Origin of the sequence: Aliiroseovarius subalbicans, from assembly GCF_022678625.1 — a bacterium.
In the GTDB taxonomy this organism is placed as follows: Bacteria; Pseudomonadota; Alphaproteobacteria; order Rhodobacterales; family Rhodobacteraceae; genus Aliiroseovarius_A; species Aliiroseovarius_A subalbicans.
This window is the reverse complement of record NZ_JALBYQ010000009.1, coordinates 1-57,671: the sequence shown is the minus strand read 5'-3', so window position 1 is coordinate 57,671 and position 57,671 is coordinate 1. Positions and strand designations below refer to the sequence as shown.

Below are 57,671 nucleotides of genomic sequence, written 5' to 3'. Positions count from 1 at the left end.
ATATCGATACCGTGCTGGAATCGGCTTATTCGGCCTCGGTGGCCGATCTCGATCAGGACGGTGACATGGATGTCCTGGCTGGTGGCTATCGTGAGGATCTTCACGTCTGGTATGAAAATGATGGCTCGGGGTCCTTTACTCGCCATGATATCGTCGCCGAGGACGGGCCTCATTCCATCTTCGCAGTCGATATGGATGAGGATGGTGATCTCGACCTCGTGACGAGTGGACAGGATGCCAATACTATTGCCTGGCGTGAAAACGATGGCAGTCAGAATTTCACCACGCATCTGGTCGATGTTGCATCTTTGGCGGCCAAGTCCGCGGTGCCGGTCGATCTGGATGGGGACGGTGATGTGGATATTGTCGCCGCCAGTTTCACGGATGACACGATTGCCTGGTATGAAAACGACGGCAGCGAGAACTTCATCAAACATGTGCTGGATACCGGGGCGAACGGGGCCTATTTCGCAACGGCCGCGGATATTGATGGAGACGGCGACCTTGATATCGTGTCAGCCAGCAAGAATGACGACACGATTGCCTGGTATCGCAACGATGCCGGCAGCTTTACCAAATCCCTGATCAGCGCCAACGCCGATGCCGCCCGTTTCGTCTCGACCGCTGATATCGATCGCGATGGTGATATCGATGTGCTTTCCGCCAGCGTCGATGACAACACCGTTGCGGTCTATCTCAATGACGGCGCGGGCGCATTTACCACGGTGATTGCCGATAGTGCCGCGATCGGGGCCTATGGGGCCGAGCCGGTGGATATGAATGGCGACGGGCTTCCGGATATTCTGTCGGTCAGCAAGACCGATGGCACGGTGGCGATCCTGTTCCAGGAGAAAGCCCATGAGGTGACCCTGAGCCCGGGAGACAGCCTGGCGATCGATACGGCACTGTTGTCATCCTCTGATGTTGAACAGGCGGCGGCAGATTTGACCTATACGATCGGGAGCATCCCCTTGATGGGTGAATTGCGCCTGGATGGTGTGGCTCTCGGGGTGGGGGCAAGCTTTACCCAGGAAGATGTGGATCTTGGGCGGGTGTCCTATCACCAGAGCGGGGCGGTCGTCGGCACGGACGGGTTCACCCTGAGCTTGAGCGACGGGTTTGCCGCAGCGGCAACCATAAGTTTCGATCTGACGATCGAGACACCCTCGACACCCAGCGGCATCGCGTCCGACGATTTTTCTGGTGGCGTACTTGATCCGGTCTGGACGATAGAGGGTCCCGGGGGCATTTCCTCGGGTCTCGGGACTGATGCGACTGATGCCTGGCTGGAACTGGTGACCCCGGATGGGGCGCATGACGTCTGGGGCGTGAACAACGGCGCCCGGGCGATGCAGGGGATCTCGGACGGGGATTTCCAGATCGAGACGCGGTTCCTGAGCACGCCGAGCGAGAAATACCAGTTGCAGGGCTTGCTGGTGGAGCAGGACGCGGACAACTGGCTGCGGTTTGACACCTATTCGGATGGGAAGAAGCTTTATGCCTTTGCCGCGATCACGGTGGACGGGGTGTCGAGCATGGCCTTCAGGGTAACTATCCCTGGCAGCGTGGCACCCTATCTGCGGCTGACGCGGGCGGGGGATGACTGGACGCTGGACTATTCGACCGACGGGACCGCCTGGGTGACGGCGGGCAGCTTCACCCATGCGCTGACGGCGGCGAAGGCTGGGGTGTTCGGTGGCAATACCGGTTCGGCAACCGGGTTTACCGCGCAGGTGGATTACTTCGAGACCAGCGACGATCCGATCCTGGATGAGGATGGCACGATCGTGCCGGTGAACAATGCACCGGATGCGGTGGATGACGGCCTGGCCACGGACCAGGACGTGGCGCTGGAGATCAATGTCGCGGCGGATCTTCTAACCAATGACAGCGACCCGAACGGCGACCCGATCAGCGTGACCGGGATGACGCAGCCGGCCAATGGCACGCTGGTGGACAATGCGGACGGCACCTGGACCTATACGCCGAATGCGGGGTTTGGCGGCGCCGACAGCTTCACCTACACGATCTCGGATGGCAGCCTGACCGATACCGCGACTGTCAACCTGACGGTCGGCAATCCGATTGATGTCTGGTATGGGCTCGATCAGAGTTTCGGCAGTCCGGGTGAAAGCCAGGAATGGATCAACATCCTGGGCAACGTGTCCGGGGCCGTGACCTCCCTGACCTATTCGCTGAATGGTGGTCCGTCGCGCGCCCTGTCGATCGGGGAGGACACCCGGCGTCTGCAAAACCCCGGAGACTTCAATATCGATGTCTCCTATTCCGAGCTTGACGGGTCTGCGGCAGATGACGTGATCACGATTACGGCCACATTTGCAGACAGCTCGGTGCATACCCGCGACGTGACGGTGCAGTACGGGTCCGGCACTGCCTGGGACCCCAATTACAGCATCGACTGGGAGACCGTGACGGATCTTCAGGATGTGGTGCAGGTCGTGGATGGTCTCTGGTCCTGGGATGGTACCGGGGCACGCCCGGTCGAGCTGGGCTATGACCGGCTTCTGGTGATTGGTGACCAGGGGTGGGACAATTACGAGGTTAATCTGACCATCACGATGCACGACCTGACGAATGTTGACCCCAGAGGACGTGATGGCGGGGGGCTGGCACTTGGTATGCTGTGGGATGGCCACACGGATGAACCCATCACGAACTGGCAGCCTAAATCCGGCTGGGAGCCCGGCGCCATGTTCTTCTGGGAAGATGGAACGTTGAAAAGCCGCAGCTATCACAGCTTCTCGGAAGTGCTGGGCTCGGTCGGCAGCCTCCCTCTGCAGGAGGGGCTGAGCTACAACTACACCCTGCGCGTGGAACAGGTGGGCATTTACGACCGGCAGTACAGCCTGAAGGTCTGGGAGGAGGGCACCTCCGAGCCTGTCGACTGGACGCTTCAGACCATCGAGACCTTCAGCCTTACTGAAGCGCCTGCGACCGGATCGATCTACCTGAACGCCCATTACTATGATGTCACCTTCGGCGATCTCACAGTCACCGAGATTACAGGCAGCGATATCATCCAAGGGACGGATGCAGCAGATGTCCTGATGGCTGCCGATCCCGGTGGTGCCAGTCCGGGCGCGGACGAGATCGATGTCTTCACCGGCATGGCGGGTGCGGATACTTTCGTCTTCGGAGATACGGGCGGCACCTATTATGATGACGGATTGGCTGCGGCATCAGGCGAGGCGGATTACGGCTTCATCTGGGATTTCGTTTCCGGAACGGACCAGATTCAGCTCGCCGGAGCGGCAACCGACTATCTGTTGACCACGGATGCGCCCGGCCTGACGCCGGGGACCGCAATCTGGTGGGCCGGGCAGGGTGGAGATGTCGACGAGCTAATCGGAATCGTAAATGGGGTCTATGCATTGGACCTGAACAGCTCGGACTTCACGTATACCGGTCTGGCCTTCGTTTAGGATTGCTTTGAAAATGTAATGGGGCTCTATATTTGACCTGAGATTGTTTGCAGCATGCGCTAAGGCTTTTTCATGGCATTCATTTCCATAATTGTGACTCAGAGGGATGTCATGCTGCGTCCAAGCAGACCCATGATTCCATTTTTAGTGAACGGAGATATTGTCCATGAAGGTTGCCATCCTCGCAGGCGGTAAGGGAACACGACTGGCTGAAGAGACCTCGGTCCGGCCGAAACCCATGGTCGAGATTGGCGGCATGCCGATCCTCTGGCACATCATGAAAATCTATTCCCATTACGGCTTTAACGATTTCGCCGTTGCGCTTGGATACAAGGGAAATCACATCAAGCGTTATTTTGCTGAATACGGCACGCTTGCGGGAAATATCACGATTAATCTTGGCCGATCCGACCCAGTCGTGCACCACGAGCAGAACCACTCTCCTTGGAGTATCGACCTGATCGAAACCGGCAGCGAAACGCTGACCGGAGGGCGGGTGAAGCGGTTGCAGCCCTATCTTGGCGATAGCACTTTCATGTTGACCTGGGGGGACGGCGTTTCGGATGTGGACCTGAACAAGCTCCTGGCTTTCCACCGTCACCATGGCAAGCTGGCCACGATCACCGCAGTCCGTCCACCTGCCCGGTATGGGCACATGCGCTTTGAAGGTGACAAGGTGACGGCGTTCGAGGAAAAACCGCAAACGGCTGAAGGGTGGATCAACGGGGCTTTCTTCATACTCGAGCCGGAAGTGTTCGACTACATTGAAGGCGACATGATGATGTTCGAGCATGGGCCGCTCGAGAATCTCGCCAAAGATGGTCAGCTGATGGCCTACCGTCATGATGGGTTCTGGGCGGCGATGGATACGTTGCGGGACAAGTACAATTTGCAGAAGATTTGGGATTCCGGAGAGCGTCCCTGGGCAGTTTGGGAGAAGTAAAGATGCGCGTATTGGTTACTGGTCACCGGGGATATATCGGCACCGTCCTGACACCTATGCTCGAGGCGGCGGGACATGAGGTCGCGGGTATCGACAGTGATCTTTACGAGCGCTGTACTTTTGCCCCGGGCGGAGAGATGCCCCATGTGCCTACGGTTCTGAAGGATATCCGGGAAATCGAACCAGCGGACCTTCTGGGCTTCGACGCGGTGTTACACTTGGCGGCCTTGTCAAACGATCCCTTGGGGGATTTCCGGCCCGAAACCACCTATGAGATCAACTACGAAGGCACGATGAATGTCGCCAGGGCCGCAAAGGCCGCGGGTGTGTCGCGTTTTGTCTTCTCCTCCTCCTGTTCGAATTACGGCGCTTCGGGAGAGGACTTCATCGACGAGAACGGTGCCTTCAACCCGGTGACACCCTATGGTGAAAGCAAGGTGAAGTCCGAACTTGCCCTGGCCAAGCTGGCCGATGATGATTTCTGCCCGACGTTTCTGCGTTCGGCCACGGCCTATGGTGTCAGCCCGCGCATCCGCTTCGACCTGGTCCTGAACAACCTGGTGGCCTGGGCGGTCACCACCGGCAATATCCACATGAAATCCGACGGCACGCCCTGGCGGCCTATCACCCATATCGAGGATATCAGCCGCGCCTTCCTGGCCACGCTGGATACCCCGGTCGAAAAGATCCGCAATGAGGCCTTCAATGTCGGCGTGACCGAGCACAATTACCAGATCCGGGAACTGGCCGAGATCGTTGCCGAGATCGTTCCCGGCTGCGAGGTGACCTTTGCCGATGATGCGGGGCCGGACAAGCGGTCCTACCGGGTGAACTGTGACAAGATCCAGCGCGTGATGCCGCATTTCAAACCGCAATGGGATGCGCGCAAAGGGGCACAATCGCTCTATGAATCCTACCTGGCACAACACCTTACCTTGGAAGAATTCGAAGGTCCGCGCTATCAGCGGATCGGTCATATCAAGAAACTGATTGCCGATGAGGTCATCGACGTAACTCTGAAGCACACACCACAGGCGCTGGCCGAGCGCACCGCGGGTACGGGGGGTGGTATTTCCCCTGAATTTGCCGCCGACAGTGCAGGGGTCAGCTGCATCTCCTGTGGACATACCGGGCTGGAGCCCATCCTGGATTTGGGAATGATGCCGCGCTCGGACGGGTTGCTGGACACGAGCAAGCTTGGTCAGTCGGAAAGCCTGGTGCCGCTGCGCCTGGGCTATTGCCCGGATTGCACCCTGGTACAGCTTCTGGAAACCCGGCCCGCCGAGGAAATGTTCGGTGACGACTATCTCTACTTTTCGTCCTTTTCCGAAGACCTGCTGAAGCACAGCCGCGAAAATGCGCTGGAACTGATCGAGGCACGCGGCCTCGGGGTCGACAGCTTGGTGGTCGAGATCGCGTCGAATGACGGCTACATGCTGCAGAATTTCAAGGAGAAGGGTGTTGGTGTACTGGGTATCGACCCGGCGAAACAGCCGGCGACGGCGGCACAGGAAAAAGGGATCGATACGCTTGTCGATTTCTTCGGCACCCGCGTGGCCGAAACGCTGCGCGCGCAGGGTCAGCAGGCCGATGTTATCATCGCCAACAATGTAGTGGCCCATGTCGCGGATCAGAACGATCTTGTTGCCGGCATGGCCGAGTTGCTGGCCGATGACGGACAGGTGGTGGTCGAGTTCCCCTATGTGCGCGATCTGATCGATTTCATCGAGTTTGACACGATCTATCATGAACACCTGTGCTACTTCTCGGTCGGGTCCGCAAAAACGCTGTTCGAACGGCACGGTCTGTATCTGAACGATGTACGTCGGCTGAAGATTCATGGCGGTTCGCTCCGCCTTTATTTCGGCAAGGACAAGTCCCCTTCCAACGCCCTGCAAACCCTGCTGGCGGAAGAACGGGAATTGGGTCTCGACAAGTTTGCCTACTACGAGAATTTCGGCGCCCGGGTCCGGGAATTCCGTGCCAAGGCCCGCAAGCTGGTGGGCAATCTCAAGGCCGAGGGAAAACGGATCGCAGCCTATGGTGCGGCCGCCAAGGGAACGATCATGCTGAACTTTCTCGACCTGAACGACCGGGCGATCGAGTATGCGGTGGACAAGAACATCCACAAGCAAGGCAAATACATGCCCGGCGTACGGATCCGCATCGACGAGCCGGAAAAACTGATGGAGAACCGTCCGGATTACGTGATGATCCTGCCCTGGAATTTCCGCGAAGAGATCATCCGCCAGCAGCAGGCTTTCCTGGAGGCCGGCGGCAAGTTCGTCGTCCCCATTCCCGATCTTGAGATCGTCGAAGGTTGAAAGAAGGGAAGAGGGAAATGAGCGACATCAAATCCTGTCCGGCCTGTGGCGGGCGGCATGTCAGCGAAATTTACCGCCTAGACGCAATCCCGGTCCAAAGCTGCATATTGCTGGACTCCGAGGAAGAGGCGCGTGCCTTTCCGCGTCGACCTCTGGTCCTGATGTTCTGCGACGGTTGCGGCTTCATCTACAATCGCGTCTTCGATCTGGCGATGGTCGACTATGCCTCGACCACCGAGGAAAGCCAGCATTTTTCGGGCACCTTCAACCGGTTTGCCAGGGATCTGGTGGCCGAGATTGCCGGGCTTTACGACCTGGGTGGCCAGCAGACCCTGGAGATCGGCTGCGGCAAGGGGGATTTTCTGCAGGAACTGGCCAGGCAGACCGGCACCCGCGCACTTGGCGTCGATCCCGGTTTCATCCCCGAACGCCTGCCTGGCGCCGACGGGCATGATATTTCCTTCCAGCGCGAGTATTTCGACCCGGCCACGATCACCGAGGCGCCCGATTTTGTTGTCTGCCGCCATACGCTCGAGCATGTCCCCGAGGTTGGCCGTTTCATGCATGACATAGCCCGCGTAATCGACGGTCGCCAAGAGGTTGGCATTTTCTTTGAAACCCCGGATGTGCGCCGGGTACTCGAAGAAGGGGCATTCTGGGATATCTATTACGAGCATTGTTCCTATTTCACGCTGGGAAGCCATGCACGGCTGTTCCGGCGCGAAGGGATGGATGTGAACCGCCTCTACCTGGCCTATGATGACCAGTATATCATCCAGTATGCCGCACCGGGAGCAGGTAAAGCAGCACTTCCACAGGAAGAAGACCTGGATGCGGTGCGTGCACTGGCCGCGGCCTTCCCTGAGAAGGTGGCCGCAATCCGCCGCCACTGGACCGACTTCGTACGCAGTCGGCACCGTGACGGTAAACGGGTGGCAATCTGGGGTGGTGGATCGAAAGGCGTATCCTTCCTGACCACCAACGGGTTGGGTGAGGAGGTCGCTCAGGTGATCGACATCAACCCCTTCAAGCAGGGCAAATACCTGCCGGGCACGGGCCATCTGGTCAGCGCCCCGGAAGACCTGACCGAGACCCCGCCGGATACGGTGATCGTGATGAACCCGATCTACCTGCCGGAGATCGGCGCACAGCTGGCGGACATGGGGCTTGAGCCGGAACTGGTGGCGGTATGAGTACGGATCTTGCAACCTGCTGTCCTCTCTGCGCTGGCCGCGTCCTGCAGGATGTTTTTGCGCTGCAGGATGTGCCGGTGATCTGCAACCAGCTTTGGCCCGACCCAGTTGCGGCCGCCGCAGCTCCTGCTGGCACAGTCGACCTGAAGCTCTGCACCGATTGCGGCTTGATCTGGAACGGGTCCTTCGATCCCGAGCGCATGGTCTATGCGCCGGGTTACGAGAATGCCCTGCATTTCAGTCCGAAGTTCCAGAGCTTCGCCGAAGTTCTGGCGGCAGGGCTGGTTGCACGGTACGACCTTGTCGGTAAACAGGTGATCGAAATCGGCTGCGGTGATGGCCATATGCTGGATCTGATGGCGCGCAACGGGGTTGCCACCGCCACCGGTTTCGACCCGTCGATGGCTGGGCGGGAAACCCCATATACCGAACGATCAGGTGTCTCGATCGAACCGGAATATTTCCGCTCGGATCAGCTTGACCGCCATTTCGACGCGATCCTCTGCCGTCATGTCCTGGAACATCTTGATGCACCGGTTCCGTTGCTGTCGGATATTCGAAAGGCCATCGGAGACCGTGATGTACCGGTTTATTTCGAGGTGCCGAACGCCGGTTGGATGCTGGATGCCGTGTCGATGTGGGACGTGATCTATGAACATGTCGGCTATTGGAGCGCCCCGGCGATCACCACGCTGTTTCGCCGCACCGGGTTCGAACCGGTTTCGGTGCGGACTGGATATGGCGATCAGTTCCTGATGGTCGAAGCCCGGCCCGCCGCGCCCGATCCTAATTTTCTCGATCCGGAGGCCGTGGAGACACGGCGATCGGCAGAGGCCTTCGCTGCAGCGGCCAATGGAGAACTGGACCGCTGGCGTAACCGCCTGACAGGCATGGAGGGCAGGGCGGTGATCTGGGGAGCTGGATCGAAGGGCATCACCTTTGCCAATGCGCTCGGGGCCGATGCTGCCCGCCCGCTGGCCGCACTGGTTGACCTCAACACCCGTAAACATGGCTTGATCGCTCCCGGTGTGGCGCTTCCCGTCATTGCCCCCGAGGCCCTTGCCGAAATCCGGCCGGACCTGATTCTGATCTCGAACGCGCTTTATGAAGAGGAAATAACCCGGCAGGTACGGGACATGGGACTGTCACCGGAATTTGCGGTGATCGCGGGGTAGGGATGGCGGTAGAGCACAAACACATCACCATATCGAAACGATTGGTGATGATTAACTCGGCCAGCGCCGTTGTTGCCAAAGTGGTCAACTTTTTGGTGCTCATGTGGGTGTATCAATATCTGCTGAAACGCCTGTCTGCCGAAGAGTTTGCCGTCCTGCCCGTCGTGACCTCGCTGATGGTTTTCGCACCGCTGTTCTTCTCCTTCTTCAGCGGAGGCATCAGCCGATATACGATTGATGCTTATGCCAAAGGAGATTTTGTCGGGGTCCGCCAGATCGTATCATCCCTTCTGCCCATGCTCTTTCTGGCGGCAGGAATCTTCGTGCCGGCCGGAGTGCTGTTCGCCCAGAACATCGAACATGTGCTCAACATTGCGCCTCAGATGGTTGGCGACGCGCGCATCATGCTGATCCTGCTGGTTGTGAGCTTTGCATTTCAGATGCTCATTATCCCTTACAGAACGGCCTATGAGATCCGGCAGCGTTATTTCGAACTGAAGATGTTGCAAGTCGTGCACGACCTTCTGCGGGCCGGGCTGGTTGTTATATTTCTAATGACGTTCGATGCAGGGGTGGTTTGGGTGGTGGTGGCAACCTTCATTGCGGAAATCGCACTTACATCCTCAATATTATTCCGGTCGTTTCGCTTGGTGCCGGAGTTGCGTTTCGAAGCGAAGCTGTTTGAGCTTTCTAAAGCTTGGGAGCTGACATCATTTGGCATGTGGACGACACTCGGTCGTCTGGGGTCGATCATGTACACGAATGCGGCAACCTTGGTGCTTAACCTCTACGGGACGGCGGTTGATGTAACCAGCTATCATATCGGGTCAACTTTCTATCGGCAGATTCACGGGACCATGAATTTAGCCACGCAGCCCCTGCAGCCGGCCATTACGGCAATGAATGCCTTGAACGATCATTCGAGACTCGCGGCGACTGTGTTGCGTGGAGGACGTTATGCACTCTGGATCTCCATGAGCGTTGTCGTCCCGCTGATCCTGTACGCGGATGTTTTCATAGACCTGTATCTCGGGGCGGATTATTCCACGACATCCGTGATCATTGTATTGTTCATGATCATGTTCCCTTTTACCCAGCCAACAATCCTGTTGTCGAACACCGCAATCGCAACTGGCCATGTGCGTGTCTTTTTCCTGCCCGCTTTCCTGGTCCAGTTTGCAGGGCTGGTTTTGATGGTCTTTGCAACGATGTGGTATGACTTGGGGGCTATTGGCGTGACACTGGCGCTAACGATTATCACTGTTGTGTCACAGCTTCTATACTTCTGGGGGCTGTGTCTGAGACTTATCCGCGCGAGTTTCGCACGGTTCCGTAACGAGGTCCTAGTTCCCGGTTTTCTGCCATCACTGGCCGGTGCCGCAGTTTGGGGTGCGCTTCGCCTGTTCAACAGACCGGATAGCTGGATCCAATTCGCACTGTTTATTGGCGCGGGCCTGTTGTCCTATGGGGCGGTTCTTTTAGTGTTTGCGCTGAATGGGCGAGAGCGCGACCAATTGAAAACCACATTGGCGGGCCTGCCGCGAAGGAAAAGATAAAGATCATGCCGACAAGGCAAGAACGACCAGCAGGCTATTTCGGAAGTAAGGTCTTATAAAAATGAGCCAAACAAGTCCTACCGTATCGGTTATTCTTCCGGTCTATAATCGCAGCAGCACGCTGGAGAACGCGGCCCGCAGTGTTCTTACCCAGAGCTATGCGGACCTTGAGTTGATCATTGTCGATGATGCGTCGACGGAAGATCTCAGACCTATCATTGACAAGCTCGCGGACCCACGGGTGCATTACAAGAAGCTTGAGCGGAACGGTGGCGCTTCGGTCGCGCGAAATATCGGTTTGCAGATGTCCCGGGGGGCATTCATCGCTTTCCAGGACAGTGACGACCTGTGGCTGCCCTGGAAATTGCAGATGCAGATTGACAAACTGAACAGCCTGCCACGGGAATACGGCGCCGTGGTGAACAGTAAAATTCTCTATGGGCGCAGTGCCGACGGATATGGCAGTGGCATGGTTTCAGTTCGCCCTGCTCCTGATGCATTACTCAAACCGGAGGAAGACCAGGTCCAAAAGTTCCTGATCGAGAACAGGATCAGCCTTCAGAACACTCTGTTTCGCAGGGACTGCTATCCCTCCTTGACATGGTTCGACAACGTGACACGCGCGAACGCAGATTGGGCCTTCAGTTCCTCTCTGGCCCAACACACCCGGATTTATGAAAGCGCCGAACCTGTGCTGCTAGCCTTCATCTCGCCTGACAGCATTTCAAAAAATTGGAGGAATAAGACCATTGGCCTGATCCGGATTCTCAAGAGGAATCGGGAGGTGTTCATGCAATACCCAACTGAATATGCATGGAACCTGTGGAGGATCGGCCGTATGCTTCAGAAAGCGGGGAAGCAGCGGACTGGAAAGCGTTTCTGCCGTCATGCGCTAATACGGAGGCCACAAATCATTCGAAAGATTCTGGCCCGCAAATTTCACTGATAAGCGACCGGGCCACATGCTGATCTACCTGTCAGGCCTTGGGTGTCACGTGTTGAAATAGTGGTGGGATTGGTTGCAAAATGGGAGGAAGGAAAATTTCCCACGGTAGTGTTCTGAGGCGATCTCTCGCAGGAAACGATGGTGCCACTCCCGCCCGTCTGCCTGTTCCTATTATATTGCTTCTTGTGAGCCTCATCTTCCCTTTTATTATCTTTGTGGGTCCACTGCGGCTTTCGGTTTACAGGCTGGTTTTGCTGATCTTCTTTTTCCCCGTCGTATTTACCTGGCTGCGGGGCGGTGCAGGACGGATTCGTCTCGCTGATCTTGCGCTTTTGTTCTTTTGTGCTTGGAGCACGTTGAGCTATGCGGTCATTCACGGGACGGCAGTTTCCATCGAACGGGGTGGAATTGTTCTGGTTGAAACCATGGGGGCCTACCTGCTTGCCCGGTGTTATATCCGCAATGCGGACAGTTTTCTCCTGATGGTGCGGGTCCTTTTCTGGATCATCGCCATTCTGCTGCCGTTTGCAGCTTTTGAGGCTCTGACTGGCCAAAACCTGCTGCTGAAATTTTTTGATGCAATCTACCCTTCGTATCGGGACGTCTACAAAGAACCGCGCTGGGGTATGAGGCGGGTTCAGGGGCCCTTTGAACACCCCATCCTGTTTGGCGTGTTCTGCGGGAGCGCTGTTGGCCTCGTTCACCTCGTTCTTGGATATGAGAAAGCATTTGTTTCACGGGTCTTTCGGTCCGCAATCGTTTCTGTCGCCGCGTTCTTCTCATTGTCCTCCGGACCTTTGGTGGCCGCAGGTATCCAGATTTCATTGCTCTTGTGGAACGGTGTTTTCTGCACCGTTAAAAGCCGCTGGAAGATTCTATTTTCATTAAGTCTGATTGGTTGGTTCGTAATCAGTATGGCTTCGAACCGATCGGTGCCGCAGATCGTCATTTCCCTGCTTGCCTTCAATACATCAAGCGCCTGGAACCGGTTGCGGATCTGGGAATACGGATCGGCATCAGTTTTGAAGCATCCTGTGTTCGGAATTGGTCTGAATGACTGGGAGCGCGCACCCTGGATGGTCGATAGCGTAGACATGTTCTGGCTGGTTCCCGCGATGCGTCATGGTTTTCCCGGGGGTATTTCCCTTCACCTTGCCCTAGGTCTTGTCGTGCTGGGGATCCTCCTCAGAAAGGGGCTGAGCAAGCGGCAAAACCAGTTTAGAACGGGTTTCCTGATCACCATGGCCGGGTTTTATATTTCGGGCTGGACGGTTCATTATTGGAACGCGACCTATGTCCTGTTCATGTTCCTACTGGGAAGCGGGGCTTGGCTCCTAGATGCAAAACCCGAGGTGGAGAGCGGCCAGATCAGGGGGACGGAGGAAGCCGCGCGCCAAGGGCCCCGCTATAGCCGGTTTCCCCTTATCTCAACCCGCGCGCCCGAAGCTCCCCCAACCGTGAAGTCAAACAGAGGTGCAGGCAGAAAATGATCGCACCAACACCAGACAGATCACACGCGGTTACCCGCTCTGAATGCGGAAGACTTTGTTTTTCACCAACAGGAAACCATTTTTAAACATGACAGGTTCACCGACAAAACTCCGGATCGGGTTGACATGGCACTCAGCTAATTCCGATAATCTGGGAGTGGGTGCCCTGACACTGGGCAACATTGCCATCATCGAGGAAGCCGCCCGCAAAGCCAATGTTTCCCCGCATTTCGTCGTGATCGGCTGGAACGATTCAAAGCCGTCATACGTCAAGGGGCGCAACATTGAAGTCGTTGGCCTGAGATTGAAGGACTTCGCGAAGCCTGTCGGTGGGCTCTATAGCCATTTGCGCGGCTGTGACCTGGTCCTAGATATCGGCGCCGGGGACAGCTTCACGGATATTTACGGAATGAAGCGGTTCGGGACTGTTTTGGGTTCAAAACTTCTGACCATCGCAGCAAGGCGCCCCCTGATCCTCAGCCCCCAGACAATTGGCCCGTTCAACCGGTCCTGGGTCCGACGCCTGGCGCTGGCAGCGATGAACAGGTCGGTCTGCGTCGCCAGTCGTGATGATCTCTCCACGAGGTTCCTTCGGGACATCGGGTACCGAAACACCATCATCGAGGCCAGTGATGTCGCCTTGCGCCTGCCTTATGAACCGGCTGATCGAAGTGATGATGGCAAGGTCAGGATCGGCCTCAATGTCTCGGGGCTTCTTTTCAACGGTGGATATACGCGTGGGAACATGTTTGGGCTGAAAAGCTCCTATGCAGATTTGATCCGGGGCCTTTTGCGGAAGCTCAATTCGCATGATGCGTATGAGGTTCATCTGGTCGCGCATGTCATATCGGATGGGTTTGAGGTTGAGGATGATTACCGGGTCAGTCAGAAACTGGCGAAGGAATTCCCAAGGACCATCATGGCGCCGAAATTCTCTTCTCCCGTTGAGGCCAAGTCCTACATTTCCGGTCTGGACTTTTTCGCCGGAGCCCGGATGCATGCCTGTATTGCAGCCTTTTCCACGGGTGTGCCCGTTCTTCCGATGGCCTACAGCCGCAAGTTTGCCGGGCTGTTCGGTTCCTTGGGCTATCAACACTTGGCGGATTGCCAACATGAAGACGCCGAGACGATCATGACGAAGTTTGAGGATGGGATTGCGCGGCGGGAGGTGTTGCGAAAGGATATTGAGGCAAGCCTGCCGTGCGGGTTGGCGCGCTTGCAGGAATACGAAAACCTTGTAACCGGTACCCTGGCGACAATCCGGCAGTAGAGGTGCAGGTCGTGACATTTTCCCCGTCTCCCGTTCTGACAGAAGTTCTGAAAGGTAACCTCTGTAGCGGATGTGGTGCCTGTGCCGCAGTTGCTGACGGGGCTGTCAGGATGACAACATCCGAAGGATACCTGCGCCCGCTACAATACAAGCCGGTTTCCAAGGAACAGGACGCCGTCATTGCTCAAATCTGCCCCGGGCTCCAAGTGATACAGGAAGAAAAAGGGTCTATTGCTGACCCCCTCTGGGGTTCTTTTGAAAGCATGTATTGTGGTCATGCTATCGATGCCGAACTTCGCCATACGGCTTCTTCGGGTGGAGTCTTGTCTGCACTTCTCGTGCATCTGATCGAGATTGGCGCCGTGGATGCCGTGCTACAGGTCGCGGGTGATCCAGATCTTGCCTTCGGAAACAGAACAGTCATTAGCCAGACCCGCCAGGATATTCTCAACTGCGCCGGTTCGCGCTATGCTCCGTCCTCTCCACTAGCCGGGCTGAACGCCTTCCTGGCGTCGGACCGGAAATACGCATTTGTGGGCAAACCGTGCGACGTGGCGGCGCTAAACGCGCTGAAACGTGAAGACGACAGGGTCAGTACGACATTTCCTTTCCTCTTGTCGTTCTTTTGTGCTGGCGTTCCCAGCTTGGATGGGGCGCGTGAAGTTCTATCGGAGCTGAACGTGGATGAAGCAGACCTGGCTGCATTCCGCTACCGGGGCAATGGCTGGCCGGGGCACACCGTGGCCAGCCTTGAGGGCGGGGGGCACAAGCAGATGACCTATGCGGAAAGCTGGGGCGGCATCTTGTCCCGACATGTCCAGTTTCGTTGCAAAATCTGCCCGGACGGAACCGGAGGCGCGGCAGATGTCGCCTGTGCGGATGCTTGGGAGACAGATGAAAAGGGTTATCCCGTCTTTGAGGAACGCAATGGCATCAGTCTGGTTGTCGGTCGCACAAGAAAAGGCGAGGCACTGATTCAGGAAGCAACTGCTGCGGGGCGGATTGCACTGGAAGAGTTCGATCGCAAGCAGCTGATCAAAATTCAGCCCGGCCAAACGCAGAAACGGCGCTATACATTGTCCCGCCTGCTTGCGCTGTATCTGCTCTTCCGGCCTAGGCCCCGATACCGAGGATTTCATTTATTATGGAATGCGAAACAGGCTGGGGTCTGGGCCAATCTGCGAAATTTTCTCGGAACATTGCGCCGAATTTCACGAGGGAGATACTAAACACATGCGAGGCCACATTTTTTGGGATAATTTGAATACATGTTGGTAAATCCAAAAACGCGGCAAAAAGTTCCAAATCTTTTTGTGATTGGAGTTGCTAAGGCGGGCAGCACTTCCCTTTTACAATGGTTGAGCGACCACCCTGAAATCGGCCGAAGTCTGGAAAATGAACCGCGCTATTTGATGGACCCCGATGAATTGCTTTGCCCAGATCGAAGTTTTTCCAGTTGTGGTTTAGAAGGGTATTCAGAACTGTACGAAGATGCGATCGGTGAGGATGGCATTCGGTATCTGATAGACGTAACTCCCCTGTATTTTTACCAGCATACAGCACAGTCAATCATCCCGACCTTGAACGAGCCAAAGGTCATGATGACCTTGAGGCAGCCGTCAAAGAGGATTTATTCTCTCTATCGATACGCCTACCACAACATGTCTCTGCTGCCTGACGGTATGAGCTTTGCGGAATTTGTTCAGCACCTGGAACAAGGGGAAAGCTCGTCTGTGATACGTGGGAAGCCCCTACTTCAGGATGCAATTTTCCATTGCCATTACAGCAAGCATGTCCGGAATTGGGTATCTTTGGTGGGTGAGAAGAATTTTTTCGTCTCCATTTTTGAGGAAACTGTGGCACACCCGACAAAGGCAGTCAGGGAAATCGCCGGATTTCTTGGAATCGACCCAGAGTTCTATCGCAATTACAGTTTTACACCCCAAAATCCCAGTATCACGATCCAAAACAGGGAAGTGCACAAGTTTGCGCGTCGATTGCGGCGCTGGATACCACTTCAGATACGCAGAGGGATCAAGCCCCTGTATTATTCGCTTAACAGTCAAAGAGGAACCGCCACAGTCTCAGATGAAGACAGGCAGACACTTAAATACTTGGACGAATTGTTCAGCGAATGGGATTTGGAACTTGCAACACTTCTGAACCGCCCCCAAGCAATTTGGGCTCAATCAGTTGAGTCCTCTTTCAAATCATCCGATCGTGTTGAATAGCATTCGACGTTGTAGCATTTTCGCCTATTTCGGGAGCAGGGCGCCTACCTCTATCGTTACGGTTCTTTCCGGAGAGCGGAGGACGGATATTTTGGGCAACACCCTGCTTGCAGCAAGCAGCATTCTGCCTAAAACCTGAAAGAACAAAGCGTCCAATTGCCACATTTATGCCGAGTTGTCAGGTTAGCCTCGAAATACGGGGCGAGCAACGTTAAGGATCATAGGCGCACAACAACTAGGCAGGCGATTCCGGCTAAACTTCACGGTGTAGTAATCATTGTCACCTATGCACGACAATAGGCGTGGGTCAGATGATGCTCTGTGCCAGTATCTGTACTGGCTCCGGCAGAACCCCCCAACAAACTAGTATGAATAAGAGCACCTCACCAGTCTGTGCGACTGGATGAAGCAATCGAAGAGGTAAATGATTACCATGGCCAATATCTACGTATCGAGCGCATCAGAGCTCGTATCAGCCCTTTCTTCAGCACAAGGTGGGGACTCGATTCTTCTCGAGGCAGGCGATTATGGCTCAGTCGACCTGAGCAACTTGCAGTTCAGCAGCTATGTAACGCTGACCTCGGCTGATCCGGACAATGAAGCCGTGCTGAGTTCGGTGAAACTCGACAATTCGAGCTATATTCAACTGGATGGTCTTCATCTTGATAATCCGACCAACGGAACGGCCACCTCGAAAATCGTTCAGGTAACAGACAGTGACCATATTGTTGTCGCCAATTGTGAAGTTAATGGCAAAGTCGATGATTTCTATGACGGTCACTATGGGATCTATGTTGGCAGTTCCACCAATATCACTGTGTTCAATAACAACGTGCATGATGTGGGCGACGGGATTCTTGTTTTTGGCACCGATGCTGTCAATATCTCGGAAAACTACGTCGATCACGTCTATTCTGATTTTTTCAAATTCGGCCATGTTTCCAACATCCTGATCGAAAACAATACGGGTGGAGGCCATCTTTATCCTGGCTCCGACACGCATGCGGACTTCATGCAGTTCCAAGGGCCGTCGAGTGACGTAATTATCCGTGGCAATGTTTTTCTGGCGCAAAATAATGAGCGTGCACAGGGTATTTTCGTTTCCGGAAAAGATTACCATACCAACGTTCTCATTGAGGACAACATCATCTACTCGGGCAAGGCCAACGCCATTTTTGTCTACGACGGCGAGGGTATTACGGTGCAGAACAACACCGTTCTGACCTCACCCGATGCGGGGCATAATGTAGCTCTCATCTCTGTGCCCGAAGGAAGTATCGTTCAAGATAACATTTCCACTAACAACAATGGCAGCTTGTCCGGATCCAATGTCGTTGCACAGCACGACGATCCGAACGACATCTACCATTACAGCGATCTTTTCGTGAATGCAGAAGCCGGGCTTGGCATTACGCTGGAAGATTTGCGTCCGGTCGAAGGTAGCCTTGCAGAGACAACAGGCGCCTATGCCCGGTTGACGGAACTGCTCGAGGGTACGAGCTCCCCTGAACCGGCTCCCGAACCTGAAGCGACACCGGAACCCACACCCGCGCCCGAACCGGCTCCGGAGCCGATCGACGGGGCCGCGTTCGAAATGCAGGAGACACTGAACATCTCCGGTTCGGCCGATGTAATTGAAATTGCGCCCGACCCGGCATTGGCCCTCGGCGCGGCGACCATCTGTCTGAGCTTCAACGCCGATACGGTGAGCGGCCGACGTGGCCTTCTGTCCAAAGACGCCTCAGGCGATGGCCATCACTTCACCAGCTATATCCAAGATGGCACCCTGTTCATCCGTTCCCAGGACGGTAGCACCAGCCAGGTCATCAAGGTGCCGAATATCCAGGCCCATACCGACTACGACCTGCAGGTCTCTTTTGGTGAGGGCAGCGTTGCGGTCTGGCTCAACGGCACCCTTGCTGGCAGTGCCACCACCGCCATGTCCTGGACCGAAAACGGCGAATACATGCAGATCGGTGGGAACGGATGGGCTTCGGGAAACGGGGATGCCGGTTTCACTAATGTCTTCGATGGCACCATTTCCGATGTCGTGATCGTTGAGGGAACCCGGACACCGGACGAGATGGCCGCCTTCATGGCGGGTGAGTCCACGTCCACACCGGACCCGGAGCCCACACCGGACCCGGAGCCCACACCGGACCCGGAGCCCACACCGGACCCCGAGCCCACACCGGACCCGGAGCCCACACTGGACCCGGAACTCACACTGTACCCGGAACCCACACTGGACCCGCTCTTTCTTCAGGATGGCGCAGTGGAATATTCTGGGGCCAAAGGGAATATCACGAATATCGCGCATGACCCCGCTTTGGCGATAACTGAAGGCACCATCGCCTTCAGTTTCGAGGCCGACACCGTTTCTGGTCGGAGCGGGCTGCTCTCGAAGGATGCTTCGAAGTATGAGGGCGGCGGCAACCACTTCTCGATCTGGATCAAGAAAGGGGACCTGTATGTCAGGTTCCAGGACGCGGACAGTGATGCGACCTTCAAGGTGAGCGATATCGAAGCCAACCGCGAATATGACGTCGCCACCACCTTCGACAGCGAAGGCGTTGACGTCTACCTGGACGGAGAGCTGATCGGATCCGATGATCTTGTCATGGACTGGACCCAGAACGAACAGTTCCTCCAGATTGGCGGGCTGGGCTGGGCCAGCCGCTCGGGTGATGGTGCTGTGTCCAATGCTTTCGACGGCACCATCTCGGATGTGGAAATCTACGATGAGGCGCTGCTTCCGGAAGAGTTTGGTATGATTTCATAGGCTTACTATACCAGAAATCAGGTGGTGGCCCCGGGTTCTCTTGTCTTTGACAACTGCGGTTGTGGTGGATGACTGAAGCCGGGGCCACCATTATTCGCGGAATACCTTTTTGAAATAGTCGGTCAGTGACTTGGCCAGATAGGCGACCCGAGAGCATTCACCTGTCTGGATGAAGACCTCGATCTGCCGTAACTTCGTGACAATTTCTTCCGGCTCGTGGCGCTTTGTTCCTATCTTTGATCCTCCGTTTCCTAACTATAGGGGCGGATCACTTCAGTGGGGGAGGACCAGCGCCGGATTGAGGGCAGCCCTGAAAATTAACTTCATATTATTTCTGCTAGGGTATCCGGTTTCGGGACCAGATAGCAAAACGTTAGGCACCGGTCATTACTCTCGCGCCACCCTCTAGCATTTGTAGCAGCACGACGGGATGGTGAAAATTATCAACCCGGCAAAGCTTCCATGTTAACCTAGTCAGCAACAATCCTGGGTCGGCGGAACACCGGTATGTTGCTACGCAACCTGCTCAAGGTGCTGGAATTTCATCTGTATCTGGTGCAATGAAACACTAAAGCCGCCACTGGAATGAAGCGGAATAGGACACAAACAAAATGCTGAGCCGCCCGCGAATGGAGCAAAACAAATACAAGGATGTCTTGCGCAAACTCAGTAGGACAGTTGCCTTGGTCGCGCTGATCAGTGCCCTGATCAACCTTCTGATGCTCACTGGTCCGATCTATATGCTGCAGATCTATGACCGGGTGTTGTCCAGCGGTTCTGTCCCGACACTGCAGGGGCTTTTTGTGATCGTCGTCGTGCTCTACACCTTTTTGGGGTTCTATCAGTTCCTGCGCCTGCGCTTGCTGTCACGCGCCAGCTATCGTCTGGACAAGATTCTGGGGCCGGATGCGATGGGGTTCTGGGTATACGAAGGGCTGGAGGATACGGGTAATTTCCAGCATCAACCGGTTCGCGATCTGTCCATAGTCCGCAATTTTGTATCCAGCCCAGCGATCCTAGGAATCTTCGACCTGCCTTGGATTCCAATCTTCCTGGTCGTGGTGTTCTTCATCCATCCTTGGCTGGGTTACCTGACGGTTGCCGGGGCCGTTGTGGTCATCATCGCTGCCATAATGAACCAACTGATGACTCAACGTCCCGCGGCCGAAGCGGTACTGCTGGATGGGGCCGACCAGGAATTCGCCGAGATCAGTCGACGCAGTGCCGAAGCGGTAATCACCTTGGGCATGAAGGATGTGGTCGTCGACAGATGGCGGCAGCTTCACGAAGCTGCTCTGGCCAAGGGGCAGGAGGGTAGTGACCGGACCGAGTTCTTTTCCTCGTTCTCCCGTTCTTTCCGCATGTTGCTGCAGTCGACCCTGCTGACCGTTGGCGCCTTTCTGGCGTTGCGACAGGAAATCTCACCGGGAATGATCATCGCCACATCGATCATCGCCAGCCGGGCCCTTGCGCCGGTTGATCAGGTGATTGGCCAGTGGCGAGCAATTGTCCGCGGAGTAGGCGCTCATCGCAGGCTGCAGGCCGCATTTTACGCGATGCCACCAACGGCAAACCGAACCTCCCTCCCCGATCCTGTGGGGCACCTGGAGGTCCGCAGCCTGGTCAAGCTCATGCCGCCACGGTCACATATCAAGGGCCGTCCGAGAATTCTGGACCAGGTTAGTTTCAAACTTGAACCCGGGGATGGGCTGGGTGTGATTGGCAACAGTGCCGCTGGGAAATCGAGTCTGGCGCGGATTCTGGTTGGTGCCTGGAGGCCAGAGGCAGGTGACGTCCGCTTGGATGGGGCCATGCTCAGACAGTGGTCACCTGAAGAGCTGGGGCGACATATTGGGTATTTGCCGCAATCCTTGGAAATGTTGCCCGGCACAATCGCGCAGAACATCTCGCGTTTTGACCACACCGCCAAGGACAGCGATGTGATCGAAGCGGCAAAGCTGTCCGGTGTCCATGAAATGGTACTTAACTTCCCGGATGGCTATGCAACGCGGATCGGCAGTCATGCACAGCCACTATCCAGCGGCCAGATACAGCAGATAGGACTGGCCCGCGCGCTCTATCGCAAACCGAAGCTTATCGTTCTGGACGAACCCAATTCCAACTTGGATGCGGACGGAGATGAAGCAATGTCGGTGGCGATCCGCAGGATGCGTGAACATGGCAGCGTGGTGATCGTCATGGCGCACCGCCCCAGCGCCATCGCCGCTGTAAACAAGCTGATGCTGATGAAGGCCGGCCGTGTCGCCTTTTTTGGTGACAAGGATGAAACGATCCGCCAGGCGACAGCTACAGGGCCGAGCCCTCGTGTGATTGAGGGGAACGGATGACGAAACACGGCCAGGATTCCTCAGCCCCCAGAACCGGGCTGACACGGGTTGCACATATGTTTTGGTGGTGCAGCGCCCTCTTGCTGTCGCTACTGCTCATTTGGGCAGAGTACACACATATCACTGGAGCCGTCATCGCCTCTGGCCAGATTGTTGTACGCGGCAAGCCCAAGGTGGTTCAGAGCCTGGATGGCGGAATTGTTGCCGACATCCAAGTCCAGGACGGTGATCTGGTGGAAGAGGGGCAGCTGCTCTTGCGGCTTGATCCGACACTTCTGAACATCAATCGGGATGTCTATCGGAACCGCTTGGCGGAAATCGTCGCACGCCAGTCGCGGCTGGAAGCTGAATATCAGGGCCTGAAAGAAATTACCCAACGTGCGCTAATAGAGCAACTCGACGGGATGGAGATGGAACCGCACTATGCTGGTCAAGCTGAGGTGTTTAAGGCCCGCCGTGAAGTTCTAGAGGGTAGAAAAGCGCAGTTTGAAGAGCGTGTGTCGCAATTTCAAAACCAGATTGAAGGGGTCGAGGGGCTGATTGCTTCGAAGAAGGACCAACTGGTCTTTGTCCGGCAAGAACTCGAGAATGCCCGCAAATTGTATCAGCAGCGCCTGACGCGGGAGAGTGCGGTCTTGGATTTGCAGCGGTCCGAGGCCATCCTTCTGGGCGAGCTAACCGAGCATCAGTCGGAACTGGCCCGGATTCACAACTTGATTCACGACGCAAGGTTGGAAATCCTGCAAGCAGAACGCGAGTTCAAGGAACAGGCCGTGACAGAACTGCGTGACGTGACAAGCCGGTATGAAGATCTTCTGCTCGAAATCGTGAGCATCGAAAAACAACTGGAGCGGATTGACGTGATCGCACCAGTCAATGGGGTGGTACACGAATTACAGGTCTTCACCATCGGTGGCGTGGTAACGCCGGAATCGGTGATCATGCAAATCGTGCCGGTATCCGAAGGGATGGAATTTGAGGTGCGTGTCGACCCAACCGATATCAACCAGATTCATCTGGGACAAACTGCAAAAATTCAGTTGCCCGCTTTCGATATGAAAACGACACCCATCCTTCTGGGCGAGATCACCAGGATTTCCGCCAATACTCTTCAGGACGAATTGAGTGGGCGGGCATATTACAGCGTCACGGTGGTTCTTCGGGAAGAAAGCGAAAAAAGTCTCGGGCCGGTCCCGCTGGTTCCTGGCATGCCGGTCGAGGCCTTTATGGAAACCGGGCAGCGCTCGGTCTTGAGCTATCTGACCAAGCCTCTCACAGACCAGCTGAAACGCGCATTCCGCGAAAGCTGAACAGCGCCGAAACCTACCCGAAATACTCCTGCAGACGGGCAAGATGAATCTTGACCAGATGATCCGCGGCATCCGGGCTGGCGCTTTCGGCATAACAACGAAACTCGGGCGCATTGCCCGATGGACGCAAATGCACCACGTCGCCGCCATCGAAAGTCACGCGCAGCCCATCAGTCAGGTCCAGCCCTGCCTCAGCAGGCATTTCGGAAAAGAAATCCCTGCGTGCGTCCGGGTCATCTACGAGGTCTGCTAGAAAAGGTGATGAAACCTGCGGATCGATCCCGGTCAGCCGATCGGCGGCGGTGAACCGGGCCGGCAAGCCAGCCACCAGCCCCCTCAGACCGCAGCCCCGGGCGCGGGCATCAGCCAGCGGGGCCAGAACCGGCAACAGGCTGTCGCGGGTCATCAGGGGGGGGAGTGCTCCAGCAGGGCCCTGTGCGGTATAGCCTAGAAGGAAACCGCCATTGGCCTCGTACCCGACCACCCGCGCATCCGGCCTGTCGGCCAGGACCTTCTCCATCGCGGCAATCACATAGGGCGACCCGATCCGGGTGCGAAGAAGGTCGGTGAACCCCTCCATTTCCGCGACCATCCCGTTGGACGATACCGGCGTGCAAATTACGTGCGCGCCCAGGAACCGCGCCGTCAGCACCCCCAGAACATCCCCGGGCACAATCCGGCCGGAGACATCGGCCAGCATCGGCCGGTCGCCATCCCCGTCGGTCGAGATGACGGCATCCAGTTCATTCTCCCGTACCCAATCCCGAAGCAGGATGCGTGTCTCAGGATCCACGGCCTCGGTATCCACGGGGATGAAAATATCCGACCGCCCTAGAAGCACCACATCCCCACCCAGGGCACAAACCGCGTCGGCCATGATGTCCCGAGCAACCGAACTGTGCTGGTATACCCCTATACGCAGCCCTGACAAAGCCTCGCCGCCAAAGGTCGCACGGTACCGATCCACATAGTTGCGGGCACAATCATCCGCATGTTCAAGCGATCCGGTTCCGCCCTCCGTGCTTACTGTCCCGTCGACATAGGCTGTGTTGATCCGCGCCTCATCCTCTTTCGATATCTCGCCACCGGGCACATAGAATTTCAGACCGTTGCGGTCCGCGGGAATATGGCTACCTGTCACCATGATGGCTGCATACCCGCGTGACATTGAAGCCAGCGCCAGTGTCGGCGTAGGAACAGGACCGCAGTTAACCGCCTCAAGCCCGGCCGCACGCACCGTGTCGATAACCGCATTGGCAATATCCGGCGAAGAAGGGCGCAGGTCCCATCCCACATAGACACCACCCCCATGCGGACAACTTTCCAAAAAGGCCCTCACATAAGATGAAATCAAACCCGGGGTGAGTTCAGAGACAAGGCCACGCAGGCCGCTGGTACCAAATTTGGGAGGCATATTGGGACATCCACCAGTCAGGTTGGGAGAAATTGGCCAAACACAACATAATATTCATTATCGGGGCATTTTATTTCCTTGATATACGCACCCTATAAGGGCGACTCCCATTGGAAAACAACGAGTTATCTACCTGATAAAGTGTGGCATGGGAGCCGCGTACACGCAACTGAGCATCAATAACATGAAGGCAGGTTCCCATGAGCGTTATGAATCCGGGAAGTGTAAATGCTTCCTGATGTTAGCTTTCATTTACCACTTCCGGTCTTGGTCCCCGTCCCGCCTCGAGGTTACGCTGTGTGCAATCACCCACCACGCGAAAGGCCCGGCCTGTGGACACATTTGATGTAGATACCGTAATCGCCGGCGCCGGGGTCATCGGGATAGCGATCGCGCGGGCCCTGGCGCTGGCCGGGAAGGATGTGCTGCTGCTCGAAAAGAACGCGCTGATCGGCGAGGAAACCAGCGCGCGCAACTCCGAGGTGATCCATGCCGGGATCTATTACGACCCCAGATCACTGAAGGCGCAGCACTGCCTACGGGGCAAGGCGCTACTTTATGCCTTCTGCGAAGAGCGTGTCGCGCCCTATCGCCGCTGCGGCAAGATGATCGTGGCCACGGACGATCAAGAGGCCGAAAAACTGACAAGCATCGTGGAACATGCCCGGGCGAATGGTGTCGATGATCTTACGTTCCTAGACGGCCGGGAGGCCATGACGATTGAACCGGCCCTCACCGCCGTGGCCGCACTCAGGTCGCCCTCGACAGGGATTGTCGACAGCCATGCGCTGATGCTGGCGCTGCTTGGCGAGGCCGAAGCGCATGGTGCGCAGACCCTGTTGCGCGCCCGGATCATCGGTGGCGAAGTGAAACCCGATGGCCAGGTGAGGCTCGATATTGGCGGGCCGGCACCGATGCGTTTGCGCGCGCGCTCCTTCGTCAATGCTGCGGGGCTCTGGGCCACAGACCTGACCCGGCGGATCGAGGGAATGCCCCCTGCCCCGGATCTGGAATTCGTGAAAGGCAATTACTTCACCCTGTCCGGCAAGGCCCCGTTCTCCCAACTGATCTATCCGGTTCCACGCGACGGGGGGCTGGGGGTGCACCTAACCCTCGACCTTGGCGGGCAGGCCAAATTCGGCCCCGACACGGATTGGCTTGCGGACAGTGATCCGGCGCATATCGACTATGGCGTCGATGAAACCCGCCGCGCCGCATTTGCCGCGGCCATCCGCCAGTACTGGAAAGACGTCCGGGAGGAAGACCTCCTGCCCGGATATAGTGGTGTCCGTCCCAAGATCGCCGGCGCGGCCTATCCCGACTTCCGTATCGAGGGGCCTGGCAGCCACGAGGTCGGACCGCATGTCTTTCTTTACGGGATCGAGTCCCCCGGCCTCACCGCCTGCCTGTCGATCGCGGAAACGGTGGCCAGAATGCTTGGTTAGAATCTGATCCGGAATTGCAGCAGAGCATTCCCCGCCAAACCTGGCAACGGATCAAGTTGCTTGGGTCCCTCTGGGCGTTTTCGGTTCTCCGAGGGATGCGCGGAGCCCCGGATTCACAGAGTTTTGCAAGGATAGCCGCCTTGTAGACCTATTTTCACCACGGGGCGCTCCCCCACAGGAGAAATCACTCTCAGTAAAAGCCAAAACCCCTCTGTGGGGAATTTTCTCGGTAAAAAATGAGTGGGGACCATAGTATCCACGGAGCACCAAGGTTTGCTGGCACCACTCTAATACAACTGCAAAAGACGAGCGACCTGAAAGACCTCTCACCCTTGTTCAAAAGGAGCTTGCAATGCCAAACCGAAGATCATTGGTTTTGATTTTTGAAGCGGCCGTAGTGCCAAACGAGTCGGAGTAGTCGTTTCCCTCACCAAAATCAGAGTACCGGTAGTCCACGCGGCCTACCCATTTCCCGCTCAGTTTTTGCTCAAATCCAACACCGAGCGTCCACCCTATGCGATTATGCGTTTCGCCATAAATAAAGCCGGACGCACGATGCACGTCCAGGTCGTAGTTCAGAGCGGCGACACCTGCGGAGACATAGAAGAGTGAATTATTAACAACGCGCCCAATTCGGCCACGAATTGCCGCCGTTTCGTTAATACTTGTGTTGAAGAACCTGTCTGCAATACCGGACAGGGCATCGGAGCCGTCTACACTCCCCCAATTATACTCTACATCAATGCCGACTATCGTGTTGGGCGTTCTTTCCCAATTGTAACCGGCATAAATGCCGCCAAAAACTCCGCCGCCGCCGGGCCTGGAAGAAAAAACCGTGCCTCCGTCGGTCGCACCATCAACTTCAATATTCGAAAACTGCCCATCGATATGGGCACCGAGATAGGCGCCGGCCCAGCTGAAGGGTTGCGCATCTACAGCCACTGGGTCGTTTGGGGTGTAACTTCCCGCAATTGCGGTGCCAAAGAGAGCCCCCCAACCCAACATTGCAACCGCTGGCAGGCCAACCATCCGCATACTGGTATCCTTCTTCAACGCTCGTGAATTTCGGACACAGTAACTGACACGTTAAGGCACGTAAATGAACTTTCCGGCCCGCCCAAAACCACGCGCTTTGTGACAGGTACAGGTGAACGGGTGGCAGCCTGACACACTTTCAAAGGATAGCACCAAAGACGTTGAAACTGCGCATCAACGCAATTTCAGTAGCTGCCCCATGTCGTCACCGGATTTCGCAAAAGTACTGATCATCGCCAAAACTTCTTCTGGCAAATTGCCCTGATTTTTGGCGGTTGCCTGCATTCGAGGAGTAGGCTCTGTAGGTTCGAGAGGGTCGACATGGTCGACATGGTCGACATGGTCGAGCGCATGCACCTCTTCTTGCAAGAGGGTAAAAAGACACTGCCGCTTTTCCGCAATCTCTGCCTTTTCTCTTTGGTTCAACGTTTCTTGTTTCACGCTACGCTCCAATGCCTCGCTGAGAATTAGCAAAGGAAAAGGGCAAAATTATGCTGCGATACTCTTTCAGCCACTCATTTCAATTGTGCATTTCTTCAAGTAGCCACGTTTAGGTTTGGCCGGGGTCGGGAGTTATGCCGAGGTAGAACGGCCAACTAATTGCCCATCGGCCAATGGATTTTGGCGCCGGTGAAGTTAAGAACCAATCATGAGCTTACGATAAGGTTTGCGCGCAACACAAAAAGGCGGCCGGAGCCGCCTTTCAAAGTGATCTCTGAGCTTCTGGTCAGGCGCTGCGTCTACGACGCACCATGAAAAGCCCGCCAAGGCCAGCAATGAGCAACCAGCCCGCGGCAGGAAGCGGTACGGGTGCGATCGAGCCATAGTTGCTCAACCCGGCCGGGCCTCTACCGGTTTTCAGGAAGGTGACCGATTGCTCGGCGTAGGACAGCAGGAACGAGGTCCACCGGCCGTATTTCACGAAGAACCAGCCCTCACCGACATTGAAGCTGAAATTCTCGCCCCCTCCATTGGTCTTGGTCACCGCTGACGCCGGAACCGTGAGGCCGGTCAGCGTGCTGAAGTTGCTTGCAAGGGCGGCTTCGCTGGCCCGGCCAAAACGATAACCCCAGGCTTCAGTGGTGCTCAGCGACGCAATCGGATCTCCGACAAGCCCCTCACATCCGGACGGGCAGTCGACCGTGATCGTGGCCGACGCAGGCTGATTAGTAGCCAATGTGATGACCGCGGCATGGCTTGTAGAGCCAGCCAAGCCAGCCCCGACCAAGACCGCCAAGGCTATCAGGAATTTCCCTATTGAATACATAAGGCCACCCTTTCTGAAAACTCAGACATTCAACAATCTTCACTCCTGAGATTATAGCATGCCACACTTTTGCCACAAAGTGTTCTTCTTGGAGAACGTCGCTAAAGTTGTGAAGGGAGAGTTCTTGCGCAGTTAGCGCAACCCTGACGTGTGCGTCACAGCGGCGCCGGGCAGCCAGAATGCACTGGGCAACAACAAACACGTGATTCGATGTTGGAAAGAATGACGATCTTTCACAGGGTTTTTCCGTAGGAGAGGGGCGACCGCCCTACCCTTCCGGCAACCTCGCCAAGTACCGACCATAATCTGTTTTGCCAAACAGCCTTGCCCGCGCTGCAAGCCCGGCGTCGTCAATCCATCCGGCGGTATAGGCGATCTCGTCGGGCGAACCCACCTGCAACCCCTGGCGCTGAGTCAGCGTCCGCACGAAATTTCCGGCATCCAGCAGGCTTGCATGGGTGCCGGTATCGAGCCAGGCATAACCGCGGCCCATCTTCTCGACGCATAGGGCCTCCTCGGCCAGGTACATCTCCAACAGGGTCACGATTTCCAACTCACCGCGCGTCGATGGGGTGACCTTGCGGGCACGTTCAGGCGCGGTGCCATCGAGGAAATAGAGCCCCGTCACAGCATAGTGCGAAGGGGCCACTTCGGGTTTTTCGACAATAGATTGCACGCGGCCATCTTTCGCGAAATCGACCACGCCATAGCGTTCCGGGTCCGAGACGCGATACCCGAACACCGTGCCGCCTTCGGTATTGGCGTCTGCGGCCGCCAGTACCTCCGGCAAGCCATGGCCAAAGAAAATATTGTCGCCCAACACCATAGCGGAAGGCGCACCGTCCAGAAACGCCTCGCCCAGGATATAGGCCTGAGCCAACCCGTCAGGCGAAGGCTGAACCACATAGGAAAGCTCCAGCCCCCACTGGCTGCCGTCGCCCAGAAGACGCTGAAACGCATCCTGATCCTGCGGCGTGGTGATGATCAGGATCTCGCGGATCCCGGCCAGCATCAGAACTGACAGCGGGTAATAGATCATCGGCTTGTCATAGAGTGGCAGCAGCTGTTTCGACACGCCGAGGGTAATCGGATAGAGCCGGGTCCCCGATCCGCCTGCCAGAATGATGCCCTTGCGCTTCGTCATGCTCTCAACTCTTTCAACACGTCTGCCAGACCGGCCTTCCAGTCAGGACGTTTAATGCCGAAAACCGCCTGTAATTGGGCGCAATCAAGTCGGGAATTCAGCGGCCGGGCTGCTGGCGTGGGATATTTGCTTGTCGGAATCTCCTCGACCCGCGTCTCCATTCCTGCCAAATCGAAGATTGCACTGGCGAAATCCGCCCAACTGACGTCCGGCGCACCGGAATAGTGGTAAGTGCCTGATTTTTCATTATTTTTTCTAAGTAAATCAAGGACTTGCAGGCAAGTCCTTGAAATGTCCGCCGCCGGAGTCGGCCCGCCGACCTGGTCTGATACCACCCGCAGAACATCGCGTTCGGCCCCGACGCGCAGCATGGTTTTGACGAAGTTCGTCCCATGGGCGGAAAACACCCACGAGGTGCGCAAGATCACATGTATGCCCCCTGCCCCGCGCACGGCCTCTTCTCCGGCCAGTTTTGATCGGCCATAAGCGCCGATTGGCGCCGTGGGTGCATCGCCCGTCCAGGGGGTGCTGCCGGTGCCATCAAAGACGTAATCGGTTGAGAGATGCACAAAGGGAATGCCCAAATCGGCACAGGTCCGTGCCATCACCCCCGGGGCGGCCCCGTTCACCACCGTGGCCAGAGCTTCCTCCTCCTCGGTCCGGTCCACCGCCGTATAGGCCGCAGCGTTGATCACTCCTGAAGGCATCAGAGCGCGAATGGCCTCACCCATCCTGTCCGGGACGCTCAGATCAACCCTGTCCCGGCCCAAGAACACGGCCTCGGGCACACGGCGCGCCAGTTCCGTGGCCACCTGTCCCGATTTACCAAAGACCAGCAAGGTCATGCCTTCACCCCCAACCGCTGCCCGACACCATCGCGTGCTTGCAGGGGGCGCCACCAGGTCTCGTTGGTCAGATACCAGTCCACCGTGCGCTCCAGACCCTCGTCCAGCGTCACGGACGGTGTCCAGCCCAGCTCTGTGCCGATCCGTCCGGCATCAATTGCATAACGCGCATCATGGCCAGGGCGGTCGGTGACAAAACGGATCAGGTCGCCATGGGGCGCGGCCTCGGGACGGCGGGTATCGAGAATGGCGCAGATCCGTTTTACCAGATCCAGGTTCGTCGCCTCGTTATGGCCGCCGATATTATAGCTGCGTCCCAGCTCGCCTTTCTGCACCACCAGAAGCAGCGCCTCGGCGTGATCCTCGACATAAAGCCAGTCGCGCACATTGGATCCATCGCCATAGATCGGGATCGACCTGCCAGCCAGCGCGTTCAGGATCACCACCGGGATCAGCTTCTCGGGGAAATGATAGGGACCGTAATTGTTCGAGCAGTTGGTCAGAACCACGGGCAGCCCATAGGTCTCGGCCCAAGCGCGCACCAGGTGGTCACTGGAGGCTTTCGAGGCGGAATAGGGACTGCGCGGGTCGTAAGGTGTGTCTTCGGTGAACAGCCCCTCGGCGCCCAGAGAGCCAAACACTTCGTCGGTCGAGACGTGGTGGAAACGGAACGCCTCAGACTTGCCCATGCGTGTCCAATGAGTCCGGGCGACCTCCAGCATGTTGTAGGTGCCGGTGATATTAGTTTCGATGAAATCCCCCGGCCCGTCGATTGACCGGTCCACATGACTTTCAGCGGCCAGGTGCATGACCGCGTCGGGGGCGTGGGTGGCAAACACTGCGTCCAGCGCCGCCCGATCACGGATGTCGGCCTGCACGAAAGTGTATCCGGGCGCATCGGCCACGCTGGCCACGTTCTCCAGGCAGGCCGCATAAGTCAGCGCATCGAGGTTGATGACCTCGTGCCCCTGCCCGATCGCCGCCCGCACCACGGCCGATCCGATGAACCCTGCCCCCCCGGTTACAAGCAGCTTCATGATGCGCTCCATTCGAATGGACTGTCGAAATCCGCAAAGGCCGGGGCGGTCAGGTCCTTGTCGCTCAGCACCGGATCGCCGCCCAGAGACCAGTCGATACCACAGCTGTCCCAGCGCACCGCGCCATCGCAATCCGGGCTGTAATAGTCACTACATTTGTACACGATCTCGACATCGTCAGTCAGGGTGACAAAACCATGCAGGAAACCTTCGGGGACCAACAGCTGGCGACCGTTTTCGAAACTCAGTTCGACCCCGACCCACTTGCCGTAGGTGGGCGAACCTTTGCGGATATCGACTGCCACATCGTGAAGCGCTCCACGCCCACAGCGCACCAACTTGGCCTGAGCATGCGGCGGAGACTGATAGTGCAGCCCCCTCAGCGTGCCCCTGGTGCGCGACAGGGAATGGTTGTCCTGAACAAAATCGACATCCAGACCCGCATCAGCCATCCGCGCCCGGTTCCAGCTTTCACTGAAAAACCCGCGGGCATCCCCGTGCCGGGCCGGGGTCAGGATCAACACGCCGGGCAAGTCAGTGGTTTCAATCTTCATCTTACCATTTCCCGGTTAGAATTCGCAGCCAAACTCCCTCGCTCGGAACACCACAGTCAACAGCGGAAATCGTGCCAAAGCTTGTAGCGCCAGTCCTGAGCGTGCCCACGGCATTGTTATCGGGCATAATACAAATCGAGTATTATTGTGTGATTTTTACAAAGATCAGAGGGGCAAATCGGGGCCTGCCAATAGTTTTCTTGCCTGAACCTTACCCTTTGTGGCAGGGAATATAGCAATAAACCGCAATTCTAAGATCGCAAAAGACGGTCATTTGAGGCAGGCGGGCAGAAAATGCTGAAAAAACCCAGCCGTAAGGCGCCCGTGATCGGGTATGTTCTAGTCGCCAGTATCGGACTGACGGCCTGTTCCACCAAGGTCCCCTATGAGCGGCCGACCTTCGGCTTTGCCGACTCCTACACCAGCACAATGGCCAACCCGCCAGCGCAGCTGCACGATGATGCTTGGTGGACTGCATTCGGGGATCAGACACTCGATGCGTTGGTCACTCTGGCGCTTGCCGACAATATCGATCTGGCCATTGCTCGCGAGCGCGTCATCGAGGCGCAAGCCACGGTGCAGATCCTGTCTCCCCAGGCCTCCGCAACACCTTCTGGCGCCCTAACACATGAGCGCGAGCCAGATGGATCTACGCAAACCCGGACAGAGCTCCAGCTCGGATTCTCCTGGCTATTTGACCCCTACGGGGCTCGACAACAACAACGTGAAGCCGCCCAGGCCCACGCTGAAGCTGCGGATGCCGAAGTAGATGCAGCACGCCTATTGCTCATCCTCAACATTACCAATGCCTATATCGACCTGCGCTACAATCAGCACCTGCTCCAACTGCGCCGACAGCAACTTCGATCGCGCCAGCAGACCGCAGCGCTGACAAAACGCCTGTTTGATCGGAATGCCGCCATACGCATCGACGTGGTTCGGACCGATGCGTTGGTTGCCGAGACCCAGGCATTGATCCCCGAACTGACCACAGCAGTGGCCAGCCGAAAACATGCCATCGCGACCTTGACCGGCCGGACACCAAACCAGCTTGAGATCAGCTTGGACAAGTCTGCGCATCAGCCGCGCCTAGGCAAACCTGTAAATACAGGCATTCCTTCGGATTTGGTGCGCAACCGCCCGGATATCCGAATTGCCGAGCGGCAGTATTCTGCGGCCGTATCCGAGATCGGCATCGCAAAGGCCGATCTCTATCCCCGGCTGGCGCTCCAGGGAACGATCAGCCTTGCCAACACCAACACTGCCGATGGCATTCAGTCGGTATTTGGCCCATCGATCACCTTCCCTTCACTTCCGAGCTCCAGCACCCGCGCAGTCGTCGCAGCACGACATTCGCAAGCCAGACAAGCGCATAGCGAATGGAAATCCACAGTGTTGATAGCACTCGAGGAAGTCGAAACGGCACTTGCCGAATACCGGAACAGAGCCTCCTCGGTCCAAGCCGCACAACGCAGTGCCCGGCTTTATCGCGAAGTATTCGACCTGACCCGTGACCTTGTCGAACGTGATGGCGCCACCATCCGCGAACTGATTGCTACGGAAGAAGACATTTCGAATGCCGATATTGTCCTGGCCCAGAACCTACGCTGGCTGGCGCGCAGCTTCATTACCCTGAATATCAGCCTTGGCACCGGAAGCACCGCCGTGCCTAACCGCACGACCGATGAAATCACACCCGGATCGGAACATAAAAACGAATGACAGTTCGATCACTTCTAGCAGCAAAAGCCCTTGCCTGCGATTCAACCCGGTCTCGGAGAAGTTCCGCCCAACTGGCCGCCCGCACAAAATTCTGCAGCCGCAGGAACGGCTTCATGATAGTTTTATGATAAATCTCAGGGCTACCGTGGCCCTGTTAACGAAATACTAATCGGACCATGCCCAAATAATGCCACAAAGTCAGATCAGGCTGGGTACAGGAACAACAAGGTGAGGCAGGAGGAAGACGGAATGATCGGCGCATTGGCCATAGGTATGCTTGTGGGTTTCCTGACAGCGATCGCAGCCCTGTTGTCCGGATATTCCCTCTTGATGGCGCTTTGGCTTTACAGTTCGGTCGGCATGTTCTCCACGCTGATCAGCATATCCGGTCTGAACCTGGCCCTTGGCCATCGAAACCTTGACGACCGCGATACCTGATCAAGACCCCTGCCCTTTCTGATATCTGCTCAGCCCCCGCTGGCCACACGCGTGCGTACATAACCCAGGAAGGCCTGTGTCGGGCTTCTGAGCGCAGGACGGCCCGTATCGGCCCAATAGCGCAGCCAGTCCGCCTCCAATGCATAGACATCCGACCCCGGCGCCAGGTCGCGCGCCTGGTCCAAAGCGTCCGCTGACAGAAGCGGACGGCTTCCCACTTCGACCACCTGGCCGCGGCGGGCAAACCGGATGATGTCCCCCGGCTCTTCCAACATTTCGTAATCCGGCAGGTGATCGGCGGCGATCATGTCGCGCAACATCTTGCGAAACACCCGGCGCGGCGAGGCCGACCCGGATTTCTTCAACAGCACTTCGACCGAGACCCGCCATTCCGGCTGTCGCCCGCAATGTTTACGCGCCAGCTCATAGACCCGCCGCTCCAGCGGTTTGCGCAGACGGAAATAGTCGCGGCTCAACGTCAGCACCGATTTCGACATCACTGCGCGAAATAGCCAGTCCGACAGTTTCACCGATACGCTCGTCATGCGCCCTCCGCGGGTGTGGCGCACGATCTCCCAGCTTTCGATCAGGCCGAACCCGGTGGTGGTCTCGACCTCTCCGGTGGTCATGTTGGTAGTGATACGCGTCCCCGCCAGGCGTTCGAAGGCTTCGCGCAACCGCTTGTAGCCATCGCCCGATGTTTCGCGGTTGGTGGCCACCAGAAGATCATGCGCTTTCAGGTGCAAGACCCGGCTGACCGCACGGCCTGCATTCAGCGCCGCCATCAATTGACTTATACAAAAAATCAAGATGTCCTTGTCGTGGATCGTCGCCAGCCCCTTCACCGAAGGTGTCACGGTAATCTCGACCCCATTGTGCTCGTAGTTCAGGATCCTCCGATCAGGTCGCGTCGACAATGAAAACATCGGATGTTCCATCGAACCCAGGTCATCCTTCGGCAAGGCATCGAAGATATCGCAGACGAAGAAATCGGCTGTCGGATGCCGGTCCGGCAACAAGGTTCCTGCCCCGCTCATCTGAAATTTTTCCTGATCACTGCCCGAATCTTTATCGTGGTTTTATTGACGCTCAGACTAAAGTTATCCACAGGCCCGGTAAAGCGAGCCATCGTGGGTTCGGATTCATCTCAGCGTGGGATCAGAGTCGCACTATCGTGGCTTCAGATTCACCAACATACCAAATGCACGGTTATTTCCTTGTTAAATCAAAGTGATACTCTGATCACTTCCTCCCGTAACTAATATATAACAGAAATTTAACAGACATTTATTTTCAGATAGCCACCCAACCCTTAGTAAAATGAGGAAAGCACACCTTTTTTGCTTAGAAAACACGTGTTTCTGCCGAGAGTGCTTCCACATGCCACCTTTTGTGGTATATTGCCAAAAAGGCAGAACATCGGACGGTTTTCTCTATGCGGACAGCACACCAGGACAGATTGCCCCCGTATTTCAATATTGATCCTGATGTTGCACTTGGCGACTTGGGCAATCCTGCGTCCACATCGGATTTTGCCGAAATTGCAGGCGCCTGTGCCCGAGGGCGCGATGACTTGGCCGGGCGTGGTTTGCACGAAGACGGGCAGAAGAAACTACGGCTATTCTCCACCTGGGAAATCACCCGCTATCTGATACCCGTTGCGGCTCCCCATTTTCGCCGTGTGCTGAAGGCCAGCCCGGAACTTCCCCAAGGCCGGTCCGAAACCGAGGGCGGTGCCAAGTGGTTTACCTTGGACGAGGTTCTCCGTCTGCGGGCCCATTTTGCGGCAGAGGGGTCCAAATCCAAGGAATACCGCCCCTATCGCCCCGAAGGATTGCCCGCCAAGATCGTTGCCGTAGCCAATTTCAAGGGCGGGGTCGGCAAGACCTCGACATGTGCCCATCTGGCGATGTCTGCCGCACTGGACGGCTATCGGGTTCTGGTCGTGGATCTGGACAGCCAGGGGTCCATGACCTCGATTTTCGGAGGCAAGGTCCAGGATGAATGGCAAACGGTCTTTCCGCTGGTTGCACGCCATTATGCCAGCCACTTGCGCCGCGAGAACCAGGGGCGACTTGACCGTGGCGTAGAGCCCGTGCCGATCGACGATACGCTGGATGAGGCCCTGAAAATCCGATCAGACGATCTGATCCAATCCACGCATTGGCCCAATATCGACCTGATCGGGGCACAGTTGAACCTCTACTGGGCTGAGTTCCAGATACCGGTCTGGCGCATGCAAGGGCGCAGCTGGAAGCTCTGGGATGCCATTACCGATACGCTGGAAGAGGACGGCGTGCTGGACCAGTACGACCTGATCTTCCTCGATACCCCCCCTGCCCTTGGTTATCTGACCATCAACGGGTTGGCGGCTTCGGACATCCTGCTGGTGCCGATGGGGGCCTCGTTCCTGGAGTTCGATTCGACCGGGCGTTTCTTCGACATGCTGCATTCCACCTTCCAGTCGATCGAGGAAGGCGAGAACATGGCCGCCCGTGCCCTGGGGCGCGCGGAGATGGCCTTTGAATGGGATGCGGTGCGCACCCTTATCACCCGCTATGACAGCGGCCAGCAGGCCGAACTGGCCAGCCTGATGCAGGCCTATCTGGGCCGGACCCTGAACCCACATCGTCAAGAATTCACGGCCCTGATCGGCCAAGCCGGGGAGCAGGTGAACGGGATCTACGAGGCGGATTATCGCGACTTCAACCGCGAAACCTATGTGCGGGGGCGTGAAACCTTTGACGAAACCTATGCCGCGTTCAAACGGTTGCTTCTGGGGGTTTGGCGCCGCGAGGAACTAGCCCGCGACGCCGAGAATGCCGGGGCACCGCAACTGGCGTTCTAGAAGAACTTGTTTCGCGCGCGAAACATTTCGCGACCGGGCGCCAGGGTAGGAAAAGACAAGGAAACAGACTCTAGTTCTGGGGAAAACGGAGACGAACATGGCTAAACGCAAGAGATTGACCCCTGCCCGCCCGGACTATCTGGGTGATACCTCCCCTGCCCCGGAGGCCAAGAGCATGTTTCCCATGGGCGTGTCGCGTTCGACCCCGCCGATTGCCCAGGTGGCCGGGGAAAGCGCCCTTCAGGCTGCTGTCGAGGATCTAACCGGTGAAATCCGCTCGGCCCGCGCCGAAGGGCGCCTGGTGCAGGCTCTGCCGCTCGATTTGGTTGATGAATACCACCTGGTTCGTGACCGCCTGGTCGCCGATGGCGAAGACATGGCTGCCTTAATCGAGAGTCTGCGGGTTCGCGGTCAGCAGACCCCGATCGAGGTTGTTGAGCTGGAACAGGGTCGATTTGGGCTGATTTCCGGCTGGCGCCGTCTGGCGGCGCTGAAGGTGCTTCATGATGAAAGTGGCGAAGATCGGTTCGCCACCATCCAGGCCCTGCTGAGAAAGCCCGAAAACGCGTCTGACGCCTATCTGGCGATGGTGGAAGAGAATGAAATACGTGTCGGCCTGTCCTACTACGAACGCGCCCGCATTGCGGCGCGGGCGGCAGAGGAAGGGGTCTATCCCGATGAAGGGGCCGCCTTGCGCGGGCTCTTTGCGAATATAAGCCGATCTAAGCGCTCCAAGATCAGGTCCTTCATTGCGATCTACCATGCGTTGGACGAGGCGTTGGAGTTCGCCGCCGCAATCCCGGAACGCCTGGGGCTCTCCCTGTCAAAGGCACTGAAAGATAATCCAGACGTTGCCGATCGTATTCGCTCGGTCCTGCGTGCCACGCCGCCGGAAACCCAGGAGCAGGAAGCGATAATCCTGTCGAAAGCCTTGAAAGGGCAGGGGGCAAAACAGTCTCTAAAAGGTGGATTAGAGTCTAAAAACCCACAGACGGAAAGCTTCGGACCCATCCAGTTGGCCCTCTCAGCAGACGGATTGGGGCTCACCCTGAGCGGTTCGGGAGTGACGGCAGATTTCCAAGAGCGCCTGCGCGCCTGGCTGCGAAGTCAGGCATGACACCAACCTATCCCCATCCGGGGAATTTGTTTCGCGCGCGAAACATTTCCATCCCACTGCCCTGCCGGGGTTGATCTGAAGACAGCCGCGTGAAATGACCTTTTCTGGGCATCCGGTTCCGATTTTTCAGGCGGTTTTCATTCGTGACAAAGACACTTCCCAAAGTCTCTATTCTGGTGGTCAGCTACAATACCCGCGAGATGACGCTGGATTGCCTGCGCTCCCTCAAGGGGCAAACCACCGTGTCGCATGAGGTCATCGTGGTCGACAATGTGTCCTCCGATGGCTCTCCCGAGGCGATTGCTGCCGAGTTTCCCGAGATGCGCTTGATGGCCGAACAGAAAAACCATGGCTTTGCCAAGGGCAACAATATCGCCGCAGAGCATGCACGTGGGGACTATATCCTGCTGCTAAACCCCGACACGGTGGTACTGGAGAGGGCCATTGACCGTCTTGTCGATTTCGCCAACAGCCGGCCCGAGGCGCGTATTTGGGGCGGGCGCACCCTGTTCGGAGATCACAGCTTGAACCCGGGCTCCTGCTGGGGGCGCATGGGGCTCTGGGCTATCTTTTGCCGCAGCACGGGGTTGACCGGGATCTTTGCAAACAGCGAGCGGTTCAATCCCGAGACCTATGGCGGCTGGGACCGCAGCTCCGAGCGCCAGGTCGATATTGTGTCCGGCTGTTTCTTCCTGATCCGGCGGGCTGACTGGGAGGCGCTTGGCGGGTTCGATGAAACCTTCTTCATGTATGGCGAAGAAGCCGACCTGTGCCTGCGCGCAATCCGTGACCTGAGGGCGGCCCCCCGCGTGACGCCCGATGCCGAGATCATCCATTTTGGGGGGGCTTCGGAGAAGGTTCGCGCGGACAAGATGGTACGCTTGCTGGCCGCCAAAGCCACTCTGCTGGAGCGTCACGTTCCAGCTTGGCAGCGCCCTGTTGCACGTTTCCTGTACCGGCTCTGGCCCTGGTCACGTCAGATCGCCTACAGGGTTTTGCGCCGAAATAGTGACGACTTTTCCGTCTGGCGCGAAGTCTGGGATCGCCGCGCAGAATGGCAGGGTGGATTCATTCCGCGCTAAGCTGACGGGCTCCCTGTGGAAGCCAGCGTCAGTTCAGAACTGATGCGGTTCGGCTTTATTCAAAAAGCTTGCGTGTTGGCACCACAATCACATCTCCACGGGCCAGAGCCGTGTTGCCGGAGATGCTGCCTGCGCCACCGTTTGTGTCATAATTGTAGACATAAATCCGGTCACCACGGCGCAGCTGAATGCGTTTACCGGCAGCAAAGCGGGTCAACCCACCGGCCTCGGCAATCGCCTGAAGAATAGTGGTGCCGCGACGGGCGCTGATATGGCCGGGGTTGGCAATCTCACCGGTGAGATAGATGCTCGTGCCCACGGGGGCGGCCACGGTGCGAACCACGACTTCGCTGACGGCCACATGGACATTCGGGCTCGAGGCGAAGTTTGAAGACAGCCCGTTGGACAGGGCGGCAGCAACCTGGCCCGTGGTCTGGCCCGCAACCTTGAGCCCGCCGGCCAGCGGGAAGCTGATCGAGCCGTCCGGCAGCACCAAGGCGGTGCGGTTCAGGCTTGAATCTTCAAGAACTTCGATCGTCAGCGTGTCGCCGCTACGGATCTGGTAGCCGCTCTGAGCCTGAGCGTGCGTGGTGAAGAAGGTGACCGCAAGCGCGGCGGCAATGAATGTGAAAACGGTTTTGAACATCGTTATTTCCCCTAGGCTAGCCAATGGCTTGAACCAAGAATACCCCGGCAGGAGAGTTAAGTGAAACTGCAATTGACGAAACAGAACGTTCAGCAGTGGATTAGCCGTGGATTCCTGGGTTCATTTGTCGATTTTCTCTTGTGTGCCAGCCCCGGACCCTTCGGACAGGCGGGTGATTTCGGCATTTACCATGTCGAGAATCGCTTCGGCGTTCTTCATCGTGGCCACCTTGCGGAACTGTTCCAGCGCCTTGGCGTTACGACCAAGGGCGGCATAGGTGGCAGCAAGGTGATACTGGACCACCGGATCATCCGGCAGGCCGCGGGCCGCGGGTTCGAGATGGGCCAGCGCGTCCTCGTAATCACCGCGGCGGTGGACAACCCAGCCATAGGTGTCCTGAAAGGCCGGTATGTTCTGGCCGCGCAGGCGCCGGGCAACCTCCCAGGCGTGGGAAAGGCTGTCGGAGTCGTCGCGATGGGTGGCCAGAAGGCTGGCCAGGTTGTTGGCAATGATCGGGTTGTCGCTGTCGCGCGCATAGAGCGCCTCGTAGACCGCGATCGCCCCGTTGATATCGCCGCCCTGTTCCAGTTCGATCGCAAGGGCCCATTGCAGCCGGGGGCTGTCGGGCAGGGCGACCAGGCCTTCGTCGACCACCTGCCTGGCGGCGTCACTGTCACCGCGCGCCAGTTGAAGTCGGTAGAGCGCGATCCAGACCGGCTCTTCTTTCGGGGCGTCCTTCAGCAGGGTGCGATATGCCGCCTCGGCTTCGCCGTGGCGCGCGGAAACGGCCAGAACGGTTCCACGCAGAAGACGCAGGGTCATGTCGCCGGGTGTCTGTTGCAGGGCCTGGTCAACATGGTTCAGGGCCGCCTTCAAATCCCCGCGATTCACGTGGGTGCGGATGATCCCGATATCCGGGCCGCCAGCGCCAACTTGGTTGGCCAGATCACCTAGAAATCTCAGGAGTTCATCTTCCTGCCCCTGCGCGGCCAATGTGCGGGCGGTGAGCTCATTGGCCAGCGGCAGGCCACCCTCGAGCTGGACCAGGCGGTCGATCACGCCTTGGGTGCGGCTCCAGTCCTGCATCTGGATGTAAAGCGTGCCGAGTGCGCCAAGCAGGCGTTGATTTTCATTCTGAATTCGCAGCGCCGCCAGGAGCACGTCTTCGGCCGGGATCAGCTTTTCATACCTTTGCAGATAGGCGGCATAGCTGAGGGACTCGGCAGGTGCACTGCCCGACGCTTCGACCGCCAGCGCCAGCATTTCCGCCATCAGGTCCCGGTTGCCGTCGCGCTCATGAGCCTGTGCCAGCAGGGTCATCGCCTGGGCATCGCGCGGGCTTTCCCCGAGAGCCGCACGCAGAAGGATGATCGCATCTCCGGTCTGGTCGCGCTTGATCAGGTCCCGGGCCTTGAGCTTCATGGCGTCCACATGTGACGCGTCGGCCTCGAGCACCTCTTCCAACAGGGCCCGCGCCCCCACCGCATTGCCCGTGTCCACCAGCATTCTGGCCAGTGTTACCTTGGCATCATTGACCTCGGGCGAGGGGGGCAGACCCTCAAGTGCGCTTTCCAGGCGGGCAATGGCCTTGTCTGTCTTCCCGGTTTCAAAATCCAATGCCGCCCGCAGCGCCCGAAAGGTCAGCGCGTGACGTGTGTCGGTGGCCAGGATGCTGTCCAGTTCCGCCTTTGCCGCTTCGGAGCCGCGCGTTGTGGCCAGGAACTGTATCAGCGCGACCTGGCTGTCCGGCGTGTCACTCTCCGGGGTGACGCGGGCGCGCAGAAAGGCTTCGGCCGCATCTATGTTTCCCTGATCCAGATACCAACCCAGCAAAATGTTCTGAATATTCTGTTCACCGGGGAAGCGCGTCAGCATGCGCTGAAGCTGGGCTTCGATTGCCGGGTTGTCGCCCCGTTCCTGCAGCACCTTGAGGCGCAGCATGTAGAACTTCATGTTTTCCGGAAAGGCCGTGAGGGCGGTGTCCAGTGCGGCTTGTGCCTCTGTCCAGTGCTGGTCCAGGATCAACTGGTTGATCACGACCTGATGGGCTGCCAGCAGGTTCGGCTGTTTGCTTAAAAGCTCCCGGGCGGTGTCAAATGCGTTCTGGAGGGTGTGGCTGTCTTCGTCATGCAGCGCTTGGCGAACGGCGATCAGGGTCAATGTCGCCTGGATCAATGGATCTTCCGGGGCGAGTTTGGCGGCGGCATTTCCGTGGCGCTCGATCTCCTCCCAGTTCCCGGTCTCAACGGCCAGTCTCACAAGGGCTTTGCGGCCTTCCAGATCATCGGGATATTGCTCAACCAGACGCAGATATTGGCCATAAGCTTCGGACACATCGCCCCGCTCATCCTGCATTCTCGCATAGGTCAGCCGGGCCTCGCGGTGATGACCGTTCAGCTTGAAGACATTTCTAAATTCGATGGTTGCGCGGGCGAAATCACCTACTTCGATATATTCGAGTGCTGTCTGGAAATGCTCTTCGGCACGTTCTTCAGCGCTGTCGCAGGCGGTGAGAGCGAACAGCCCACATCCAAGGAAAAAACCCAGAAGGCACCTATTAAGCACGTGTGTTCTGCTCCAGAAATACAACTCCATCCCCCATGATGGGCGGAAGGTGGAGCTCCAAGTTAGTGTCCGGTGGCGCGTAGAACAACGTTGACAGTGCGTGCCAGGATTTTCAGATCGGTCGCCAGAGACAGGCTGTAGTAATACTCGGTATCGAACTTGGCCCGCCCGGCAAAAGTCGTTTCATTGCGGTCGGAGACCTGCCAGGAGCCGGTGACGCCCGGTCGCAGCGCATAATAGGCCGTTCCTGGATAGAGCGATTCTTGATTTTCCATCATCGGGCGAGGCCCGACCAAGGACATATCGCCCGTGAGCACGTTCCAAAGCTGCGGCAGTTCATCCAGCGAACTCTTGCGCAGGAACTTTCCGGTTGAAGTGATGCGTGGGTCGTTCTTGAGTTTCTGGGTGCTGTCCCACTCTTCGCGGGTTTGCGGGCTGGCCGCGAGGTGGCTTTCCAGGCGTTCCTCGGCATTGGGCACCATGGTTCGAATTTTCCACATTCCGAAAACCCGGCCGTTCTTTCCAACCCTGGCCTGACGATAGAAGGGTGTGGCACCATCTCGTGCAGTAAGCAGCGCCATAAAGCCAATAAGAGGTAGAGCGACGGGCGCGGACAAGAGGACAAACACAACGTCAAGAATACGCTTATAGCAGTCTCGATATGTACGACGTGAATCGCCAGAGGATCGCAATTCCGATACCTTTTCTGGCTTGGTTCCAGTTGCCGAAAAATCTTTAAAATATGTAGTCATTTCCACCCAACCTTAATCATACAAAGGCGCACCACATCCAAATCACTCAATACTTAAAAGATCACATACCGAGCAGACGCAGCAGCTATCAAAAAAACCCCTTCAGGCTTTCTTTGTTTCTCCCCTCACCACAAAAAATAGCCTAACACATCTTCGCCACAAAATTAACATATTTACACCGAGAGGAGACTGGCTTTGATCTAATGGATTGAAAAGTATGGACTTTCAAATGGGATACAAATTGTTTCCGTGTCTTTTTGTTTTGAATACTGAAACAATACGCAGTTCAGGGGGGAGTTTGACCCGAAACATGTATAGATTTCCCCAAAATCCAAGAGGGGCGCATGTGTTCCCACACTGAAAATTCCATAAAGATTGCCCCAATCGCGCCAGCTTCAGCGCCTGAGTCAGTCGCAACGCCGCCCCATTCAGATGCTATCCGGGTTTGGCGGATATGGCCGGGAAGGAATAGGGTGTAGTGTCGGTCTGTGAAGCCGGTTCCCTGTACGAGGGCATCGAAATTTAGGAGGTCTGACAGAGATATGACTGCCAACGAACTCTATACAGAGCATTTCGGGCTGACCGAACGCCCCTTCACCCTGGTGCCGGATCCGAGTTTCCTGTTCTGGTCCAAGCAGCACAAGCGTGCCTTTGCTGTGCTGGAGTTCGGTATCATGTCGCGCGCGCCGATCACGCTCATCACCGGTGAGATCGGGTCGGGCAAAACCACGTTGGTGCAGAACCTGCTGGGTCAGATGGACGGTTCGGTCCGGGTCGGGCTTCTTTCGAACGTGCAAGGCGATCGGGGCGAGCTTCTGCAATGGGTGCTGAATGCCCTGTCGGTTCCATTCAATCCAGGCGAGACCTATGTGACCCTGTTTCAGCGCTTCCAGGAGTATGTCGTTGGGGAATACGCCGAGGGGCGACGGGTTGTCCTGATCATTGACGAGGCGCAGAACCTGTCCGGCGAGGGGCTGGAGGAAATGCGTCTGCTGACCAATATCAACGCCAACAAGGATGAACTGATCCAGCTCATCCTGGTTGGCCAACCCGAACTGAAAGAGATCGTGCTGCACCCAAGCATGCGCCAGTTGGCCCAGCGGGTCGCGGCCAGTTTCCACTTGCAGGGCATGGATGAGCGCACCACGCGCGCCTATATCCGCCACCGACTTCAGCTTGCCGGCGGAACGGGACGGGAAATTTCGCCACGGGCGGCCGGCGATATTTTTCGCGCCACCCGTGGCATCCCGCGCCTGATCAACCAGCTGTGTGAACTGGCGCTGCTCTATGCCTGGAGCTCGGATCGTGTCCAGGTCTCGGTCACGACGGTGCGCAACGTGCTGGAGGACGGTGTGTTTTTCGCCAGCAATGCGCTCCCGGTGCCGCCGGTGGACGACGAAGCGAGCGAAGACACAGTTCCCGCACCAGCCGGAACGACTGTTCCGTGGCGAAGGAAGAAGACTGGGTGACTTGTTCGGATAACAGCCATAGGAAGGTCGTAAGGCACGACAGAGGTCCTGGATTTCAGGATATTGAGTGAGGATAGAGTAGCAATGAGATCGTCGGATTTCAGATTTTATTTTTCCATATTCCTGCGGCGACTTCCGTATTTCCTGATTGTGTCCACCGTGATTGGGGCGACGTCGGTGATTGTCGCGATGACCTTGCCGCCCGCCTATGTTTCGCAGATGACGCTGATCGTGGAATCGCCACAGATTCCCGATGAGCTGGCGGCCTCGACGGCACGTACACCAGCGCAGGAGCAATTGCAGATCGTTGAGCAGCGGCTGATGACCCGGGTCAATCTTCTGGATATCGCCAACCGGCTGGATGTATTCGAAACTCAGGATGAGGTGTCTCCAGATCGGGTGCTGCAAGCGATGCGATCTCGTACCACCGTGCGCAGCTCCTCTCGGCGTGGAGAGGCGGCGCTGATGATCATCAGCTTCGAGGCCTCGACCGGGGACAAGGCGGCTGGCGTGCTGAATGAATACCTGACCCTGATTCAGCAGGAAGACGTGGAATCGCGGACCGGGCGGGCAACCCAGACGCTGGAATTCTTTGAGCAGGAAGTGGCCCGCCTGAACGAGGAGCTGGCCGAGCGCAGCGCCCGGATCTTGGCCTTCAAAACCGAACATGTGGATGCGTTGCCGGAAAGCCTGGATTACCGCATGGGGCAACAGACCTTGCTGCAGGAACGCCTGGCCCAGTTTGACCGGGAACTGGCCAGTCTGGAAGACCAGCGTGCCCGGCTGGTGCAGATTTTTGAGGCAACCGGCCAAGTCGGAGCCCAAGGTGGCCCGGCCCTGACACCGGAGCAGCAGCAACTCGAAGATTTGCGTGCCCAACTCAACGATGCGCTGGCGATCTACTCCGAAACCAACCCGAGGGTGCAGATGCTCAGGGCACGGATTTCCCAGATTGAAGAGGTCGTGAATGCACAGCCCACACCGGAAGGCGACCAGAGTTCAACGGGGAATTCCCTGTTGGATGTGCAACTGTCCGAGATTGCAGCTCGGGTGAAGGCTCTGGAAGAGCAGAAGGTTACCACGGTCGCTCAGCTGGAGGCGCTGACTGAAACGATCGAACGGACCCCTACAAATGCCATCCGGCTGGATGAACTGGGGCTTGATTACGAGAATATCCAGCTTCAGTACAACACGGCCGTGGACCGCCTGTCGCAAGCCAGCACCGGTGAGCGGATCGAGGTAATGGCGCGCGGGCAGCGGATTTCAGTGATCGACCCCCCTGCCGCGCCCAGCCGACCGAGCAAACCCAACCGGGCGCTGATCGCTGGCGGTGGCAGTTTTCTGGGCATTATGGCGGGTCTCGGCCTGGTCGTGTTGCTGGAACTGCTGAACCGGTCGATCCGCCGTCCCGAAGACCTTGTTGCAAAATTGGGGGTCACACCTCTGGCCACGATTCCCTATATTCCGACCAGTGGGGAAGCAATCCGGTACCGGACATACAGGTTGTTTCGTATTTTGCTCATTTTGTTTGGCATCCCTGCAGCTGTCTATGTGGTGCATGTCTATTATCAACCGCTTGACCTGATTGCCGAGCGGATCATGGGCAAGTTCGGGCTGCGGTAATGGGCTTCCCCGGCCGGGTCTTTTCAGAGAAGGACTGATTGGTATGGAAAAACTTCAGGCGGCGATTGAAAAGGCGCGGGCGCAGAGGCAAAGCACAACGCCAGTGCAACGTACAACTGTGTCCCGCAAGTCTCTGCCAGAGGCCAGCGAGAGTCTCTGGAGCGACCTTCCCCCTATCGAAATTACGCCACAGCTGGTGAAGAAGAGCAGGCTTGTCTCATATGGAGGCGGGATGGATGCTGGCCCCTATGACATGTTGCGCACACGAATTTTGCAGCAGGCCAATGACAATGGCTGGAAACGGGTCGCCCTGGTCTCACCGCACAGTGCCTGCGGCAAGTCGACCACTGCCGCCAATCTGGTGTTCAGTTTCAGTCGGCAATCAGATCTTCGCACCATGATCCTGGATCTTGATCTGCGCCGTCAGGGCCTTGCCAAAATTCTGGGGCAGAGGGTCAAACATACGATGGGGGACGTCCTGCGTGGGCAGATTCCCTTTGCCAATCATGGATGCCGGTACGGGGATAACGTGGCCCTGGGTATGAACAGCAGCCCGGTCGAGCACGCCTCCGAAATTCTTCAAAGCCATCTGGCCCGCGAGGTGCTGGACCAGATCGAGGCCGATTACAGCCCGGATATCATGCTGTTCGACATGCCCCCCCTGATGGGGGCGGATGACAATTTTGGGTTCCTCAAGAATGTTGATTGTGCGCTTCTGGTTGCCGAGGCGGAGCGGACAACCACAGACCAAGTCGATATTGCCGAGCGCCAGCTTGCGGAACTGACCAATGTCATGGGGATCGTGCTAAACAAAAGTCATTATACGGATGGGGCCTATGGTTATGGATACGGCTACGGATACTCCTGATGCGGTGGTCATCATTCCCCATTACAATGATACCGAGCGGTTGGAGCGCTGCCTGTCGGCCCTGATGAAAAACGACCGCGCCGGGGTTGATATCCTGGTGGTGGACAACAACTCGACCCAGCCGCTGGAGGCGGTGCAGGAGAAATTTCCCAATATCCGCTTCGTGGTCGAGACCGAGAAAGGGGCCGCCGCCGCGCGCAACCGTGGTGTGCGTGAAACCACTGCACCACTTCTTTTCTTCATCGATGCCGATTGCGTGGCCGCGCCGGACTGGCTGGAGACCGCACGCAAGGTGGCCCCTATGGCCGACCTGATCGGCGGGCGGGTGGATGTATTTGACGAAACCCCACCGCCGCGCAGTGGAGCGGAGGGGTTCGAGGCGGTGTTTGCCTTCAATTTTCAGAACTACATCGAGGTGCAGGGATTTACCGGTGCCGGGAATCTGGTGACGCGGCGAGACGTGTTTGAGGATGTCGGGGACTTCCGCGGCGGGGTGTCCGAGGATCTGGACTGGAGTACGCGTGCAGTCGCCATGGGATATGAATTGATCTACCGATCCGACCTGATCGTTTCTCACCCGTCCCGGTCCGACTGGGTTGCTCTACGGCATAAATGGCGCCGTATGACACAGGAACTCTACGCAACCAATGGGATGTCTGGTTGGGCTCGGTTGCGGTGGGCCTTACGTGCATTTGCCATGCCTGTCAGTGCAGTCGTGCATCTGCCCAGAGTGTTGCGGAGTTCCAAACTAAACGGGAGTGGGGAGAGATTGCGCGCCATTGTCACGCTCTTTCGTTTGCGTCTCCAGAGGATGATCTGGATGATCCGGCAGGTTATCGGGCTTTCAATCTGACTTTGCTCTATACGTAATATGACAGGCCAGCGTATGGTTTCTCCGTTCGGGGGTTTTCCACTTTGCAAATTGATTGATCCCTTTTTGCCCGGATTTTGTCTTTATATTGCGGTATTTGAGGTCCAGTTTTGCTGTGTGAAACATGGCGCTCCATTTTTCGACTAAAGGTAAACATATGATTCATCCGGTTATTCTTTGCGGCGGATCGGGAACCCGTCTCTGGCCGAGTTCCCGCAGGGCATATCCCAAACAGTTCGCGGCCTTCATGGGCGAACACAGCTTGTTTCAGCAGACTCTGCTGCGCCTGTCGGGGCCGGAGTTCAATGCTCCGGTTCTGCTGACCAATGCCGATTTCCGGTTTCTGGTCGAGGAGCAGGCGGTGGCATTGGGGCTGAGTGATGGCCGCATCATCCTGGAACCGGCCGTGCGCAACACGGCCCCGGCGGTGCTGATCGCAGCACTGAGCCTTGAGGATAAACCGGATGACCTGATGCTGGTGGCACCGTCCGATCACATATTCCAGGATGCGGAGGCGTTTCTGGCTGCTGTCCGGACCGGCGCGGTGGCGGCGCATACGGGCGCCTTGGTCACCTTCGGGGTCACCCCGACCCGCCCGGAAACGGGATTCGGTTATCTGGAACTGGACGGACCAGTGGTGGCCGGGCAGGGGACTGCCCTGTTGCGGTTCCTGGAAAAACCCGACGTGACGATGGCGGCCGAGCTTTTGGCCGCGGACAACGTTCTGTGGAACACCGGGATGTTCCTGTTCCGGGTGCGTGACATCCTTGCCGCTTTCGAAGCGCACGCCCCACATATGCTGGAAGCCTGCCGGACGGCGCTGGCCCGGGGGAGTGAAGACCTGGGCTTTTTCCGGCTTGATCCACCAGCCTACGAGGATCTTGAGGCGATCTCGGTGGATTATGCGATCATGGAGAAGGCGGATAATATCATCGCGGTTCCGCTGGATGCGCACTGGTCGGATCTGGGAAGCTGGGACGCGTTGCATGCCGCCTTGCCGATGGATGATGCCGGTGTGGCGGGCAGCGGCGCGGTCACGGCGGTCGATTGCGAGAACACCCTGTTGCGCAGCGAGGATGACAATATCCAACTGGTTGGGCTGGGTCTGAAGAACATTGCCGCCGTGGCAATGCGCGACGCGGTTCTGGTTGCCGATCTGGATCATGCTCAGGATGTGCGCAAGGTGGTCGCGACACTTAAGGCGGCTGGTGTGTCGCAGGCTGTGGACTATCCGCAGTTTCACCGTCCCTGGGGCTGGTACGAGACCCTGTGTCTGGGGGATCGGTTCCAGGTCAAACGCATCATGGTCAAGCCCGGCGGCATCCTGAGCCTGCAGAGCCATGTTCACCGGGCTGAGCACTGGGTGGTGGTGGCTGGGACCGCACGCGTCACGGTGGGCGACGAGGTGAAACTCCTGAGTGAAAATGAATCCGTCTATATCCCGCTGGGTGCGGTTCACCGGATGGAGAATCCGGGCAAGGTGCCGATGTATCTGATCGAGGTGCAGACAGGGATCTATCTGGGAGAGGATGACATCGTGCGTTACGAGGATGTCTATGACCGCAGCTGAAGGGTGGGCGCCTTGCGGGTCGGACGGGTGTTTTGAGAGTGAGAGGGCCGATGCATTGTGCAGGTCCTGAAGACAGGTAGATACGAATGAAAGTCGCTATTCTTGGATTGGGCTATGTGGGCTTTACTGCGGCATGTTGCATTGCCAGTGAAGGGCATGAGGTAATCGGTATCGATGTGAACCCCAACAAGGTTCGCGATATCATGTCGGGCCGGTCGCCTATCATCGAACCCCGTGTCGACGAGATGCTGCGCGACGGTGTTGCGGCTGGGCGGATCAAGGCGGATACTGCCCTCGGTTCGCATCTGGACGGGTGTGACTTGGCCATTGTCTGTGTCGGCACGCCTTCGGCAGCGGATGGGGCCCATAACATGGGGTTCATCGCTGATGTGACCCAGCAGATCGCCGCTGCCCTTTCCGCAGAGAGGGACCGCCCGCTGGTGGTTGCCTATCGTTCGACTTTTCGGCCCGGTACGGTCGAGGAACTGGTCCTACCTATCTTCCGGGCGGCCCTGGGTGAGGCGGTCGAAGATCGGGTCGAGGTCGTCTACAACCCGGAATTCTTGCGTGAAGGATCGGCGGTCGACGATTACTTCCAGCCTCCGAAGATCGTGATTGGCACAGGAGATGGCCAGCCCTGTGCGGTAATGAACATGCTGCATGCCAATATAGACGCACCGGTCTTCATCACCGGGTATCGTGAAGCCGAGATTACAAAGTTCGTCGACAACAGCTGGCACGCGGTCAAGGTGGCCTTTGCCAACGAGGTTGGACGGGCCTGTCTGGCGCTCGGGGTTTCGGCCCGGCAGGTGCACGAGGTGTTTGTCGCGGATACCAAGCTGAATATTTCGCCCTATTACATGCGTCCGGGTGGCGCTTTCGGGGGGTCTTGCCTGCCCAAGGATGTACGGGCGCTTCAGCATATCGCGGCCGATACCGGCACCAACCTGCCGCTGATCAACAGCCTGATCAGATCGAACGAGGCGCATAAACACCGGCTGTTCGAATACGCGGTCGGGGGGCTGGAGCCGGGTGCGCGTATCCTGTTGGCCGGGCTGGCCTTCAAGGTTGGCACCGATGATCTGCGCGAAAGTCCGAATGTGGACCTGGCCCGCAAGATGCTGGCCGCGGGGTTCAAACTGGACATCTACGATCCGGGGGTCGATGCCGCCAAACTCATCGGGGCCAACCTGGGCTATGCGTACAGCCAATTGCCGGCGCTGAAGCAGCTCCTGGTTGACAAAGCCCATGCCGAGGGCACGGCCTATGCCCGGGTGATTGCCACGAATGCCACTGCCGATACCCTGGAATTGTCCGGCACGGTAGAGGTGCGCAACCTGGGGCGCTTGCCATGACTTATGTGGCCGAAAGGATGGAACCGTCCAGAATGGATCTCGTACGCCGGGACCGCCCTCTGGCCGGGCGCCGGGTTCTGATCATCGTCGAAAACCTGCCGTTGCCCTTCGACCGGCGGGTCTGGCACGAATGCAGGACGCTGTATGCGGCCGGTGCCGAGGTGGCGGTGATCTGCCCGACCGGCAAGGGGTATGATGCGCGCTACGAGGAAATCGACGGGATCCATATCTACCGCCACAGCCTGCCGCTGGATGCCAGCGGGGCCGCCGGTTATCTGCTGGAATACGGGGCGGCGCTCTTTCATGAGATGCGGCTGGCGCTGAAAATCGCGCGCAGGCACGGGTTTGACACGATCCAGGCCTGCAATCCGCCGGACCTGATCTTTCTCGTGGCGTTGCCCTTCAAGCTGTTTGGTAAGCGGTTCATTTTCGATCACCACGACATCAACCCCGAGCTTTACGAGGCCAAGTTTGGCCGACGGGGTTTTTTCTGGCGCCTGATGGTCTTGTTCGAGAAATGGACCTTCCGCAGTGCCGATGTGGTGATCTCGACCAATGAAAGCTATCGCGCCATCGCGATGGATCGGGGCGGGGTGGCGCCGGAGAATGTGTTCGTGGTGCGGTCAGGGCCGGACCTGAACCGTCTGGATGTGACCGGGGCCGGCCCGCAATGGCATAACGGGCGGGCGCATATGGTCGGCTATGTCGGCGTGATGGGGGCCCAGGAGGGGATCGACCTTCTGCTGGAGGCGGCTCAGATCATCGTCCAGGATCGGGACCGTGACGTACAATTAGTGCTTGTCGGCGGCGGGCCGGCCCTGGACGGGCTGAAGACGCAGGCGGCCCGGATGGGGCTGCAGGATTACGTGACCTTTACCGGGCGCGCGCCGGATGCTGAACTGTTCGAGGTCTTGTCCTGCGCAGATGTCTGTGTGAACCCGGACCGGGTGAACCCGATGAACGACAAGTCCACGATGAACAAGATTCTGGAGTACATGGCCTTCTCCAAGCCAATCGTTCAGTTTGACGTGACCGAGGGCCGTTTCTCTGCCGGTGATGCCTCGCTCTATGCGGCGCCGAATGATCCCGCAGATATGGCCGACAAGATCTTGGAGTTGCTGGATGACCCTGCTCGTGCGGCGGAAATGGGAGCTTTCGGGCGAAACCGGGTCGAGTCGGAACTGAGCTGGGATCACCAGGTTGATACACTGATAGCGGCCTATACACGGGTGGTGGATAAGTCGCGGGCCTGACCTGTCCGGCCCTTTCACATCGGCACGAACCGCGGCAGCCTTGCCAGGCTTTCCTGTACAAACCCCAGAAGTCGTGCATCGGCTTGGGCTGCGGTTTCATCCGGGGCGATCGGGGTGGCATAGCGCACCAGGGCGCCGTCGGTGCGGCCCTTGGTGATGCTGTCGATCATCACGTGGATCTTGGCGGTGAAGTCGTTGGTTTCGCGCCGGCCACGCTGTTCGAACCAGTAATAGACCAGCATCTGGTCCAGGCCCTTCTGGATCACCGCGCGGTTCACGTCGAAGCTTCCGTAATCGGTCAGGCCGGTATCGAGCGGGTAGGGTTCAAGGCTGAAGATCTCCCAGCCGCCGACCGGCAGGCAGACCTCGGGGGAATGGATGCCGTCGCCCTCGGTCTGTTTACCATAGAAGGCAACGAACATGCTGATAGGGGTGCGCTGTCCGACCGCGGCATAGGTGGTGTTCAGGTAATCCGTGGCGCCCAGCACCCGTTCGACATCGGCATCAAGTTGGGAAGACGAGCCCGACCAGCTTCCGATCTGGCGTGGAAAGAGGGCGAAGGGGTCGCGTTCAACCTGATGGCGCTCTGCGGCCCCGGACTGGATCGCCCAGGCGACCGAGGTCACGCAGGTGAGGATGGCGGCGCTGGCCATGGCCGCCGAGGGCAGGATGGCGAAGATGCGTGTGGCGATTGGCACGAACCCCTTGGTGTCGAGATCGATCGCCTCGGACAGAGGCTTGGGCTCCGGTGTGGTGCGCTGAAGAAGGATGGCCACGACAAAGAGGATGGTAATGCAGGCCAGGAAGATCACCCAGCCTTCGAAGAAGTGCAGGAACCCTTCGGCCTGCTCGATCCCATAGCGGTCCACAAGAATGCCGATGATGCCGATCCGGACTGAATTCATGAAGACGGTCAGGGGGGCGGCCAGCACAAGCAGCACCAGCTTGTGCCAGAGTGGGCCGCGATAGAGGATCGCAAAGAGATATGAGAAGCTGAGGATCGGGAACAGGTATCTCAGCCCCGAGCAGGCCTCGGCGACCTGCAGCTTGTAGACGCCCAGGTCGATCACGTTGCCTTCGAGAAAGACCGAAACCCCGGCCAGTTGCACGAACCAGACCCCGAGGACCGAGGATATCCATTGCAGCAGGATCGAGAGTTTCCAGTAGAGGAAGTTCGGCAGCGGCAGCATGAAGACCAGGTGCACGACTGGCAGTTGGTGTCGGCGACCGCGCTTCCAGCCGAACACGGTCAGTACCACGCCGGCCACCCAGATGATCATCGCATAGGTGACGATGTCGGGGATGCGGGTGAGGTTGCCCAGAATGGCGATGACCAGCCCCAGCGCGATGACGGCCACCCCGGGCCAGCGGTCCCGGATGTCCGGGCGGGGCAGGGGCGCGTGGCGCAGCTCACGCAGAAACAAGTAGAGCGAGATCAGAGGAATGAGCGGCCCGTGGCTGTATTCCGCCGTGGTCCAGGCATCGGCAAGCGACACGAAACCAATCCAGAAGATCGGCACGGATCCCGCCACCAGCAGGGCAAGCCAGAACAGCCCTGCGGGGTTGAGGGTCAGATTCCCCTCCGGAGCGGTCTGCGTTTTTGCGAGATCAATTGCGCACAAGATCCATTCCTTTACGGTGACAGCCTGCAAATCTACACTGCGATGATTTCACGATATCCAAGGCGTCCGGCAAAAGCCATTCTTGACGATCGGGTTGTTGACCAGGCCGGGCTTATCGTAAACGATGCAGCGCGTATTGAGCTGGAGCCATATGCAGAGCCGTACCTACTTTTTGGCGGATATCTGGAGGTCATTTGGAAGACGAACCTGGCAGCCGGAAAATCATGACTGCTGCGGGCTTCGGGCCGCCGGTTGTACGAAGTCGTTTTGATTGGTACCGGCGGGAATTACCCAACTTTCTTCGCAAGAACAAAGGATTGCTGGCAAGGCGGGATGCCTGGAGCCTCATGGCGCGGTTGTTGGGTTCCAGGTTGCGATTCCGCTCTCAAGCTGCAGACACGCCCGTCCTGTTCGTGGCGACCCATCACAAGGTGATGACCACCTATTTCACGGCTGTCCTGCGATTGCTGGGGGCTGGCGTGAACCTGCCCTATCAGAAAGTCCATGTGGAACAGCCCGCACCCACATCACGACTTGTTTTGTCCATGCATGGAAAGCTGGATCTGCCCGCTTTGGGAGCCTATCGCGGGGTGCACGTGATGCGCGATCCGCGCGACATGATCGTGTCCGGGTACCACTATCACAAATGGACCCATGAGGCTTGGGTTCATCGGCCTGATGACAATGGCCAAACCTACCAGCAGAAGCTGAATGAGGCTGACAAGTACCACGGCCTGTTTTTGGAAATCGATCATTTCATCTTCTTCTACCGGGACACGTTGATGCACTGGAACATTGCGGATCCGGATGTTCTTGAAGTGGCCTATGGGGATTTGATGGGGCCTGACCGGGACCAGTTATATCACATGATTTTTGAACATTTGGGGTTTGAAGGGCGTCAGCTTGCCCTGGGCGTCGATCTGATGCGGTTGTTTGAAGCGAAAAACAGAACCGGTCGCCGAAAGGGCGAGGTTTCTGCAAAGAGTCACTTGCGCAGCGGGAAATCCGGACAGTGGCGGGACGAGTTGGAGGATGACCACCTTGCCTATATCGAACGAGAACTCGGACCGGTCCTGCGCAAGTTCGGCTACTAGCAGACGGTTGCTCAGGGCCGTCCCGAGAATTCACGACCTATCGACAAGAAGATCGCATGTGACTCAGCATCGCTGTCGCGCGTCCGGTAACGGTATCCGGCGTTCAGGCCCCAATCTGCGGTGAGTGCACGCTGATACACAGCGGTGAATTTCCCCCGTTCCCGGGATTCGGTCGGGTCGTCGATGACGGCATAGTTCAGATCGAAGTTCAGCCCGGAGACATTGTTGATTTCGTGAGAGTACCCAAGCGCCAGAGCGGTTGTGGTCGTGATCCCGTCATCATCGTCAAAACCTACTGAGCGGAGCAATTGTGCATTCAGTTTTCCGGTTGGCAGGTCATGGCGCCAGTCAAGCGATCCGATCAGATGGGAAGGGCCGCCCTCCGGCTTGCTCACCCCGATCGACGCGGCAAGCGCACCGCTCGGCAGGTCCAGTGCCCGGCCGATGCGGAAAGTATGAATCGTGCCGTCTTCAGTGATGTCACTGTGCAGATCTGCCGTGACCGTACCGTTGGGCCGCTCCAGTTCAGCGGTCAGCCTTCCGAACATGCCTTCGGTCCGGGTGGTGATGGCAAATTCCTCGGTATCAATGATTGCGTAGCCGAGGCTGGCTTCGAATTGCAGGATCGGAGAGACGTCGTAGTGAATCCCGACCTGGGTGGTCGTGGTTTCACGACGGGTGCCTTCGGTATCGTCGGCGTCATACAGGTGATAATTCAGCCCGAGAGACCCTTCTGCCACGGGCGAAAGGCGCAGGTGAATATCGGTGCCGAGTTTGGTGCGCTGACTGTCGAACAGGTCGGGGTTGGTCGTTCCCGAATAGGACCGGTCGAGGAAACGGGCGGTGAAGGTGGCCCCGAGCGGGGCGTCGCGACCCAGTTCCAACTGCGTGCTCAGGGAAAGGTTTTCACGGGTGCCCGTGCCATTCAGGTCTTCCAGGTCTTCGGGCAGTTCGATCTCACCGTCATCATTCAGAAAGTCCGAGAGAGGTTGCAGGTAGGCTATGTTGGCGCGATGATAACCCGCTTCGATTTCGAAACCGGAATTTGCGCCCTCCCGGGCATAGCCAAGGCCGAGTTTCTGGTCGTCAAACCGAAGTTCCGCATCCGGTGACAACTCCGCACGGACCAAGCCGGAGGCGGTGAAGCTGAAACGATCAAGCGGTGTTTCTCTGACGAGGCCGAAGGACAGTTGGGTCGAGGCGGAGATCTCTGTTTCGGAACCGCCCGCATCCAGACCAGGATTGCTGTCGGCTTCCAACCGCTGCTCCAGGCCGAATGTCATATCCAGCCCATCCGCCTGTGCCGGGATGGACAGAACGCAGCCCAAGATGATCGCGACGGGAGATGCGCCTCTCTGGATTTGTTTTCTGATATTCTCTGCCATGACTGCCTCTCAGTATGCCTGCAAGCCGCCCAGACTTCTCTGATCTCCGGCTTTCCCGCCCCCATCCGTCGTGAACGGGAAAGTTGCCAAGTTGTTTATCTATTTTTCCCCCGAGAGTCGCGCCAAAGATAACAACCCTCCAGCTTTGCGGATGTGGCGTATCGTACCTGCAACAACTTGTTGCAGGCTAAAATGAAAAGCTGGGTTCAATCTGGTTGGTTCGTAGGTCGGATGGAACACCAGACGCAAAAGCGTTTCTGGGTGAACAGGCTCATATCTTGCCTCCGATCTGAGTTGTTTGTAGAAGAGTCGCCTGTGCCGAAGTGGATAACTTGTCTGTTGTCGTACCAACCGAAATTTTATCCCTTAAAAATAGGGGTCTGATGTCTGCGAAAGTGCCGTTTTTGAAACTGCCTGACAGTCGGGATCCTATCGCTAGTATAGGTCTGCCTGTCTACAATGGATCCAATTATATTGGCCAGGCTATCGAGTCGATTCTGGAACAGGATTTCGGGGATTTCGAGCTGATTATCTCCGATAACGCCTCGACAGACGACACAGCCGCAATCTGCGAAAAGTACGCCGTTATGGACAGGCGTATCACCTATATGCGCCAGCCCGAGAATTTGGGTGCGGCCAGGAATTACAATGATGTCTTTCGCGCGGCTTCGGGAACCTACTTTAAGTGGGCGGCGCATGATGATCTTTTGGAGCCGCAGTTCTTGTCGCGCTGCATCGAGGGGTTCAATCGCCACGAGCCTCTCCCTGCGATCGTTTATCCACGATCCGAGTTCATCGATGCGGATGGAAAGGTGCTGCGTGCGGATCGCAGCCGGCACTCCATGCATACGGTATCACCCTTCCCTGCGGTTCGTGTGTTTCGTGCCATTCAGGCCATGAGTATGGTCACTGCTGTTTTCGGGCTGTTTCACAGAGAGACACTCGCACGCACGCGGCTCATCGACAGTTTCATTGCGTCCGATTATGTCCTGTTGCTGGAATGTGCGCTGCTAGGCCATATCGTGCATCTAGAGAGCGAACCGTTATTCCAGCGCCGCATTCACGAGAACATGTCGCGTCAGGCGAACCGGACAGATGAAGAGGTGCTGAAGTGGTTCGATCCCGCCGCGCGGGCAGGGGGGTCGTCGAAACGGCGTCTTTTTCAAGAATACATGAAGTCAATTTACCATATTGAGGGATTGAGCGTTCTTCAGAGGCAGTCTTGTGCCACGTCGCTTGTTGGCAGCATACTCACCCGCCGCGCACGGGTGGCAGCCGGTCGCTGGCGTCGTCAGGTCAGGGCCGTTGGGGGAAACGGTGAGGCGTAGATTCGACGCAGAACGTTTCCGTTCCCATGCAAAGATGCACGATGATGGCGTATGGGGGATACTGTTCTGGATGTGTGAACGATCAAAATTGGTGAATTCCCTATTTTCGTGAAAATTGGAACAAACTTTGGTCACATTTGACCTGCGATCTTCCTTGAAATCGTCCGCTGGAGTATAGTGCCCTAAGATATTTTAGGGCCCATCCTTGTGCATGTGGAGGTCACTTTGAGTGTATCCGACGATTTTTCTGGTGGCGTACTTGATCCGGTCTGGACGATAGAGGGTCCCGGGGGCATTTCCTCGGGTCTCGG

43 protein-coding genes (1 of these 43 running past the window's edge) are annotated in these 57,671 nt (G+C 57.4%); 29 read left to right on the top strand and 14 right to left on the bottom strand.

The window, feature by feature from the left end; translation table 11 throughout:
* The 14 genes from MN188_RS17475 to MN188_RS17410 all read left to right on the top strand — a co-directional run.
* Window positions 1-3,443 carry part of the coding region annotated (locus tag MN188_RS17475; RefSeq protein WP_275116267.1) for an Ig-like domain-containing protein on the top strand (this coding region is incomplete at its 5' end). 3,163 nt of the annotated region lie to the left of the window's left edge, so 3,443 of the 6,606 annotated nt are shown.
* A 166-nt stretch (window positions 3,444-3,609) separates the two neighbouring features.
* Entirely contained in the window at window positions 3,610-4,386 is a 777-nt protein-coding gene (gene rfbF / locus MN188_RS17470; protein ID WP_242110624.1) for a glucose-1-phosphate cytidylyltransferase, read from the top strand.
* Window positions 4,387-4,388: 2 nt separating this feature from the next.
* Window positions 4,389-6,710, top strand: coding sequence for an NAD-dependent epimerase/dehydratase family protein (locus MN188_RS17465; RefSeq protein WP_242110622.1), 2,322 nt, complete (start codon window positions 4,389-4,391; stop codon window positions 6,708-6,710).
* A 17-nt stretch (window positions 6,711-6,727) separates the two neighbouring features.
* Window positions 6,728-7,903 (top strand): class I SAM-dependent methyltransferase, encoded by a 1,176-nt coding sequence (locus MN188_RS17460; RefSeq protein ID WP_242110620.1) that lies wholly within the window; start codon window positions 6,728-6,730, stop codon window positions 7,901-7,903.
* Window positions 7,900-9,078, top strand: a complete 1,179-nt coding sequence (locus tag MN188_RS17455) for a class I SAM-dependent methyltransferase (protein ID WP_242110619.1) — start codon at window positions 7,900-7,902, stop codon at window positions 9,076-9,078. Before MN188_RS17460 ends, MN188_RS17455 begins: the two co-directional genes overlap by 4 nt.
* A 2-nt stretch (window positions 9,079-9,080) precedes the next feature.
* The gene (locus tag MN188_RS17450; RefSeq protein WP_242110618.1) at window positions 9,081-10,634 is read left to right on the top strand and encodes a lipopolysaccharide biosynthesis protein; all 1,554 of its coding nucleotides are present in this window, start codon (window positions 9,081-9,083) and stop codon (window positions 10,632-10,634) included.
* Window positions 10,635-10,695: 61 nt separating this feature from the next.
* The gene (locus tag MN188_RS17445) at window positions 10,696-11,580 is read left to right on the top strand and encodes a glycosyltransferase family 2 protein (RefSeq protein ID WP_242110617.1); all 885 of its coding nucleotides are present in this window, start codon (window positions 10,696-10,698) and stop codon (window positions 11,578-11,580) included.
* A gap of 176 nt (window positions 11,581-11,756) precedes the next feature.
* Window positions 11,757-13,070 carry an O-antigen ligase family protein gene (locus MN188_RS17440; RefSeq protein WP_242110616.1) on the top strand — a complete coding sequence of 438 codons (1,314 nt, stop codon included), beginning with the start codon at window positions 11,757-11,759 and terminating at the stop codon, window positions 13,068-13,070.
* 88 nt (window positions 13,071-13,158) lie between these two features.
* On the top strand, window positions 13,159-14,340 hold the full coding sequence (locus MN188_RS17435; protein ID WP_242110615.1) for a polysaccharide pyruvyl transferase family protein: 1,182 nt from the start codon (window positions 13,159-13,161) through the stop codon (window positions 14,338-14,340).
* Window positions 14,341-14,450: 110 nt separating this feature from the next.
* Complete coding sequence (locus tag MN188_RS17430; RefSeq protein WP_242110614.1) at window positions 14,451-15,569, top strand: Coenzyme F420 hydrogenase/dehydrogenase, beta subunit C-terminal domain; 1,119 nt, start codon at window positions 14,451-14,453, stop codon at window positions 15,567-15,569.
* A 39-nt stretch (window positions 15,570-15,608) separates the two neighbouring features.
* A complete protein-coding gene (locus MN188_RS17425; RefSeq protein WP_242110613.1) occupies window positions 15,609-16,571 on the top strand; it encodes a sulfotransferase domain-containing protein in 963 nt (320 codons plus the stop codon).
* 433 nt (window positions 16,572-17,004) lie between these two features.
* Window positions 17,005-19,353, top strand: coding sequence for a LamG-like jellyroll fold domain-containing protein (locus MN188_RS17420; RefSeq protein WP_242110612.1), 2,349 nt, complete (start codon window positions 17,005-17,007; stop codon window positions 19,351-19,353).
* Window positions 19,354-19,964: 611 nt separating this feature from the next.
* Window positions 19,965-21,701 carry a type I secretion system permease/ATPase gene (locus MN188_RS17415; protein WP_338023258.1) on the top strand — a complete coding sequence of 579 codons (1,737 nt, stop codon included), beginning with the start codon at window positions 19,965-19,967 and terminating at the stop codon, window positions 21,699-21,701.
* Entirely contained in the window at window positions 21,698-23,011 is a 1,314-nt protein-coding gene (locus MN188_RS17410) for an HlyD family type I secretion periplasmic adaptor subunit (RefSeq protein ID WP_242110608.1), read from the top strand. The genes MN188_RS17415 and MN188_RS17410 overlap by 4 nt, the downstream gene beginning before the upstream one ends.
* A 13-nt stretch (window positions 23,012-23,024) precedes the next feature.
* Here the strand turns inward: MN188_RS17410 and MN188_RS17405 are convergent, their stop codons facing one another.
* A complete protein-coding gene (locus tag MN188_RS17405) occupies window positions 23,025-24,425 on the bottom strand; it encodes a phosphomannomutase (RefSeq protein ID WP_242110607.1) in 1,401 nt (466 codons plus the stop codon).
* A gap of 332 nt (window positions 24,426-24,757) precedes the next feature.
* Here MN188_RS17405 and MN188_RS17400 point away from each other — a divergent pair, with 332 nt between their 5' ends.
* Complete coding sequence (locus MN188_RS17400; protein ID WP_242110606.1) at window positions 24,758-25,870, top strand: NAD(P)/FAD-dependent oxidoreductase; 1,113 nt, start codon at window positions 24,758-24,760, stop codon at window positions 25,868-25,870.
* Window positions 25,871-26,206: 336 nt separating this feature from the next.
* Here the strand turns inward: MN188_RS17400 and MN188_RS17395 are convergent, their stop codons facing one another.
* The 7 genes from MN188_RS17395 to rfbC all read right to left on the bottom strand — a co-directional run bounded on the left by MN188_RS17395 (window position 26,207) and on the right by rfbC (window position 31,752).
* Window positions 26,207-26,905, bottom strand: a complete 699-nt coding sequence (locus MN188_RS17395; RefSeq protein ID WP_242110605.1) for an outer membrane protein — start codon at window positions 26,903-26,905, stop codon at window positions 26,207-26,209.
* Between the two features lie 174 nt (window positions 26,906-27,079).
* Entirely contained in the window at window positions 27,080-27,346 is a 267-nt protein-coding gene (locus MN188_RS17390) for a hypothetical protein (protein WP_242110604.1), read from the bottom strand.
* Between the two features lie 286 nt (window positions 27,347-27,632).
* Window positions 27,633-28,118, bottom strand: a complete 486-nt coding sequence (locus MN188_RS17385; protein WP_242110603.1) for a VPLPA-CTERM sorting domain-containing protein — start codon at window positions 28,116-28,118, stop codon at window positions 27,633-27,635.
* 322 nt (window positions 28,119-28,440) lie between these two features.
* On the bottom strand, window positions 28,441-29,316 hold the full coding sequence (gene rfbA / locus MN188_RS17380) for a glucose-1-phosphate thymidylyltransferase RfbA (RefSeq protein WP_242110602.1): 876 nt from the start codon (window positions 29,314-29,316) through the stop codon (window positions 28,441-28,443).
* Entirely contained in the window at window positions 29,313-30,161 is an 849-nt protein-coding gene (gene rfbD / locus MN188_RS17375; RefSeq protein ID WP_242110601.1) for a dTDP-4-dehydrorhamnose reductase, read from the bottom strand. The genes rfbA and rfbD overlap by 4 nt, the downstream gene beginning before the upstream one ends.
* Complete coding sequence (gene rfbB / locus MN188_RS17370; RefSeq protein ID WP_242110600.1) at window positions 30,158-31,198, bottom strand: dTDP-glucose 4,6-dehydratase; 1,041 nt, start codon at window positions 31,196-31,198, stop codon at window positions 30,158-30,160. Before rfbB ends, rfbD begins: the two co-directional genes overlap by 4 nt.
* Window positions 31,195-31,752: a dTDP-4-dehydrorhamnose 3,5-epimerase gene (gene rfbC / locus MN188_RS17365; protein ID WP_242110598.1), complete on the bottom strand. Its 558-nt coding sequence runs from the start codon at window positions 31,750-31,752 to the stop codon at window positions 31,195-31,197. The genes rfbB and rfbC overlap by 4 nt, the downstream gene beginning before the upstream one ends.
* Before the next feature lie 294 nt (window positions 31,753-32,046).
* Here rfbC and MN188_RS17360 point away from each other — a divergent pair, with 294 nt between their 5' ends.
* Together MN188_RS17360 and MN188_RS17355 are read left to right on the top strand one after the other, a co-directional pair.
* The gene (locus MN188_RS17360) at window positions 32,047-33,474 is read left to right on the top strand and encodes an efflux transporter outer membrane subunit (RefSeq protein ID WP_242110596.1); all 1,428 of its coding nucleotides are present in this window, start codon (window positions 32,047-32,049) and stop codon (window positions 33,472-33,474) included.
* A 249-nt stretch (window positions 33,475-33,723) separates the two neighbouring features.
* Window positions 33,724-33,912: a hypothetical protein gene (locus MN188_RS17355; RefSeq protein WP_242110595.1), complete on the top strand. Its 189-nt coding sequence runs from the start codon at window positions 33,724-33,726 to the stop codon at window positions 33,910-33,912.
* 29 nt (window positions 33,913-33,941) lie between these two features.
* On the opposite strand, the gene MN188_RS17350 is transcribed toward MN188_RS17355, so the two are convergent.
* Window positions 33,942-34,949, bottom strand: coding sequence for a replication initiator protein A (locus MN188_RS17350; RefSeq protein ID WP_242110594.1), 1,008 nt, complete (start codon window positions 34,947-34,949; stop codon window positions 33,942-33,944).
* Between the two features lie 398 nt (window positions 34,950-35,347).
* Between MN188_RS17350 and MN188_RS17345 the strand changes: the two genes are divergently transcribed.
* The 3 genes from MN188_RS17345 to MN188_RS17335 all read left to right on the top strand — a co-directional run bounded on the left by MN188_RS17345 (window position 35,348) and on the right by MN188_RS17335 (window position 38,959).
* Complete coding sequence (locus MN188_RS17345; RefSeq protein WP_242110593.1) at window positions 35,348-36,760, top strand: AAA family ATPase; 1,413 nt, start codon at window positions 35,348-35,350, stop codon at window positions 36,758-36,760.
* A 97-nt stretch (window positions 36,761-36,857) separates the two neighbouring features.
* Window positions 36,858-37,877 carry a ParB/RepB/Spo0J family partition protein gene (locus MN188_RS17340; protein ID WP_242110592.1) on the top strand — a complete coding sequence of 340 codons (1,020 nt, stop codon included), beginning with the start codon at window positions 36,858-36,860 and terminating at the stop codon, window positions 37,875-37,877.
* Window positions 37,878-38,020: 143 nt separating this feature from the next.
* Window positions 38,021-38,959: a glycosyltransferase family 2 protein gene (locus tag MN188_RS17335; protein ID WP_242110591.1), complete on the top strand. Its 939-nt coding sequence runs from the start codon at window positions 38,021-38,023 to the stop codon at window positions 38,957-38,959.
* A gap of 55 nt (window positions 38,960-39,014) precedes the next feature.
* Here the strand turns inward: MN188_RS17335 and MN188_RS17330 are convergent, their stop codons facing one another.
* The 3 genes from MN188_RS17330 to MN188_RS17320 all read right to left on the bottom strand — a co-directional run bounded on the left by MN188_RS17330 (window position 39,015) and on the right by MN188_RS17320 (window position 42,922).
* On the bottom strand, window positions 39,015-39,605 hold the full coding sequence (locus MN188_RS17330) for a polysaccharide biosynthesis/export family protein (protein ID WP_242110590.1): 591 nt from the start codon (window positions 39,603-39,605) through the stop codon (window positions 39,015-39,017).
* 120 nt (window positions 39,606-39,725) lie between these two features.
* The gene (locus MN188_RS17325) at window positions 39,726-42,170 is read right to left on the bottom strand and encodes a tetratricopeptide repeat protein (RefSeq protein ID WP_242110589.1); all 2,445 of its coding nucleotides are present in this window, start codon (window positions 42,168-42,170) and stop codon (window positions 39,726-39,728) included.
* Between the two features lie 62 nt (window positions 42,171-42,232).
* Window positions 42,233-42,922, bottom strand: a complete 690-nt coding sequence (locus tag MN188_RS17320; protein WP_242110588.1) for a sugar transferase — start codon at window positions 42,920-42,922, stop codon at window positions 42,233-42,235.
* Between the two features lie 542 nt (window positions 42,923-43,464).
* Here MN188_RS17320 and MN188_RS17315 point away from each other — a divergent pair.
* The 7 genes from MN188_RS17315 (at window position 43,465) to MN188_RS17285 (ending at window position 51,931) form a co-directional block, all read left to right on the top strand.
* Window positions 43,465-44,391, top strand: coding sequence for an ExeA family protein (locus MN188_RS17315; protein ID WP_242110587.1), 927 nt, complete (start codon window positions 43,465-43,467; stop codon window positions 44,389-44,391).
* Between the two features lie 219 nt (window positions 44,392-44,610).
* Window positions 44,611-46,014 (top strand): lipopolysaccharide biosynthesis, encoded by a 1,404-nt coding sequence (locus MN188_RS17310; RefSeq protein WP_242110585.1) that lies wholly within the window; start codon window positions 44,611-44,613, stop codon window positions 46,012-46,014.
* A 43-nt stretch (window positions 46,015-46,057) separates the two neighbouring features.
* Window positions 46,058-46,882, top strand: coding sequence for a CpsD/CapB family tyrosine-protein kinase (locus tag MN188_RS17305; RefSeq protein WP_242110584.1), 825 nt, complete (start codon window positions 46,058-46,060; stop codon window positions 46,880-46,882).
* Window positions 46,851-47,735: a glycosyltransferase family 2 protein gene (locus tag MN188_RS17300; RefSeq protein ID WP_242110583.1), complete on the top strand. Its 885-nt coding sequence runs from the start codon at window positions 46,851-46,853 to the stop codon at window positions 47,733-47,735. Before MN188_RS17305 ends, MN188_RS17300 begins: the two co-directional genes overlap by 32 nt.
* 175 nt (window positions 47,736-47,910) lie before the next feature.
* On the top strand, window positions 47,911-49,323 hold the full coding sequence (locus tag MN188_RS17295; protein ID WP_242110582.1) for a mannose-1-phosphate guanylyltransferase/mannose-6-phosphate isomerase: 1,413 nt from the start codon (window positions 47,911-47,913) through the stop codon (window positions 49,321-49,323).
* An 86-nt stretch (window positions 49,324-49,409) separates the two neighbouring features.
* On the top strand, window positions 49,410-50,678 hold the full coding sequence (locus MN188_RS17290) for a nucleotide sugar dehydrogenase (protein WP_242110581.1): 1,269 nt from the start codon (window positions 49,410-49,412) through the stop codon (window positions 50,676-50,678).
* Window positions 50,679-50,710: 32 nt separating this feature from the next.
* Window positions 50,711-51,931, top strand: a complete 1,221-nt coding sequence (locus tag MN188_RS17285) for a glycosyltransferase family 4 protein (protein ID WP_242110580.1) — start codon at window positions 50,711-50,713, stop codon at window positions 51,929-51,931.
* 14 nt (window positions 51,932-51,945) lie between these two features.
* On the opposite strand, the gene xrtD is transcribed toward MN188_RS17285, so the two are convergent.
* Window positions 51,946-53,463, bottom strand: a complete 1,518-nt coding sequence (gene xrtD, locus MN188_RS17280) for a VPLPA-CTERM-specific exosortase XrtD (protein ID WP_242110579.1) — start codon at window positions 53,461-53,463, stop codon at window positions 51,946-51,948.
* A 284-nt stretch (window positions 53,464-53,747) separates the two neighbouring features.
* On the opposite strand from xrtD, the gene MN188_RS17275 reads away from it, so the two are divergent.
* Window positions 53,748-54,647 (top strand): sulfotransferase domain-containing protein, encoded by a 900-nt coding sequence (locus MN188_RS17275; RefSeq protein ID WP_242110577.1) that lies wholly within the window; start codon window positions 53,748-53,750, stop codon window positions 54,645-54,647.
* Window positions 54,648-54,658: 11 nt separating this feature from the next.
* Here the strand turns inward: MN188_RS17275 and MN188_RS17270 are convergent, their stop codons facing one another.
* Window positions 54,659-56,032, bottom strand: a complete 1,374-nt coding sequence (locus MN188_RS17270) for a hypothetical protein (RefSeq protein WP_242110575.1) — start codon at window positions 56,030-56,032, stop codon at window positions 54,659-54,661.
* Between the two features lie 383 nt (window positions 56,033-56,415).
* Here MN188_RS17270 and MN188_RS17265 point away from each other — a divergent pair, with 383 nt between their 5' ends.
* The gene (locus MN188_RS17265) at window positions 56,416-57,360 is read left to right on the top strand and encodes a glycosyltransferase family 2 protein (RefSeq protein ID WP_242110574.1); all 945 of its coding nucleotides are present in this window, start codon (window positions 56,416-56,418) and stop codon (window positions 57,358-57,360) included.
* Window positions 57,361-57,671 lie beyond the last annotated feature (311 nt).

Bases quoted from the DNA above. Each gene is read 5' to 3' on its own strand.
- rfbF (WP_242110624.1), top strand. From the start codon at position 3,610: ATGAAGGTTGCCATCCTCGCAGGCGGTAAGGGAACACGACTGGCTGAA.
- MN188_RS17465 (WP_242110622.1), top strand. From the start codon at position 4,389: ATGCGCGTATTGGTTACTGGTCACCGGGGATATATCGGCACCGTCCTG.
- MN188_RS17460 (WP_242110620.1), top strand. From the start codon at position 6,728: ATGAGCGACATCAAATCCTGTCCGGCCTGTGGCGGGCGGCATGTCAGC.
- MN188_RS17455 (WP_242110619.1), top strand. From the start codon at position 7,900: ATGAGTACGGATCTTGCAACCTGCTGTCCTCTCTGCGCTGGCCGCGTC.
- MN188_RS17450 (WP_242110618.1), top strand. From the start codon at position 9,081: ATGGCGGTAGAGCACAAACACATCACCATATCGAAACGATTGGTGATG.
- MN188_RS17445 (WP_242110617.1), top strand. From the start codon at position 10,696: ATGAGCCAAACAAGTCCTACCGTATCGGTTATTCTTCCGGTCTATAAT.
- MN188_RS17435 (WP_242110615.1), top strand. From the start codon at position 13,159: ATGACAGGTTCACCGACAAAACTCCGGATCGGGTTGACATGGCACTCA.
- MN188_RS17430 (WP_242110614.1), top strand. From the start codon at position 14,451: ATGACAACATCCGAAGGATACCTGCGCCCGCTACAATACAAGCCGGTT.
- MN188_RS17425 (WP_242110613.1), top strand. From the start codon at position 15,609: ATGTTGGTAAATCCAAAAACGCGGCAAAAAGTTCCAAATCTTTTTGTG.
- MN188_RS17420 (WP_242110612.1), top strand. From the start codon at position 17,005: ATGGCCAATATCTACGTATCGAGCGCATCAGAGCTCGTATCAGCCCTT.
- MN188_RS17415 (WP_338023258.1), top strand. From the start codon at position 19,965: ATGCTGAGCCGCCCGCGAATGGAGCAAAACAAATACAAGGATGTCTTG.
- MN188_RS17410 (WP_242110608.1), top strand. From the start codon at position 21,698: ATGACGAAACACGGCCAGGATTCCTCAGCCCCCAGAACCGGGCTGACA.
- MN188_RS17405 (WP_242110607.1), bottom strand. From the start codon at position 24,425: ATGCCTCCCAAATTTGGTACCAGCGGCCTGCGTGGCCTTGTCTCTGAA.
- MN188_RS17395 (WP_242110605.1), bottom strand. From the start codon at position 26,905: ATGCGGATGGTTGGCCTGCCAGCGGTTGCAATGTTGGGTTGGGGGGCT.
- rfbA (WP_242110602.1), bottom strand. From the start codon at position 29,316: ATGACGAAGCGCAAGGGCATCATTCTGGCAGGCGGATCGGGGACCCGG.
- rfbD (WP_242110601.1), bottom strand. From the start codon at position 30,161: ATGACCTTGCTGGTCTTTGGTAAATCGGGACAGGTGGCCACGGAACTG.
- rfbB (WP_242110600.1), bottom strand. From the start codon at position 31,198: ATGAAGCTGCTTGTAACCGGGGGGGCAGGGTTCATCGGATCGGCCGTG.
- rfbC (WP_242110598.1), bottom strand. From the start codon at position 31,752: ATGAAGATTGAAACCACTGACTTGCCCGGCGTGTTGATCCTGACCCCG.
- MN188_RS17360 (WP_242110596.1), top strand. From the start codon at position 32,047: ATGCTGAAAAAACCCAGCCGTAAGGCGCCCGTGATCGGGTATGTTCTA.
- MN188_RS17355 (WP_242110595.1), top strand. From the start codon at position 33,724: ATGATCGGCGCATTGGCCATAGGTATGCTTGTGGGTTTCCTGACAGCG.
- MN188_RS17350 (WP_242110594.1), bottom strand. From the start codon at position 34,949: ATGAGCGGGGCAGGAACCTTGTTGCCGGACCGGCATCCGACAGCCGAT.
- MN188_RS17345 (WP_242110593.1), top strand. From the start codon at position 35,348: ATGCGGACAGCACACCAGGACAGATTGCCCCCGTATTTCAATATTGAT.
- MN188_RS17340 (WP_242110592.1), top strand. From the start codon at position 36,858: ATGGCTAAACGCAAGAGATTGACCCCTGCCCGCCCGGACTATCTGGGT.
- MN188_RS17330 (WP_242110590.1), bottom strand. From the start codon at position 39,605: ATGTTCAAAACCGTTTTCACATTCATTGCCGCCGCGCTTGCGGTCACC.
- MN188_RS17320 (WP_242110588.1), bottom strand. From the start codon at position 42,922: ATGACTACATATTTTAAAGATTTTTCGGCAACTGGAACCAAGCCAGAA.
- MN188_RS17315 (WP_242110587.1), top strand. From the start codon at position 43,465: ATGACTGCCAACGAACTCTATACAGAGCATTTCGGGCTGACCGAACGC.
- MN188_RS17310 (WP_242110585.1), top strand. From the start codon at position 44,611: ATGACGCTGATCGTGGAATCGCCACAGATTCCCGATGAGCTGGCGGCC.
- MN188_RS17305 (WP_242110584.1), top strand. From the start codon at position 46,058: ATGGAAAAACTTCAGGCGGCGATTGAAAAGGCGCGGGCGCAGAGGCAA.
- MN188_RS17300 (WP_242110583.1), top strand. From the start codon at position 46,851: ATGGTTATGGATACGGCTACGGATACTCCTGATGCGGTGGTCATCATT.
- MN188_RS17295 (WP_242110582.1), top strand. From the start codon at position 47,911: ATGATTCATCCGGTTATTCTTTGCGGCGGATCGGGAACCCGTCTCTGG.
- MN188_RS17290 (WP_242110581.1), top strand. From the start codon at position 49,410: ATGAAAGTCGCTATTCTTGGATTGGGCTATGTGGGCTTTACTGCGGCA.
- MN188_RS17285 (WP_242110580.1), top strand. From the start codon at position 50,711: ATGGATCTCGTACGCCGGGACCGCCCTCTGGCCGGGCGCCGGGTTCTG.
- MN188_RS17270 (WP_242110575.1), bottom strand. From the start codon at position 56,032: ATGGCAGAGAATATCAGAAAACAAATCCAGAGAGGCGCATCTCCCGTC.
- MN188_RS17265 (WP_242110574.1), top strand. From the start codon at position 56,416: ATGTCTGCGAAAGTGCCGTTTTTGAAACTGCCTGACAGTCGGGATCCT.